The 56,318-nt window shown below is 61.0% G+C and carries 52 protein-coding genes and 6 pseudogenes (1 of these 58 running past the window's edge); 27 read left to right on the top strand and 31 right to left on the bottom strand.

Annotated elements, in window-relative coordinates:
• Positions 1–463: 463 nt before the first annotated feature.
• Positions 464–1,864, top strand: a complete 1,401-nt coding sequence (locus IVB18_RS06025) for a hypothetical protein (protein ID WP_247988318.1) — start codon at positions 464–466, stop codon at positions 1,862–1,864.
• Between the two features lie 279 nt (positions 1,865–2,143).
• Positions 2,144–2,419, top strand: a complete 276-nt coding sequence (locus tag IVB18_RS06020; protein ID WP_247988317.1) for a hypothetical protein — start codon at positions 2,144–2,146, stop codon at positions 2,417–2,419.
• A gap of 140 nt (positions 2,420–2,559) precedes the next feature.
• Here IVB18_RS06020 and IVB18_RS06015 read toward each other — a convergent pair whose 3' ends face one another.
• The 3 genes from IVB18_RS06015 to IVB18_RS06005 are packed head-to-tail and all read right to left on the bottom strand — an operon-like array spanning position 2,560 to position 5,029.
• Positions 2,560–4,296, bottom strand: coding sequence for an IS66 family transposase (locus tag IVB18_RS06015; RefSeq protein WP_247983306.1), 1,737 nt, complete (start codon positions 4,294–4,296; stop codon positions 2,560–2,562).
• A 44-nt stretch (positions 4,297–4,340) separates the two neighbouring features.
• Positions 4,341–4,688, bottom strand: coding sequence for an IS66 family insertion sequence element accessory protein TnpB (gene tnpB, locus IVB18_RS06010; protein ID WP_082758020.1), 348 nt, complete (start codon positions 4,686–4,688; stop codon positions 4,341–4,343).
• Positions 4,685–5,029 (bottom strand): transposase, encoded by a 345-nt coding sequence (locus IVB18_RS06005; protein ID WP_188106852.1) that lies wholly within the window; start codon positions 5,027–5,029, stop codon positions 4,685–4,687. Before IVB18_RS06005 ends, tnpB begins: the two co-directional genes overlap by 4 nt.
• Positions 5,030–5,510: 481 nt before the next feature.
• Here IVB18_RS06005 and IVB18_RS06000 point away from each other — a divergent pair, with 481 nt between their 5' ends.
• Complete coding sequence (locus tag IVB18_RS06000) at positions 5,511–5,687, top strand: hypothetical protein (protein WP_247988316.1); 177 nt, start codon at positions 5,511–5,513, stop codon at positions 5,685–5,687.
• A 328-nt stretch (positions 5,688–6,015) separates the two neighbouring features.
• Here IVB18_RS06000 and IVB18_RS05995 read toward each other — a convergent pair whose 3' ends face one another.
• The gene (locus tag IVB18_RS05995; protein ID WP_126262178.1) at positions 6,016–6,297 is read right to left on the bottom strand and encodes a helix-turn-helix domain-containing protein; all 282 of its coding nucleotides are present in this window, start codon (positions 6,295–6,297) and stop codon (positions 6,016–6,018) included.
• 38 nt (positions 6,298–6,335) lie between these two features.
• Here IVB18_RS05995 and IVB18_RS05990 point away from each other — a divergent pair.
• Positions 6,336–7,464, top strand: a protein-coding gene (locus tag IVB18_RS05990; protein ID WP_247988315.1) for an IS630 family transposase whose coding sequence is annotated in 2 segments (ribosomal slippage) — positions 6,336–6,832 and positions 6,831–7,464 — 1,131 coding nt in all. Because the reading frame shifts where the segments join, the coding sequence is not laid out codon by codon here.
• Positions 7,465–7,709: 245 nt separating this feature from the next.
• On the opposite strand, the gene IVB18_RS05985 is transcribed toward IVB18_RS05990, so the two are convergent.
• Positions 7,710–7,913, bottom strand: coding sequence for a cold-shock protein (locus IVB18_RS05985; protein ID WP_028141284.1), 204 nt, complete (start codon positions 7,911–7,913; stop codon positions 7,710–7,712).
• A 454-nt stretch (positions 7,914–8,367) separates the two neighbouring features.
• Between IVB18_RS05985 and IVB18_RS05980 the strand changes: the two genes are divergently transcribed.
• Entirely contained in the window at positions 8,368–9,147 is a 780-nt protein-coding gene (locus IVB18_RS05980; RefSeq protein ID WP_247988314.1) for a Crp/Fnr family transcriptional regulator, read from the top strand.
• Positions 9,148–9,788: 641 nt separating this feature from the next.
• On the opposite strand, the pseudogene IVB18_RS05975 reads toward IVB18_RS05980, so the two are convergent.
• The 4 genes and pseudogenes from IVB18_RS05975 to IVB18_RS05960 form a co-directional block, all read right to left on the bottom strand.
• Positions 9,789–10,072 (bottom strand): annotated as a pseudogene (locus tag IVB18_RS05975) (DUF3147 family protein); the annotation flags it as partial.
• 4 nt (positions 10,073–10,076) lie between these two features.
• Positions 10,077–10,354: pseudogene (locus IVB18_RS05970) on the bottom strand (DUF3147 family protein); the annotation flags it as partial.
• Positions 10,351–10,956 (bottom strand): cupin domain-containing protein, encoded by a 606-nt coding sequence (locus IVB18_RS05965; RefSeq protein ID WP_247988313.1) that lies wholly within the window; start codon positions 10,954–10,956, stop codon positions 10,351–10,353. The gene IVB18_RS05965 and the pseudogene IVB18_RS05970, both read right to left, overlap by 4 nt.
• Positions 10,943–11,560, bottom strand: a complete 618-nt coding sequence (locus IVB18_RS05960) for a phosphatase PAP2 family protein (RefSeq protein ID WP_247988312.1) — start codon at positions 11,558–11,560, stop codon at positions 10,943–10,945. Before IVB18_RS05960 ends, IVB18_RS05965 begins: the two co-directional genes overlap by 14 nt.
• A 178-nt stretch (positions 11,561–11,738) precedes the next feature.
• Between IVB18_RS05960 and IVB18_RS05955 the strand changes: the two genes are divergently transcribed.
• Entirely contained in the window at positions 11,739–13,001 is a 1,263-nt protein-coding gene (locus IVB18_RS05955) for a DUF892 family protein (protein ID WP_247988311.1), read from the top strand.
• Positions 13,002–13,464: 463 nt separating this feature from the next.
• Positions 13,465–13,719 carry a hypothetical protein gene (locus tag IVB18_RS05950; protein ID WP_247988310.1) on the top strand — a complete coding sequence of 85 codons (255 nt, stop codon included), beginning with the start codon at positions 13,465–13,467 and terminating at the stop codon, positions 13,717–13,719.
• A gap of 58 nt (positions 13,720–13,777) precedes the next feature.
• Here the strand turns inward: IVB18_RS05950 and IVB18_RS51455 are convergent, their stop codons facing one another.
• From IVB18_RS51455 to IVB18_RS05940, 3 genes are all read right to left on the bottom strand, one after another.
• Entirely contained in the window at positions 13,778–14,194 is a 417-nt protein-coding gene (locus tag IVB18_RS51455; protein ID WP_253076232.1) for an FAD-dependent oxidoreductase, read from the bottom strand.
• Between the two features lie 11 nt (positions 14,195–14,205).
• Positions 14,206–14,682 (bottom strand): NAD(P)/FAD-dependent oxidoreductase, encoded by a 477-nt coding sequence (locus IVB18_RS51450; RefSeq protein ID WP_253076231.1) that lies wholly within the window; start codon positions 14,680–14,682, stop codon positions 14,206–14,208.
• A 158-nt stretch (positions 14,683–14,840) separates the two neighbouring features.
• Positions 14,841–15,062: a hypothetical protein gene (locus IVB18_RS05940; RefSeq protein WP_247988309.1), complete on the bottom strand. Its 222-nt coding sequence runs from the start codon at positions 15,060–15,062 to the stop codon at positions 14,841–14,843.
• Between the two features lie 188 nt (positions 15,063–15,250).
• Here IVB18_RS05940 and IVB18_RS05935 point away from each other — a divergent pair, with 188 nt between their 5' ends.
• A complete protein-coding gene (locus tag IVB18_RS05935) occupies positions 15,251–16,126 on the top strand; it encodes a Crp/Fnr family transcriptional regulator (RefSeq protein ID WP_346732611.1) in 876 nt (291 codons plus the stop codon).
• Here IVB18_RS05935 and IVB18_RS05930 read toward each other — a convergent pair.
• Together IVB18_RS05930 and IVB18_RS05925 are read right to left on the bottom strand one after the other, a co-directional pair.
• Positions 16,063–16,413 (bottom strand): molybdopterin dinucleotide binding domain-containing protein, encoded by a 351-nt coding sequence (locus tag IVB18_RS05930; RefSeq protein WP_346732610.1) that lies wholly within the window; start codon positions 16,411–16,413, stop codon positions 16,063–16,065. The genes IVB18_RS05935 and IVB18_RS05930 overlap by 64 nt on opposite strands.
• Positions 16,414–16,890: 477 nt before the next feature.
• Positions 16,891–17,154 carry a hypothetical protein gene (locus IVB18_RS05925; protein WP_247988308.1) on the bottom strand — a complete coding sequence of 88 codons (264 nt, stop codon included), beginning with the start codon at positions 17,152–17,154 and terminating at the stop codon, positions 16,891–16,893.
• Between the two features lie 178 nt (positions 17,155–17,332).
• Between IVB18_RS05925 and IVB18_RS05920 the strand changes: the two genes are divergently transcribed.
• Positions 17,333–17,524 carry a CsbD family protein gene (locus IVB18_RS05920; protein WP_247988307.1) on the top strand — a complete coding sequence of 64 codons (192 nt, stop codon included), beginning with the start codon at positions 17,333–17,335 and terminating at the stop codon, positions 17,522–17,524.
• A gap of 755 nt (positions 17,525–18,279) precedes the next feature.
• Here IVB18_RS05920 and IVB18_RS05915 read toward each other — a convergent pair.
• From IVB18_RS05915 to IVB18_RS05905, 3 genes and pseudogenes are all read right to left on the bottom strand, one after another.
• Positions 18,280–18,630, bottom strand: a pseudogene (locus tag IVB18_RS05915) (integrase core domain-containing protein); the annotation flags it as partial.
• Between the two features lie 399 nt (positions 18,631–19,029).
• On the bottom strand, positions 19,030–20,493 hold the full coding sequence (locus IVB18_RS05910; protein WP_247988306.1) for a PAS domain S-box protein: 1,464 nt from the start codon (positions 20,491–20,493) through the stop codon (positions 19,030–19,032).
• A 616-nt stretch (positions 20,494–21,109) separates the two neighbouring features.
• Positions 21,110–21,412 (bottom strand): annotated as a pseudogene (locus tag IVB18_RS05905) (transposase); the annotation flags it as partial.
• 1,177 nt (positions 21,413–22,589) lie between these two features.
• Here IVB18_RS05905 and IVB18_RS05900 point away from each other — a divergent pair.
• From IVB18_RS05900 to IVB18_RS05885, 3 genes are all read left to right on the top strand, one after another.
• Positions 22,590–22,787, top strand: a complete 198-nt coding sequence (locus IVB18_RS05900) for a hypothetical protein (protein WP_247988305.1) — start codon at positions 22,590–22,592, stop codon at positions 22,785–22,787.
• A 1,105-nt stretch (positions 22,788–23,892) separates the two neighbouring features.
• Positions 23,893–24,054 (top strand): hypothetical protein, encoded by a 162-nt coding sequence (locus IVB18_RS05890; protein ID WP_346732609.1) that lies wholly within the window; start codon positions 23,893–23,895, stop codon positions 24,052–24,054.
• 781 nt (positions 24,055–24,835) lie between these two features.
• On the top strand, positions 24,836–25,255 hold the full coding sequence (locus tag IVB18_RS05885; RefSeq protein ID WP_247988302.1) for a hypothetical protein: 420 nt from the start codon (positions 24,836–24,838) through the stop codon (positions 25,253–25,255).
• 33 nt (positions 25,256–25,288) lie between these two features.
• Here the strand turns inward: IVB18_RS05885 and IVB18_RS05880 are convergent, their stop codons facing one another.
• Positions 25,289–25,495, bottom strand: a complete 207-nt coding sequence (locus tag IVB18_RS05880) for a cold-shock protein (protein WP_247988301.1) — start codon at positions 25,493–25,495, stop codon at positions 25,289–25,291.
• Positions 25,496–25,770: 275 nt separating this feature from the next.
• Between IVB18_RS05880 and IVB18_RS05875 the strand changes: the two are divergent.
• A pseudogene (locus IVB18_RS05875) lies at positions 25,771–26,349 on the top strand (IS630 family transposase); the annotation flags it as partial.
• Between the two features lie 196 nt (positions 26,350–26,545).
• Here IVB18_RS05875 and IVB18_RS05870 read toward each other — a convergent pair.
• A pseudogene (locus tag IVB18_RS05870) lies at positions 26,546–27,083 on the bottom strand (HipA domain-containing protein); the annotation flags it as partial.
• A 420-nt stretch (positions 27,084–27,503) separates the two neighbouring features.
• On the opposite strand from IVB18_RS05870, the gene IVB18_RS05865 reads away from it, so the two are divergent.
• A complete protein-coding gene (locus tag IVB18_RS05865) occupies positions 27,504–27,830 on the top strand; it encodes a hypothetical protein (protein WP_247988300.1) in 327 nt (108 codons plus the stop codon).
• Here the strand turns inward: IVB18_RS05865 and IVB18_RS05860 are convergent.
• Positions 27,775–29,133 (bottom strand): integrase arm-type DNA-binding domain-containing protein, encoded by a 1,359-nt coding sequence (locus tag IVB18_RS05860; RefSeq protein WP_247988299.1) that lies wholly within the window; start codon positions 29,131–29,133, stop codon positions 27,775–27,777. The genes IVB18_RS05865 and IVB18_RS05860 overlap by 56 nt on opposite strands.
• Positions 29,134–29,984: 851 nt before the next feature.
• On the opposite strand from IVB18_RS05860, the gene IVB18_RS05855 reads away from it, so the two are divergent.
• Both IVB18_RS05855 and IVB18_RS05850 read left to right on the top strand, forming a co-directional pair.
• On the top strand, positions 29,985–31,055 hold the full coding sequence (locus IVB18_RS05855) for a hypothetical protein (RefSeq protein ID WP_247988298.1): 1,071 nt from the start codon (positions 29,985–29,987) through the stop codon (positions 31,053–31,055).
• A gap of 24 nt (positions 31,056–31,079) precedes the next feature.
• Entirely contained in the window at positions 31,080–31,379 is a 300-nt protein-coding gene (locus IVB18_RS05850) for a hypothetical protein (protein ID WP_247988297.1), read from the top strand.
• Positions 31,380–31,644: 265 nt separating this feature from the next.
• Here IVB18_RS05850 and greA read toward each other — a convergent pair whose 3' ends face one another.
• Positions 31,645–32,127: a transcription elongation factor GreA gene (gene greA, locus IVB18_RS05845; RefSeq protein WP_247988296.1), complete on the bottom strand. Its 483-nt coding sequence runs from the start codon at positions 32,125–32,127 to the stop codon at positions 31,645–31,647.
• A gap of 96 nt (positions 32,128–32,223) precedes the next feature.
• On the bottom strand, positions 32,224–32,709 hold the full coding sequence (locus tag IVB18_RS05840; protein WP_247988295.1) for a hypothetical protein: 486 nt from the start codon (positions 32,707–32,709) through the stop codon (positions 32,224–32,226).
• Positions 32,710–32,868: 159 nt separating this feature from the next.
• Here IVB18_RS05840 and IVB18_RS05835 point away from each other — a divergent pair, with 159 nt between their 5' ends.
• Both IVB18_RS05835 and IVB18_RS05830 read left to right on the top strand, forming a co-directional pair.
• Positions 32,869–34,050, top strand: coding sequence for an IS110 family transposase (locus IVB18_RS05835; RefSeq protein WP_247983422.1), 1,182 nt, complete (start codon positions 32,869–32,871; stop codon positions 34,048–34,050).
• A 525-nt stretch (positions 34,051–34,575) separates the two neighbouring features.
• Positions 34,576–35,526 carry an IS110 family transposase gene (locus IVB18_RS05830; protein ID WP_247991566.1) on the top strand — a complete coding sequence of 317 codons (951 nt, stop codon included), beginning with the start codon at positions 34,576–34,578 and terminating at the stop codon, positions 35,524–35,526.
• A 641-nt stretch (positions 35,527–36,167) separates the two neighbouring features.
• Here the strand turns inward: IVB18_RS05830 and IVB18_RS05825 are convergent.
• Entirely contained in the window at positions 36,168–36,506 is a 339-nt protein-coding gene (locus tag IVB18_RS05825) for a hypothetical protein (RefSeq protein WP_247988294.1), read from the bottom strand.
• Between the two features lie 266 nt (positions 36,507–36,772).
• Between IVB18_RS05825 and IVB18_RS05820 the strand changes: the two genes are divergently transcribed.
• Positions 36,773–37,006: a DUF3551 domain-containing protein gene (locus tag IVB18_RS05820; RefSeq protein ID WP_247988293.1), complete on the top strand. Its 234-nt coding sequence runs from the start codon at positions 36,773–36,775 to the stop codon at positions 37,004–37,006.
• A 335-nt stretch (positions 37,007–37,341) separates the two neighbouring features.
• Positions 37,342–38,877 (top strand): heme peroxidase family protein, encoded by a 1,536-nt coding sequence (locus IVB18_RS05815; RefSeq protein ID WP_247988292.1) that lies wholly within the window; start codon positions 37,342–37,344, stop codon positions 38,875–38,877.
• 186 nt (positions 38,878–39,063) lie between these two features.
• Here IVB18_RS05815 and IVB18_RS05810 read toward each other — a convergent pair whose 3' ends face one another.
• Both IVB18_RS05810 and IVB18_RS05805 read right to left on the bottom strand, forming a co-directional pair.
• Positions 39,064–39,582 (bottom strand): hypothetical protein, encoded by a 519-nt coding sequence (locus IVB18_RS05810; protein ID WP_247988291.1) that lies wholly within the window; start codon positions 39,580–39,582, stop codon positions 39,064–39,066.
• A 184-nt stretch (positions 39,583–39,766) separates the two neighbouring features.
• The gene (locus IVB18_RS05805; protein WP_247988290.1) at positions 39,767–41,314 is read right to left on the bottom strand and encodes an acetolactate synthase large subunit; all 1,548 of its coding nucleotides are present in this window, start codon (positions 41,312–41,314) and stop codon (positions 39,767–39,769) included.
• Between the two features lie 268 nt (positions 41,315–41,582).
• Here IVB18_RS05805 and IVB18_RS05800 point away from each other — a divergent pair, with 268 nt between their 5' ends.
• Both IVB18_RS05800 and IVB18_RS05795 read left to right on the top strand, forming a co-directional pair.
• Positions 41,583–42,161, top strand: a complete 579-nt coding sequence (locus IVB18_RS05800; RefSeq protein WP_247988289.1) for a L,D-transpeptidase — start codon at positions 41,583–41,585, stop codon at positions 42,159–42,161.
• 84 nt (positions 42,162–42,245) lie between these two features.
• Positions 42,246–43,061, top strand: a complete 816-nt coding sequence (locus IVB18_RS05795; RefSeq protein WP_247988288.1) for a DUF2927 domain-containing protein — start codon at positions 42,246–42,248, stop codon at positions 43,059–43,061.
• Between the two features lie 199 nt (positions 43,062–43,260).
• Here the strand turns inward: IVB18_RS05795 and IVB18_RS05790 are convergent, their stop codons facing one another.
• Together IVB18_RS05790 and IVB18_RS05785 are read right to left on the bottom strand one after the other, a co-directional pair.
• Complete coding sequence (locus IVB18_RS05790; RefSeq protein ID WP_247988287.1) at positions 43,261–44,067, bottom strand: class I SAM-dependent methyltransferase; 807 nt, start codon at positions 44,065–44,067, stop codon at positions 43,261–43,263.
• Between the two features lie 113 nt (positions 44,068–44,180).
• On the bottom strand, positions 44,181–45,308 hold the full coding sequence (locus IVB18_RS05785; protein WP_247988286.1) for a threonine synthase: 1,128 nt from the start codon (positions 45,306–45,308) through the stop codon (positions 44,181–44,183).
• A gap of 386 nt (positions 45,309–45,694) precedes the next feature.
• On the opposite strand from IVB18_RS05785, the gene IVB18_RS05780 reads away from it, so the two are divergent.
• The 3 genes from IVB18_RS05780 to upp all read left to right on the top strand — a co-directional run bounded on the left by IVB18_RS05780 (position 45,695) and on the right by upp (position 48,983).
• The gene (locus IVB18_RS05780; RefSeq protein WP_247988285.1) at positions 45,695–46,951 is read left to right on the top strand and encodes a GTP cyclohydrolase II; all 1,257 of its coding nucleotides are present in this window, start codon (positions 45,695–45,697) and stop codon (positions 46,949–46,951) included.
• Between the two features lie 6 nt (positions 46,952–46,957).
• Complete coding sequence (locus IVB18_RS05775) at positions 46,958–48,196, top strand: URC4/urg3 family protein (protein WP_247988284.1); 1,239 nt, start codon at positions 46,958–46,960, stop codon at positions 48,194–48,196.
• A gap of 157 nt (positions 48,197–48,353) precedes the next feature.
• Positions 48,354–48,983 (top strand): uracil phosphoribosyltransferase, encoded by a 630-nt coding sequence (gene upp / locus IVB18_RS05770; RefSeq protein WP_247988283.1) that lies wholly within the window; start codon positions 48,354–48,356, stop codon positions 48,981–48,983.
• A gap of 76 nt (positions 48,984–49,059) precedes the next feature.
• Here the strand turns inward: upp and IVB18_RS05765 are convergent, their stop codons facing one another.
• The 3 genes from IVB18_RS05765 to IVB18_RS05755 all read right to left on the bottom strand — a co-directional run bounded on the left by IVB18_RS05765 (position 49,060) and on the right by IVB18_RS05755 (position 52,512).
• Positions 49,060–49,998 carry a hypothetical protein gene (locus IVB18_RS05765; protein WP_247988282.1) on the bottom strand — a complete coding sequence of 313 codons (939 nt, stop codon included), beginning with the start codon at positions 49,996–49,998 and terminating at the stop codon, positions 49,060–49,062.
• Positions 49,999–50,226: 228 nt separating this feature from the next.
• Positions 50,227–51,351 carry a M48 family metallopeptidase gene (locus tag IVB18_RS05760; protein ID WP_247988281.1) on the bottom strand — a complete coding sequence of 375 codons (1,125 nt, stop codon included), beginning with the start codon at positions 51,349–51,351 and terminating at the stop codon, positions 50,227–50,229.
• Positions 51,352–51,354: 3 nt separating this feature from the next.
• Entirely contained in the window at positions 51,355–52,512 is a 1,158-nt protein-coding gene (locus tag IVB18_RS05755) for a YjgN family protein (RefSeq protein WP_247988280.1), read from the bottom strand.
• Between the two features lie 294 nt (positions 52,513–52,806).
• Between IVB18_RS05755 and IVB18_RS05750 the strand changes: the two genes are divergently transcribed.
• Together IVB18_RS05750 and IVB18_RS05745 are read left to right on the top strand one after the other, a co-directional pair.
• Positions 52,807–54,072 (top strand): cytochrome P450, encoded by a 1,266-nt coding sequence (locus IVB18_RS05750; protein WP_247988279.1) that lies wholly within the window; start codon positions 52,807–52,809, stop codon positions 54,070–54,072.
• Positions 54,073–54,264: 192 nt separating this feature from the next.
• Positions 54,265–55,539 (top strand): cytochrome P450, encoded by a 1,275-nt coding sequence (locus IVB18_RS05745; RefSeq protein ID WP_247988278.1) that lies wholly within the window; start codon positions 54,265–54,267, stop codon positions 55,537–55,539.
• A gap of 248 nt (positions 55,540–55,787) precedes the next feature.
• On the opposite strand, the gene IVB18_RS05740 is transcribed toward IVB18_RS05745, so the two are convergent.
• Positions 55,788–56,318: the 3' portion of a LysR substrate-binding domain-containing protein gene (locus IVB18_RS05740; RefSeq protein ID WP_247988277.1), read on the bottom strand. The gene runs 390 nt beyond the window's last position; only the last 531 of its 921 coding nucleotides appear in the window; the start codon falls outside the window, past its right edge; it ends in the stop codon at positions 55,788–55,790.

Raw genomic sequence — 56,318 nt, 5'->3', positions numbered from 1 at the left:
ACAGCGTCGCAACCTCGCAAATCGATCGGTCGGCGCGCAAGAATCGGCCGCTGCAGCTGTATGGCTCGCCTCTCCCTCGGTGGTCGTCGTTCGGCGCTAGGGTCGACCTCGCCGCGATGAATGTTTGGTTGCGCGACTGGTGCAACAAAAATCCGACCCCTATCGGTGGCCGAAGCTGGCCAACAGCTTCGCTACCAATTGGCGAGCAAACGATGACTTTCAATGACCGTGAAGAAAGCGTTCAAGTAGGGCATTGACGAAGAGAAAACGCGCCGTGCACATGCGGCTCAGGTAAGAAATTCAAGCATTGTCACGGTCGACACGGAGCGGACGACCGAAACGAAATCCTGCGTCGTCGGCGCGAGGCAGATATCCGCGATCGTCAGCTCAACAGGGGCTCGGCAAGCCGATACAATTTTACAAGGTCAAGGACGGCATTGCGCTTATTATCGGCCGGGCGCGCATGATCGGCCGATGGTCAACATTTACCGACTTCCTGCTTGACTACCTAGCTGAGCGCATGGGCCGATCGTGGATCGCAGAGGAAATGCGCAAGGGAGCGGACGGCCACTTGATTGGACAATGGGCCTCCGCGATGCGCGGCGCTCATGACCATCCGCCGCCGGGAGTGGTGACTTCTAGGAAAATCAACAACGGCTTTCGAAGCGTCCTTTCGTTGGCTTACAACATATACCTGATCGAGCATCATTATGAGCAGTACGACAAGCCGCTGTTTGATCGCTTCGTCGGGCGATTGCACAGAGCTGATGGCTTTTTAGCAACTGTGGCAGAGACCAATGCCGCTGCGGCCTTCCTGAACGCCGGATTCATCATCGAGTATGAGGACGATCTTCAAGCCGGACATCACGCGGAGTTTGTCGCGACGTATCCCCTGACGGGTCGTCGGTTCTCGGTCGAAGTCAAAACCAGATCGGCCACTTTACGGCCAAACGAAACTTTGAAAGATCAGATCAAGTTAAAGAATAAACTGTCTCAAGCCCTGAAGAAGGACTTGCCGTGGTCGCGTGTCGTTTTCGTCGATTTGAACATTCCTGACGTTATAGTCGATCAAGACGACCCGCTTCTTTCTGAGGTCCTCTCAGAAGTGGAACAGGCCGAACGTTCGCTCAAGATCAAGGGCGCGCCCGCTCCTTCGGCCTATTTGTTTCTAACCAACCAGCCATTCCACTATAACCTTACCGCACTTGAAGGTGCGCCCATGATTAGCGCCCTCGGATTCAAAGTCCCTACATTTCAACCACGAGGCACTATCACCTTTCGCGATCATGTGCTCGCACGAGAAGCTCACCCGGAGATGCAAGCTTTGATTCAGTCCATAAACGCTCACAGCGGGCCACCGTCAACTTTCGATGGCCAAGCTCCAGAATTCGTTTACGGCAAGCGGAAGTATCCGAGATGGCTCATTGGCAACGAATATCTTGTGCCGGGACCCAATAACATCGAGGTGGTTGCCACCGTGCAAAGCGCCTGTGCGATGCCCGATCAAGGTCGAATGCATGGCATCTTCGCGTTGAATGGAGTGAACTTCTCTGTGGAGGGGCCAATGACAGACCACGAAGTGGCAGTGTACCGCCGAAGCCCCGAGACGTTCTTCGGAGTAGTTCAGCACGTCACCCAGCAGGTGAAAAGTGCAGCGGATTTGGCGGATTTTTTCTACTCTGTCTACAAGGACACCTCTCGCGAGACGCTTTTAGAATGGATGAAGGATCATCCTTTGTACGATCGCGTGCGGCACCTTAGTCAGAAAGACCTAGCGATTTGGGTCTGCGAGCAATGGGGCTCGGAGCGGACCAACAGCAAAAACGCAGCTGACGGCCGTTCAGTCCAATGTCTTCGGATTTAGTAGAAGGTCAAGATGCCGACGCTTGCTCACAGCTTGATCACTGGTCTTAAGGTTAGGGATCAGACCTTCTTTTTAGCTCTCCAAGGCGATGATGACCTCGGGATGGTTGTTCGTGCGCACATTCACATTGAGCACTAGCTGCAACAGTTCGTTCTGGCCGCGGCGCCCAAGCCTGAGCACCTCAAATTCTCAGAGACAGATTTTGCCGGCACAGTTCGGCTCGCTCTGATCTTAGGTCTGGATCAAGAATTCGCATCAGCGCTGAGAACTATAGGCAGCTTGCGCAACGGCCTCGCGCACAGGCTGGACATGAAGCTGAGCGGACAGGAGGTCAACAATCTCTACAACTCGCTCGGACCACAAACAAAGAAGGTTGTGCAATCGACCTATGCCAAGCTTCGATCGGATTCCCCTGAGATTGCCCGTCCCAAAAATTCAAAGGACGTAGAGCCCCGTGACCTTGCGGTCATAATTTTCATCTGCGTGCGCAGAGGTGTGATTGTCGAGCGCATTCGCATTGAAGGAAAGCTGTTCGCGCAAGACCTAGACCCTTGAACGCAACTAAGGTGGTTTGGCATCCCTCACCGCAGCAACAAAGCTCGACGCCCTCCTGCTAGAGTACGCATACGACGAAGACCGCCTGATTGAGACATGCGCGCGGGCACGGCGAGCTCTATGATGGCGTTGCGTGAAGGTCAGGCGGCCTGCTGATCGGCGGGCTTGTCGGCTTGGCGCAGGAGCTTCCATTCCCAGGGCAGCAGTTCGTGCAGACGCGACGCGGGAAGATCGGCGATACGGGCGAGGACGTCGGCGAGCCAGGCCTTGGGATCGACGTCGTTGAGGCGACAGGTCGTGATCATCGTCAGCATGATGGCGGCACGGTCGGCACCGCGCTGGCTGCCGGCGAAGGTCCAGTTGCGCCTTCCCAATGCGATGCCCCTCAATGCGCGCTCAGCACAATTGTTGGTCAAGCAGATCCTGCCATCGTCGAGGAAGCGGGCGAAGTCGTCCCAGCGCCTGAGCATGTAGTTCATAGGCTTCAGGACCTCGGAGGAGCGCGAGAGGGTTTCGCGCTCGCGGAGCAACCAGGCGTGCATGTCGTCGAGAAGTGGTTTGCTCCTCTCCTGGCGCACGGCACGCCGCTCGTCGGCGCTGCGGCCATTGATGGCGCGTTCGATCTCGAACAACGCATCGAGGCGTCTGACCGCCTCCAGTGCGATCGGGGAGATGGGTTTGCCCTTCTGGCCTTCCCGGGCGTTTTTCTCGATGTCGGCCAGCTCGAAGAAGCCCCGCCGCGCATGGGCCAGGCAAAACGCCGGTGTGATCGGCATCGCTTTCTTTTGCGGATCGAACAACGGCTCGAAGCCGCTGTAGCAATCCGCTTGCAGGATGCCGGCGAAGGCGGCCAGATGCTTCTGCGGGTGCTCACCTCGCCGGTCGCTCGAGGCGTAATAGACCGCCGCCGGCGGCGCAGGCCCGGCGAAGGGCCGGTCATCGCGCACATAAGTCCAGATCCGCCCGGTTGTGCACTTGCTCTTGGCCAGGATGCGGATGGTGGTGTCGTCGCCATGCAGGCGCTCGGCCGCGAGTACATGGCGCTCGATCAGGTGGAAGAGCGGCATCACGGCGAAGGTCCCGTGACCGACCTGATCGGCCAGGGTCGACAACGGCAAGTCGATCCCCTCGCACTTAAAGCGCGCACTCTGGCGATTGAGCGGGATATGCATACCGAACTTGTCGAACAGGATCGTCGCCAGCAATTGCGGGCCGATGAAGCCGCGCGGCGTGGCATGGAACGGCGCCGGCGGCTGGCTGATCTTCTCGCAATCGCGGCAGGTGAACTTCTCGCGTACCGTCTCGATGACCTTGAAGCAGCGCGGGATCTCCTCCAGCGTCTTGGTCACATCCTCACCGATCTTCGCCAGCCGCGATCCACCGCAGCAGGCGCAGCTCGTTGGAGCCTCAATGACGACGCGCTCGCGTTCGATGTCATCCGGCCATGGCTTGCGCACCGGCCGCTTGCGCGTGAAGGCGCGTACGCTCTGCGCCTTTGCCGCCGCGGCCTGCGCGGCGAGCTCATCCTCGCTCGCCGTGGTGACGAGTTCTTCAAGTTCCAATTCCAACTGCTCGATCAGCCGCGCCGTGCGCTCGGAACGCGGCCCGTACAGTTCGCGTTTGAGCTTCTCGATCCGCAGCTCGAGATGCGCGATCAGCGCCTCATTGTCCGACAGCTTCGCCCGCGCGTTGGCCGCTTCGGCTTGCCAATTGATGGCTTCGGCCTGTATCCGGCTGACCTTCGCCGCGGCCGCATCGCGTTCGACCTCGACCCTCAGCCGCGCGTCGCGTTCAGCCCGCAACGCCTCACGTTCGATCAACAGCGCCGCCTGGGCGCTGGCGAGATCCGAAGGAAGGTCATCCGGCTTCAAACTCATGAAGCCAGTGAATCAGATTTCCCGGTAGGTTCAATCGCAGAATGCTATCCAACTCGCGTTGGACGCAAAGTTTCTTGAGGATTCCGCCAGTCGATCCCAGATAGCAGGTAAGAAAGCTGCGCCGGAGAGATCGTCACGGCTTCACCGGCAGCCGAAGGCCAGATGAATCTTCCTCTTTCGAGTCTTTTTGTAAACAGGCACGCTCCCTGAGAATCGTGCCAGATGATTTTTATCAGATCTGAACGGCGCCCCCTGAAGCAAAACAAATGACCCCCCAGTGGGTCATGCTTCAAGACCTCCTGCACCTGCAAAGCCAGGCTCGGAAAGCCGCGCCGCATATCGGTATGGCCCGTCGCCAGCCATACCCGCACGCCAGAGGGGATCGGAATCATCGCAGCGCCTTCAACACCGCCGACACCAGCAAGGGCGGCGCCGACCCGCAAATCCTGATCCGTCCGCTCCCCGTCAATTCCACCACGATCACTTCACCGGACGGTGCCGCTTCCTTGATCGGCTCCGCTTCCATCGCCGCTTCCACAAAGCCCTGGTCAGCAAGGTCCTGGCGAAGCCGACGCCGCCAGGTGTAAATCAGCCCCGTTGAAATATCGTGATCCCGCGCAACCTGCGCCACACACGATCCCGGCGCAAAGGCCTCCGCAACGATCCGGCACCGCTCATCCTCGCTCCAACGCCGCCGGCGTTCCGGCCCCGTCAGCACCGAAATCTGACCCATCAATCGCTCTTAAGCTCGCTCTTAAACACGTGCTTATGAGTGCTCAATCCGCCTCTCAGAACAAGGCGGCCTTCATCGTGGGCGTACCTGCTAGACAGCAGTGGTAACACTACCGACTCTGTGCCGCGCGATCTCAGCATCGGAGGCCTCAACCACAATTACGACCGTGCCGCTAGCGTGATCATAGTCGGGATCGCTGGCGATATCCCGAGCAACACGGGCGCCGTATTGGGCCGCTAGTTCAGCAGAGCCAAATAGCTCCCCCACATCGTCCGCCTGTGTCTCTCCGTTGTGGAAAATCGGGAAGTAGTAACGTCGCATAGCCGCGGCCCTCGTCCTTTAGCCGCGATCGTGCCCACATCTCGGGACGGCCCGCACCTGTCAAAAACGACAGGGTTCGTCAAACAGCGCCATTCACCAGGGATTTGCTTACCGCGCGCCATGTGTTAGACCGCGCTCCTATCAATGAAGGAGCGCCGAGTTGGCCAAGAAAAAGAAGACTGTTCGTCGCGAGTGGACGAAAGACGACCTGAAGACGCTGAAGTTACTTGCGAATCAAAAGACTGGTGTCACGAAGATCGCAAAGAAGTTGAAGCGAACGCCGGGCGCGACGGCGGCTAAGGCATTTGTTCTTGGCGTGTCGCTCAGCACGCAATAGGCTCGCTCGCTTCCACGGAACCTTGATCTGATAGGATGCCTCGCGATGCGGCGGGCTTTTGTGTGCGCCGCTGATCGCGCGCAGCATTCATTAAGTATTTCCGGCTAAGCGGATACCATGTTGCGCGCGTTGGGGCAGTTGCTATTGGGAGGTTCGGTGAGCGTGGGAGGCGCCGCTTTGACGACCCTCTGCATCGTCGGAGTCCTATGGTTGGGGGCAACGCACTTTCCGACCAAAAAACAAGCAGTCGCCGAAACCATTGCCCTCAAAAACGGTTGCGTACCCAGCCGCTGCGGCACGAAGGTGAGCGTTGGGCACTAGTGGTTCATCACAGTGATTTCGACGTTTTGATACCGAGCCATTCGAGGATCGGCAAGCTTTCCGGCGGCACGAGGATTTCGATGCTTCTGGGGACGCCAGGTTGACGTCGGATGAAGCCGTTTCGTTCGAGGGTGACGATCATCTGGTGGACCGAAGGCGGGCTGACGCGGAAGTGGCGCTGGATGTCGGCTTCGGCGGGTGGACGTCCGAACATGTGGGCGTAGGTATGGATGAAAGCCAGGTAATAACCCTGCTTCTCGGTGAAGCGCGCGCCTGATTTTTGACTCATCGTTGGATTCGTCCCGGCCTCCGACAAGGAGGCAAAGCATGAATGTACGTTATCGGGTCGAATTGAGCCAAGCCGAGCGCAACGAACTGACGGCGATGCTCGGCGGCGGCAAGCACGCCGCCCGCAAGCTTAAGCGGGCGCAGATTTTGCTGGCGGCCGATGGAGGCTGCCGCGACGAGGAGATTGCCCGGACCGTGAGTGTCAGCCTCTCCACCGTCGGCCGGACCAAGCGCCGCTTCGTGGAAGGCAATCTGGAGCGAGCCTTGAGCGAGGAGCCGCGTCCGGGCGCTGAGCGCAAGCTGACCGGCAAGGAGGAAGCCCTGCTGGTGGCGACCGCATGCGCCAAGCCGCCCGCCGGCTGCAAACGCTGGACGCTGACGCTGTTGGCCGACACGATGGTCAAGCTCACCGATCACAACAGCCTGTTGGGCGAGACCGTGCGTCGCCGGCTGGCCGAGAACGACCTCAAGCCGTGGCGCAGGGACGTGTGGTGCATTCCCCATGTCGACGGCGAATACTTTGCCCGCATGGAGAGTGCTCGACCTCTACGCCGAGACGCAGAATCGCGCCCGGCCGCTGGTCTGCTTCGACGAGACTCCCATCCAGCTGACCGGCGAGGTGCGCCAGCCGATCCCGGCCCAACCGGGACAGCGCGAGCGCTACGATTACGAGTATCGCCGCAACGGCACCGCCAATCTCTTCGTCACCTTCGATCCACATCGGGGCTGGCGCGACGTCAAGGTCACCGACCGCCGCGCCGCCGTGGACTACGCCCACTGCATGCGTGATCTCGTCGACGTCCATTATCCCGACGCCGCCTGCATCCGTGTCGTGCAGGACAATTTGTCGATCCATAAGCCTGGGGCGCTGTATGAGGCCTTCGCGCCCGCCGAGGCCCGGCGCATCCTGCGCCGCCTCGAATTCCACTTCACCCCGAAGCACGCCAGTTGGCTCAATATGGTCGAGTGCGAGATCAGCGTGCTACAGCGCCAGTGTCTCGGCCGCCGCATCGACGATCCCAAAAGGCTCCGAAACGAGATCGCAGCATGGCAAAAGAGACGGAATAAAATCCGAGCCCGCATCAAATGGATGTTCACAACAGATAAAGCCCGCGCCAAACTCGGCCGCGCCTATCCAGCCACCCCCAAAGACTCAAAATCACTGTGATGAACCATTAGCGGGAACAGCGATGCTTTCCAGGATCAAATACCCCCACTGGTTGATGCTCGCCGTAGTTGTCCTCGTGCTGGCGGGATTGATCGGATGGGCGTTCCAAAGAAACCTACAAGCGCCCAAAGATAGCGTGCGAGAACCCGCAGTACCTAAAACCGATCAACCGGCCGTCGAACCGGAGGCGAATGCCAACAACAAACAATGATTAGCGAGCGCTCGTAGCGACTGGCCGTGCTATATCAACCTATCCGTAGATTTTCCGCCGAGTCTTTACCGCGATTGTTCACGACGTCGAAGCTGACCTTGGCCCCCTCGGCGAGAGAGGTGAAACCAGCTTTCTCAACTGCCGAGATGTGAACAAAGACGTCCTTGCCGCCGTTGTCAGGCTGTATAAATCCATAACCCTTTGTCGGGTTGAACCACTTCACGGTCCCCATCGCCACTTAACTTCTCCCTTTTTCAGAAAACAAAACTAGTGCCCGAATTTCGACAAAAGAAAGGCTGGTCTCGACGCGCGCCCGCGCGCCGGACCACCCGACACGATCGAACCGACGCGCGTCCCCATCAGTTCGCTAAGCGTAGGAGCAAGCCGAAGAAAATCGACGGGCGGTTGATTTGGGACCGGCCTCCGCGTCGAGGCGGCCTTTTCCGACCTGCCGAACATAGAAAACGCGCCGAACCCGCTAGCCCGGATGCGAAGGAACAAGTGAGATTTCAATGACCGAACTAAGACACGGGGTGCCAGCTCAATTTCCGGGTTCAAGAACCGCAGATTTTTAACTGGAACAGGGCCCTTTAGCGCGCGTTAATATGCCATCACTGGCCAAGGCATTGTCCGTAGGCGTCGGTGGCTGAGAGACCATTGGGCTCCCGCCTGCATCGCACGGGAAGCATCCAATGCCGCATCAGAAGCTAATAGCGCGCCTACGCGCGGTGGTCGGTCTATCTGAACAAGATCAGGTTAGGCTCAGGCGCATGCCATATAAGGTGAGATCCCTGGGCCGTGGCGAATACGTGGTGCGCGAGGGAGAGAAGCTTAGCAGCTGCATCGTTGTGATGAGCGGCTTTCTAGCTCGGCAAAGAGTAGTGAATGCTCGAAATCAGATCTCGTCGTTTTACCTGGCGGGGGACATGCCCGACTTGCCTTCCCTGCATTTGCCGGTGGCGGATTGCGACCTTTGCAGCGTGGGCTCTTCGACGATAGCGTCTGTGCCCCATTCATCTCTTAGAGAGATGATGAAGGAGTCTTGCGGGCTTACGCACGCTTTTTGGCGCGAGACGCTGATACACGCTGCCATCTATCGCGAGTGGGTTCAGAATCTTGGATCGCGCCATGCCTTGGGTAGGGTCGCGCATCTTCTTTGCGAGCTTGCCACCCGCATGGAATTCGTTGGGCTGGTAGACAACCTCAGCTTCCGACTTCCGCTCACGCAGCAAGATGTTGCCGATGCATGTGGGCTTTCAATAGTTCACGTGAACAGGACGATCCAGGAACTCAGGCGTGAGGGTCTCATTGAATGGCAGAACCAAAACCTGACTCTGCTCCGCCCACAGGAACTTCAAGATGTAGCCGAGTTCAGCCCTGAATATCTTCATGAGCTGAACCCGTGCGGAGGATCAAAGCTCGGCAAAGCTGGCTTGGGCTTTTTTGGAACGTCTCCACCGGGACTGATTTAGGCCGGCATGGCTCGATACCATTTCGACTACCATGAAGCGGAGCTCATTACCGTCGACCAAACCGGCGAGGAATTCGAGAGCATTGCTGCCGCTCGAGCCCAAGGGGTCAGCGCCCGAATGTCTTACCTGGGTGCTCCTAGTTGGCTCTCCAACCTGAGTGTCACACGTCCATGTTCCTATTTTCCCGGTTCTGTTTGACGCATTGATGTCCGCTTTGGATCGATTGTGTTGAAAAAGTCTAAAATGCCCTCTCAGCAAAATTCCCCGAAGAAACGGCTGATCTTTGACTTCGCCGGGCGATGCCCACTTACAGCACGTAGGAAGGTCGCTGGATGAAGCGGCTCAAGTCTGAGTGATCCCCCACGTCCCAAAACGCCAAGCGCACCAGCGGCTCTTAGAAAATTGGTCCGATCACCGGAGAGGAGTTTTTCAACAGAATCGATCAACAGCAGACTCTCGACCTCGACCTGACCGATATCCGCTCAGCCCTCGGAAGCCCACCCGCAAGGGTTTTCCACATGCACGTGCGACCCGCGAGGGATTTTTGCGAGAGCTACTTTGCCGCTTGGGTGGCGCCATGCCCCCTACCCGACGCCACACGCTTGGGCACCCTGCCGACGGCCGCGCGGTAACACGCTGGGCGATCCCCAAGCGGCGCCGGCGGAGTCGAGCGCAGCAGCCATTTTTCCGCGGCGCTCGCCTGACAGGCCTGCCTCCCGTTTCCGTCGGATCTCGTGCTTTTCGATCAGCGAAGCGCTGGCGCAAAAGATGGCGGGCAGCGCCAGAAAGAGGCCGCCGACGGCCGCTCCGTAACGGCTGCTGATCAGGCCAGTGAAGACGGTCGCTCCGCCGCCGAGCGCGAAACGGATGAGATATTCATACCAGCGGCCTTGAGCGAGGACGGCGAGACGCGGATTGGCGTCATGACTGGTGGCGGGCAAGGCCCGCAGCCGTGCGCGGACGAGCAGATGACAGACGATGACGCTGTAGAGGGCGAGCGCGACGGCGCCGGCCATCATCCACCCGCCCTGGATGGCGGCATAACCGGCGCCGTGCTGATAGATTGCGATTCCGAGGGTGGCGAGCGCGACGGAAGGGGCGGCTCCGAACAGGCCGGCGAAGCTCTTCGGCTTCAGGACGTCTCCGAGCATCGCAAGACCGACACCACGGCGCCTCCGATAAGAAAGCGGACGACGTACTCGCTCATTTGGCCTTCTTCCAGAGCTTCAAGGCCGGTCCACCGGACCCATAGACCGGATCCTTGCGCGGCACCGGCACCTTCGGAATTGTCTTCAACGCCCGCGGCCGATCTTCCACCGTGGTGCATTCGTCGTAGGTGCCGGCCGGCGGGTAGGCGCCGACGACCAGAAAGTCGTTGTCCGCCGAGAGGCACTGATGGCCCGTGCCGGCAGGCAGAACCACGATGTCCCCGGCCTTGAGCGTGAAGATCCTGCCCTTCTTCCCGCCGAAGCGGACGCGCCCTTTGCCACGGGCGACGCCGAGCACCTCATGGATCCGCGAGTGGTAGTGCACGTAGTCGTAGATGCCGTCGCGCCAGGTGTCGCCCCAGCCGTTCGCTTCGAAGAGATCCTCGATCACCGCCGCCGGATCGTGCCCCTCGTCGAGATCAACGGCGCCCCGATAGATGAGCAGCGGCCATCGCGGATGATTGGGAACGAGACCGTCGTCCTTGGAGCGAACCGTGTGAGGCTTGCGCAACCGGGCGAGATCCGAGGCTTTGCCCTTACCTGGTCGCCGGAGGCCGGTGGCGCGCTCCGCATACCCTTTCACGTCCTCAAGTGTCGGCATGATCGATCTCCTTTGAACAGGCGATGGGATAACCCGTCCATAGCCTCAGCAGGCGTTCGAGCACTGCTCCGAGCGCGAAACCCGCGACGACGTCGTTCGCCCAGTGCGCCAGAACCACGATGCGCGTCAGCGAGATTCCTACCGCGAGCGCGCGGACCGTCCGTCGCGGCCCAGGCGGCAAGGCGCCCGCTGCTGACGCCAAAGCGCCCATGTGCAGCGCATGTCCGGAGGGAAAGGCATCCTGGCGCTTTCCGGAGAACGAGACGTCGTGGATGTGCCCGACCACCGTCCTGCGGTCCGGGCGGGTCTGATTGAACAGCGACTTCAGCACGTGCGGCAGCAGGGACGCTGCGGCCGTCACCAGCAGCGCGTGGTTGCCCGCCCGCTGCAACGGTTCGCTGCGGCCGCGAGAGAAAACCCAGCCGGCCGTGGCCAGAACCAAAAGGATTTTTTCATCGGCGCCCCAGGTCAGGGCGCGTGCCACTTCCTCCGGAGCTGGAGCCGTGTGGCGCGCGATTCCGCGGGCGATGGCGACGTCCGCTTCGGTCGGCCGGACGGAGATCGGAAAGTTGCGACGATTGAGGCGATGAGTTGCGGTGAACATGGCTCCCTGGGATCCGGTAAAGGGCGGGTACCTTTTTCAACGCGCGGACAGCCTCAAAGTTCTTATGCGGCTCCCGATGCAGGCGCGCTCTCGAAGCGTCGAATCCTATACCGCCGTAGGAACAAACCTCTCCGCGTCTGGTTCGCAATCGATCCCCCGCTCGCATTCGAGGTCTCCCATGTATCACCACGTCAAGAAGCTGATGTTCACCGTCCGCGTCGACGAGCCGGAGCCCCGTTTCGGCAATATGCTTCTCGAACAGTTTGGAGGCGCCAACGGCGAACTCGCCGCCGCGATGCAGTATTCGATACAGGGCCTGAATTGTGAGGATCCGGATCGCAAGGATCTGCTGATGGACATCGGCACCGAAGAATTGAGCCATCTGGAGATTGTGGGCACCCTCGCCCGTATGCACCTCAAGCCGATGAAGTTCGACCGCGAGGCCGCCGAAGCCGATCCGCTGATCGCGATCGCCGGCGGCGGCGGAGTGAACCTGTTCAACTCGCAGGGCAATGCCTGGACCGCCGACTATCTGAAGATCACCGGAGAACTCGACGTCGACCTGCGCAGCAACATCGCCGCCGAGGCAAGGGCCAAGATCGTCTATGAACAGCTGATCAATTTCTGCGACGACGCCGGCACCAAGGACGCTTTGCAGTTCCTGATGACCCGCGAAATCACGCATATGAAAGCCTTCTCGCTGGCGCTTGAGAGCATGGGCAAGCCTGCTTTCAGCATCGGCCGGATCGCCCCGACACCCGGACTAGTCAATCAGTTCTTCAACGATTCCACGGGCAGCGGCGACTATGGCGAGATCGACACGCGCGGGCCGTGGAACGAAGGCAGCGACTTGGTCTTCACGGAATCCCCGGCCATCCAGGCGGGAGAACCCGGCCCGGGAACCGCGATCGTGACGGAAAGCTCGCCGCCCACGGACGAGGCCGGCCTTGGCGAGCTGTTGCTCGACGAGCTTCGCGACATCCTTCATGCCGAGAAGCAACTGACGAAAGCCTTGCCGAAGATGGCGGAGGCCGCCCGCTTCGATCAGTTGCGCGAACTGTTCGAGCAGCATCTGGTGGAGACGGAAAACCAGATCGAGCGCATAAACGAATGTTTCGAGCTACTCGGCAAATCCGCCCGCGCCAAGCCGTGCAAGGGCATGATGGGCCTGGTCGAGGAAGGGCAAGAAATCATGTCCGAAGGCGAAAAGAAGGAAGATGCCGCCGCCGATCTGGCGCTGATCGGTGCCGCTCAGCGGGTCGAGCATTACGAGATTGCCGGGTACACCACCTCGCGCAATCTCGCCCAGCAGCTTCGTCATAGTGCCATCGTCGCGCTGCTCTCGAAGTCGCTGGCCGAAGAGGAGAATGCCGACCAGTTGTTGAACCAGGTGGCGCGTTCCCTGATGTCGGTCGCAAAGATGCCGGCTGCAATCGAATAGGCTGAATGAGCCACCGCAGTGCAGGAATGAAATCAAGACCGGCCTCGACGACTGGCAACGTCCAGCCGTCGAACGCTGGACATGGTTTGACGATCTGGCCTGAGTTCGCTCATGAGCTGATACAGCGACTATCGTGTCCCATTTTGAAAGGAGATCCCGGCCGCGACCCTCAACCTTGTCCGATAGGACGGCCGTCCCCTGTTTCCTTGGGGAGGAATATCTCGACGAGGTGTGATTGTGAGCGGACCAATTCGTTCGGCGGAGCGATTAGCTTCGTGCGGGCCCGGGCCAAGGTCTGTGGCGAAACAGCGGCGAGACCCCGCGCGACCCGATCGCGGTCATCGAGGTCATAACCGAACGGCGAGCTTACTGGAACGACGCGCGCAAGCCCTCGAACAGGAATTGTCCCAGGACGAAATGGTCATACGAGCCCATAACATCGTACGGCTGTGAAAGCGGGCAGATGGACGAACTTGCGATCTTGAGAGCATTCGCAGCCGCCACGACGGTCGTCGCGGCTGCGCTCGTCGCCGCCAACTGGAATGCGCGCGTAACCGTCGCGGGCTTTGTGATTTTCACTGTCGCAGCCATCGCATGGATGGCCGACGGCTGGCTCGAACGCAAGACGTCGCTTGTCATTCAAAATGCCGTTCTGCTGCTGATCAACGCGCTTGGTGTGTGGCGCTGGCTTCCCAAGGCCGAGAAGGAAGCGCGGTAGCTCGGTCCCTCAACTACCCTTTTGGCACCGACGACCTCCTCAGACCCTTGAGGAACGGTCACTCGCAGAAGCCGTCGCGCCGGAGGAAGGCCTTGTTGATCGCCGCCGCAGCTTTAGCCCCCTCAGCAATGGCGACGGCAACGAGGAGAACGTCACGCGATACGTCGCCGGCTACATACACTCCGGGCACGCTGGTTTCCTCAGTTGCCGGATCCGTCACCACGCCGCCCTTTTCATCGCGTTTGCACCGGAGGCGCTGGGAGAGATCGGACGCCTGCTGGCAACCGGTCGAGAAGAACAGACCCTCGCGGTCGAGGTCCGTTCCGCTTTCAAACCTGATTTTTGAGAGCACGCCGTCCGTGCCTTCGAACGCGACGATGGGCTCGGTCCGCAGCGGGATTCCGTGTCGTTCTAGCCTACGCGCCGCAGGTCTGCTGACCTTGATGCCATCGCTGCAGGCCACGACATCCACCATCCAGTGCTTCATCATGAGGGCAAGGTCGGCGCCCTTGTCCCTTTGCCCAATGCAGCCACCGGTTTGCCGAAATATTCGAAGCCGTCGCAATAGAGGCAGTGATGGACCGAGACACCGTAAAGGGCCTCGATCCCGGAGATTTCAGGAAGTTCGTCCACGATACCGGTTGCTAGAAGAACCCTGGAAGCGAGGCCCGTGGTTCCGTCAGTGCAAGCAAATGCGAACCGGTCACCGGCGATCCGGACATCCTGGACCCGCGTCGAGCGGATCGAAACGGACTTATAGCGGGCGAGCTCATCGCGGGCTTCGTAGAGGAACACGGAGGGAGAGCGACCTTCCCGCCCGTGCAGGCCATGGATGGCACACGAGGCCCCGTTGCGCGGCTTTCCGTCATCGCAAAGAAGAACCTCGCGACGGCATCGTCCCAGCAACAGAGCAGCGCTTAGTCCGGCCGGTCCGCCGCCAACTATGATCACATCGATGTCCATCCCTTGCGTTTCCTTAGGGGGATGCCCCTGCCCCAACCATCAAGGCGGCCCGACAGTTCATTCACGCGCGGACACGACCACTCCTGACGGCCATTTCATTGAGGTGAAACGGACTTACGCACGATAGACGCGATGCTCGACGCAGCACGGAACTGGTGTCACTTATTCTCTCCCAGGTCCAAGACGGGGGGACGCAGACCGGGCGAGGTTAGCCAATCATTGATGCGAGCAGCAGTCTCCGCTTGACGCGCCCGCCGCAACAGCAATTCCCGTGCTGTTCCGGGCGGAAGCCTTTCGGCAGCCTCCCTGAAGCGCTCCGCCTCCTCGGCAAGACGCTCCTCAAAGGTTTTGGTGTGCTTGATCCGGCGACGCTTCTGCATTTGCGGTTCCATGGGTGGACGGAGCGTCGCTCCGCTTAAAGTCACCGATCGTGTGCGGGACGCGCGACACCACTCGGCGCACAACTCGACTCGAGGGTCGAAATTCTTGCCGCTGCAACTTGAGGACGGCAGTGGAGTTTTATCACCCGGGGGAAGCGTCACCGTATCTTTTGATACGAGGAAATGACATGGCCGAGGCTCACGCGATCCTTGAAAGCAAGCTTAGGCAGCACTCGCGGCTCTCCAACGACGATATCTCCGCCATTCGATCGCTCCCGTATCGGACCCGCGAGCTGACCGCGAACGAGGATCTGATTCGTCAAGGCGATCAGCCGGATGTGTCGGCACTGGTTCTGCGCGGGATGCTGGCGCGCTACCACCTGCTGCCGAACGGGGCGCGACAGTACATTTCATTTCATTTCGCTGGCGACCTCCCAGACGCACAGGCTCTCTTTCTGGATCAGATGGATCATTCGGTTTGCGCATTGGGAAATGCAACCGTCGCTTCTCTTCCCCATCGGACTCTGTGTCGAGTTTTCGAGCGACAACCAAAGTTGGCGTTTGCAATCTGGCGGGAAACGCTGATCGACGCCGCGATATTCAGAGAGGCGATAACGAATAACGGCTCGAGGGATCCGGCAACGCGAATGGCCCATCTGTTCGCTGAGGTGTTTTATCGTGCCGAAGCATCTCGCCTGACGAACGATGGCACGATGGATTTTCCGATAAGCCTCGTCCAGCTCGGAGAGACACTGGGAATGTCGATTGCTACCGTCAACCGGGCACTTGCGATCCTCCGATCGTCGTCTTCGATGGAATTCAACGGTGGCAAGCTCGAGGTTTTCGACGGGCGGCGATTGGCGGAGATCGGCCAATTCGATCCGTCCTATCTGCACCTCCGGGCCACGCAACGGTTAAACAAATCGCTCCTCCAGTTCATCGACACGGCGGGACCGCGGCGCGACATTGAGCCAACCGCTAAGTCGGACGACCACTTTCGCTACTGTCGCGTAATCCGCACTGGAATTGACTTCGCCGCCGGCGTCTTGCTTTTTTCCTCATAATGCCAGAGCGGCAGCAGCGGATTGCATTCCGGGTAATAGCCGGCGACACAGCCCTCGGGGATGTCGTAGCGGACGACCCGCAAGCCTTCGACCCGGCGATCGATGCCGTCGTCGACCGCGGTCGATAGCGTCACCAGGCACCCCTCCTCCAGTCCGAACTGGTCGATGTCGTTCGCGTGCATCATCACCACGTCCCGCGAGCCGAAGATGCCCCGGAAGCGATCATCGTAACTGTAGATGGTAGTGTTGAATTGGCCGTTGCTCCGCAGGGTCATGAGCTGGACCACGTCACGCGCTTCCGCCGATACGTCGATATCTGTGATCAGCGATTTCGGGACGATGAAGTTGGCCTTGCCGGTCTTGGTGTTCCACTTGCGGTGGCGGGCAGCGAGTTAGTCCTCATCGGTCTTCTTGTCCTCCTGCGCCATCGCGTTCGCCGCAAGGATCAAAACCACCGATATCGAAAGAGCCGCTTTCCTGTACGGTCTCCTTGGCGCCGGGCACGGGAACTCCTCAATCCTATCCGTGGCTGCAAAATTTGCCCGATCGGCCGGTCTAAGTCCACCATTTGACGAGAACGAGGGCGGTCGGATTATCGGGCTCGGCGCAAGACGATATGCCCCGCATGATGGCAGACAGATACACGTTACTCTAAGATGGTCGATCGCCGACGAGATAATCAGAGCACAGGAATTCGGAGGCAGCTTTGGTACGGAAGCTACGCCACCAAAAAAAGCCCCGTTGCACCGGGGCTTTTCTCATCGTCACTCTCGTTCTTTGACGATCGTCTTGCTGCGTGTACCGTCCTCATGCTCTTTTTTGATGACGGTTGTGCGATCGGCAGGCTCGTGCTCCTTGACCACTGTTTCACGTTCCTGAACACGGTCACGGTCGTAGTCGCGGCTTTGCCCGACGGTCACGCCAGCGCCAGCGCCGCCTGGGCCGACACCAACACCCACACCAACCTCGTCCGCGAGTGCAGGCGTGGCGAAGGCGCCCAATGCAGCTACCAGTAACGCGTATCTCATGACAGCTCTCCTCTTTCCGTTATGAACTGGAGCAATCCGATGATTTGCGCATAGTTCCCGGAATCGCTTGGGAACTTGAATTTGGAACGGCTACGACGTTTGGCAGCGCGACGCGTAGGCGGAACACCAAACCTTCAGGTGCGTTACTCGCCATCGTCGAAAATCGAAGGAGCGCGTTATGGACCGCGAGCATGTAAAGGGAGTCGCCGAAAAGGCAAAGGGCACGATCAAGAAGGGCGCAGGCAAGCTGAGTGGCGACAAGGATTTGCAAAGGGAAGGCAAGGCCGACAAGGCCAAGGGTGCCGTGCACAATGCCGCAGGTGACATCAAGGATGCTGCGAGGGACGCAGCAGACGCTGTGAAGAAGTAACTTCGATTAACGTTGGGCATCGAGTCGCCGCTCCTACGGGGCGGCATTTTTTTGCACTCGCTGCATGCCCAAGCATTCGCAACTCTTGTGGTTCGCTGCGCGCACGATCGCGTGGAATATGCCGGGCGAGGCTCCTATCGCTGCACTCCTCCGCCATTGCCACTTCAGCGCATTCGTCAACTCAGCTGACGGTAATCCTCCGGAATTGCCGCTCAGGCATTGTTGAGCTGGAGTTTGCGACCGGCGCTGAAGAGGAGACCGAGGTAGGCAGCCCAGCGCGATTTAAGTCTCACGCCAGCCGCATGGCTGAATTGCCACAGGCGCAAAGGTTCCGCTCGCCTGAACTTCCCATTTAGGCTGCCGCCCCAGAAAATGTTTCGCTTACCATTGCAGTCCCTTTGGAGTGGACTGCCGTGCGGTCAAAGTCTTCGTGGTGGACAGCAAGCCGGCGCCGTTGGAGCATGCGATAGAGCCAGTCGCATATGGTGCCCTAGCCTCGATCGTCTCCGCAGCAGTCTTGTTCTACGGTTTTTGGCTAATCGGTTGGCTCTGCGCTGCCTTTACACGCGACTAATTGGAGAGGCGGCTCCTGAGTCGAGGTGGGTCAAAGGCAGCGTATCAATCCACCATTTGTTGCCGCGCACCCTCTTGCGCTCGCCGGCTGCTTTGCACGAGCATCTGGCGGCTGGTCGAGATTCTGGGCGGAGGGGTAGCTAAGCGAAATGCCCGACAGAGAAGCACGCGCGGAGATGACGCTAGATGTGGAGCCTCAGGAGGTTGTCCTCGATTAGACCAAGTCTGCTGATGGGCGTTTGAGACTTTATCCCAGCGTGCGGCCGGTGCCAGTTGTATTGGTGTAGCCAAATCGGCAGTTCTTCGGCGCGCCGATCTGACGTGAGATAGGCTTGAGCGTAAGCCCATTCCCGGAGCGCGGTCTGGATGAAGCGTTCGGCCTTGCCATTCGTCTTGGGCGTATATGGCTTGGTTCGCTTGTGCTTGAGGTCGAGTTCCTGGCAGGCATCGCGGAAGTCGAAGGCTTTGTAGCAGCTGCCATTGTCGGTCATGACGCGGGTGACGGTGACGCCGAGGCTTTTATAGTAATCCACGTCCAGGCTTCGCAGGCGAGCCGATCGGCAGCCTTCCGGGCTTCTGCTGCACGCTCTGCCTTCACCCGAACGGACGCTCCATAAGAACTCGTGCAGGGCAGGTTGCGTTTGCCCCGCTTTCGACAACCGGCGCAGAAACGGCCTCAGCATCGGGGCAGCCACCCGTCAGATGCCTGAACTTCCGGCCCCGATCTGGCAGGGTCTTGGAGGCGGCGCTCCAGCGCCCGGCATATGTCCGCTGCGCGCGAGGCTGACCGACGGGTGCCTTCCACTGATGTTGAGATGATGTTGAGATTTGGTGCCAAGGAAAGGTCAGGATCACCACGGTCGCGCGAGATTGATTTTGCTAGGCGGTCCGGTGATTTCTTGTACAACTTGATTCATCAGAATGACTGAGCGCTAGGGATGCGTCACGACGCGGTCCTTTGGAAAAGAAAGGTCTATTGTCAGGCCCGCTGGGTTCCAATCCCACGCGATCACGCCCCCGAATTGGCTCTGCACCGTCGCACGGGCGAGTAGCGTACCAAAGCCCTCTACCTCTGCTTGACGATCGACCGGTGGTCCTCCGCGTTCCGTCCAGGTTACCGCCAATTGGTCAGTGTTTTCGGAGCACGCGATATTGATGGAGCCACTTTGGGTCGAAAGTGCCCCGTACTTTGCGGCATTGGTTGCAAACTCGTGCAATAGCAACGCAAAACCGGTCACCCCATCGCCCGCGATTGGAATGTCGGGTCCACTGATCGCGACACGCGCCCCGCCTTTGTCGGTGCTGCCGTCATAAGGCGATAGAATCGTCCTAATCAACGTATGAAGCAGCGTTGACTGTTGCGTTCGATGAGTGCCATCGGCTGTCAGCTTCAACGTCAGGTCGTTGGCTTTCGCGAGGGACACCAAGCGGTCGCGCACCACAGAAGCGAGTTCTTCCGCTGTTTTCGCCGATCGGGCACTCATCGTGACCACGCCGCCAGCGACAGCAAAGAGGTTCTTGATGCGATGGTCCATCTCTCGGAAGATTAGCTGCTGCTGCTCCTCTGCTCGCTTTCGAAATGAAATGTCACGGGCTATTTTCGAAGCGCCGACGATCTTGCCGTCCTTATCCCTGATCGGGGAGATCGTCAGCGAAATGTCGATAGTGCTGCCATCCTTGCGTTGACGAACGCTTTCGTAGTGCTCGACGCGCTCGCCGCGCCGGATCCGGGCAAGAATGGCCGGCTCCTCATCCTGACGATCGGGAGGGATTAGCATCGTGACCGACTTCCCAATCGCCTCTTCAGCACTATAGCCGAACAGCCGCTCCGCGCCTTGATTCCAGCTTTTGATGATGCTGTTGAGGTCTTTCGAAACGATCGCGTCGTCGGACGATTCGACGATCGCAGCGATGGCTCGATAGCGCACCTCGCTTTCTCGAAGCCGTTGTTCAGTCTCCCGGCGCTCGGTGATGTCCACCAGCATGTTGACTGCGCCAACCAAAGCACCTGAAGCATCGAATAGGGGAGTTGGATACGGAATGAACGGCACGCGCGTGCCGTCCGGCCGTTCGGCGACCGCTTCCATGCCCCGGATCGGACGCCGCTCTTTCAGAGCCAGCGCCATCGGACATTCGGCGTGCGGCAAGGGAGTGCCGTCCGGCCAATAGAGCTTCCATGATCCGCAAAACGCGGCGGTCCCGAGCGTCGGCCGGCAGCCCCACAATTGCGCCGCCGCTTCATTGTAGAAAGTAATTCGGCCGGCGGCGTCCGTCATGTAGAGCGCTGCCGGCAGTACCTGCAAGAGTTCGTCGGATTCCCACGCCCCTTGATGTACATTGGGCTTCTGCAGGGAAACCAGCAACGAATCAATGGCGTTTTGTTCGGCGTTACTCATCACACCCTCACGGCCGGAACACCTAAACTTGCGTAAGCTCGACCGCCGGCATCACGTTAGCGTAGCACCTTGCGGAACCGGCGCAATTTCATTTTTGGCTTCGCTGTCGACCCCAACGATCATCTCAACAGACAATAGGCTTTGCGGTGGAACGTTCCAAACGCAGGATCGTGGGAGATCCGCATGAACTCTAGTACCTCTGGCTCGACATCGTCGTTTGGAGGCGCGCTACCCCAAAATCATCATCGACAGGAGGTGTTTCAGCCCTTCATCCTCGTAATCCGTTTCAGACCACGAGTCCCATGCCTGCAACGTGCTCCTGTCGCCGCTACCGTCGGCGTCGTGTTCGCTTGAGCAATAACGCCAGCTGGAAAGCCAAACAGACTAGTCTGAGACCTTCGGAGCGCATAGGAGGGACTAAATGACTGCTATGGGTCCAGACTGTGTAAGAACGTTTTCCTCCCCCCAAAAACAGCACGCAACCGGGGACGATCCGCGTCGACACAACGGTCTGAGCATTTTTTGCTTGATCGAGTCCGGGGCCAACCCGGGCGCAAGCTCGGGCCACGCTGCGCGACCTGAACGGTCACACGATGCGCATAACAGCACGAACTCTTCACGCCTGGATTGCCGGCAGGAGCGGCTTGATCCCGACGATGTTCATTACGCGCGTGAGGTTGTAGGCGAGTACGTTCAGCGCCATTTCGGTCGCGACATTGGGCAACCGCTTCATTAGAACGTGTGTTGCACCCATCCGCATCTTCAGTGTGGCGAACGGATGCTCGACAGTTTCGCGGCGCACACGCATGGCTTGCGGGTTCTGATCGAGCCGCGTCTGCGCGGCCTCGACGACATGTTCGCGTTCCCAGCGTCTGATGCGGCGCTCGTTGGACGTTGTGCACTGATCCTTGAGCGGGCACAACGCCTCCACGAACACATCGACCGCGCGAATAGAATTGCCCTGGTCGACCCAATCATCGAGACATTCCGGCAACAGCGTCGTCTAGGCGACCGCTAGAATGAAGCGGGCTGCTGCTAAGAGCATGGCCTTGATCGAAGCGACCAATGATTACTTTCAGCAGGTAGTCGAGCAGGTCATGAGTCTTTACAGCCCAGTAAGAGTCTAACCGAACGCACGTCTCATCTATATCGCTTTCATGTCCAGAGGGAGCCGGAGCCAACACGGGCGGAGGGGTTGATTGTGGACACCTTCGAGAGCGCGGCTGGCGCAGACGTTGCCGATAGGATCGACAGCTTTCTTAAGGCTAAACCCCAAATAACCTCGTCGGTACGAGAGAAGGCTAACCGCAAACTGCTTTTCAGGCAGCCTTCCATACTGTTGGTCTATTTGCTGGCTCATGAAAAGCCCACCGCGACAAATCGAGTTGGCCTCTGACCGATGAGGAGCTAAGACCAATTTACGTCGACTTAGGGAAAGCTTTCGAGAATTATTGATGGTGTTACTTAGGAACTTCGCGTCAATTGTTTTTGCTGCGCTTACCAGCACACCCGCGTCCGCAAAGAACCTCGCGACCGAACGTACTATTGCACGCCTGAGGCAGTCGGCGGGATCAGCTATGATGAGCAGCTGAAAAAATGGCGCTCTGCAAACTTTCGACCGAGTCGGAACTTCGTGCTGAAATTCCAGTACATGTCGAGCAGGAAAGATCGGATATATTCCGGTGCCGACGAAAGCACCGTTCACGAATTCAAGGTGACCTTGACTGAAGCGGGCTCAAGCAAAAACACGCCATGTTCAAACACGCGAGACTATAAGCTTCCCGTGTCTGTCTGGGCCGACGGCTGGGCAGTCTGCAGTGCGGCTTTTACCGAGTATAGGTTTAATCCAACCAACAATAGGTACTTGGCGGCGTATCTGGTTGGCTACGTTGATGGTGCAGACAATAACGAAGATACGCCGTCAATCACTGTTGGAGTTTGCACGAAGATAAATTGATGGACCCGGGAGTTCTGTAGCCAAAATCGCCACAACCAAAGGTGTAGCTAAAATCGGCACAACTCTCTGAGCTTGCATGGCTATTTCTTATCTGCCAGATTGTCCTCGCGTCGATTCCGGCGCACATGGGAATGGGGCAATGCAAGGCATCACGGACATATTCAAGCTCGGGCAATACGTGACCACGTCAGATGGCTCAACTGCTTTTATCTTTGGCGAAGACAACGGCGCATACAAAATAGCGCTGTGCGACCGGGACGAAGAACGAACCGCTTCCGCTAGTGAGCTAACTCGCTGGGCGCCGCGCGGCAGAGAGAAGGAGCCTGTTTGGGTTTGAGCATCGACGGCCTCTGGGCAGTGCCGGCATCCAGCAGCGGCAGCGCCGAAACTGGAGGACGGCTGCCTCGTTGGGCGGCCTTTTTGCTTCAGATGCTCAACATGAGCGCGTGGCGAGGACCGCATCAGCAGAACCCTACGCCTTCAGTCGGCGCCGGCAAACGACCGTAGATTCCAACTTGATGCCAAGTTCAACTTTGGGCACCGCTCAGAAGCAAAAACGCCGCCCGCTTAAATGTATCGCGGGCGGCGGCTTTCCAGCCCCGGGAGGGTATGACGCAAAACCCCGGTGAGCATGAGTGTGCACAAGTTGTGCCAAGGTTTATGTCGCGTAGGGGGACACTCCGCCTGCTGACCTGAAACCATTGCTGGCTGCGCGCGGTAGGGCCGGGCGGCCCCGCTTTGGGGGCAAAATCAGGTTGTCCCAAAGAAAAGGAAAGAGGCCGCCAACTGGGGCGGCCTCTGGCTTACAGATTGAAACACAACATAGAGGCTAGAACCGTCGAAAAGACGCCTAGTCCTATGATGGTAATTTTCAAAACCAGGTCTGGCGCGGTCACGCTGCCCCCCTTTGGTTCGCAAATCACCGGAATCTTACGCCTTACTTCGGTGGCTGCAAGCCGCGAAAGGCCGGCCATTCGTCAATATGGATATCGGCTGCGCGGGCCTTTCTCAAAAGGTCTTCACGTTCCGCGCCCGGGGGCAACTGCTCTGCCTTTTCCCGTGCTCGTCTAGCTTCCTCGACGAGCCGTTCGCCTCGCGTCCTATCCTGTTTGAACCGGTGGCGTTTCATTTGAATGTCCTCCCGCACACCAAAACTCGCTCGGGGTTCCAAATGTTCAATCTAGGAACATTACATCAGACGTTCCTCTAGCGGAACACCCCTCGTTCGCAACATGTTCTCTGGGATCATATTCCTTGATCTATCCCAAACATCGCCCGGGACCGGAATTAGGACACTCCCAAATTCAGCTTAGGACACATGGGGTTAAATACGGACAGTACCGCGCCATGTAAGAACATATTGCGAACAAGAACAAAAATGGTACTTCGTTGGGATGCCCGCAGGCTCTCCAAACCACCCGCCCGACCCCGACCGCCTCAAAGTGGCGGCCGATCAGGCCATTGAAGCTTGCGGCGGGGATGCGCGCGAGGCGGTGAAGGCGCTCATTGTCGCGAACGAAGAGCGGCGACTAGAAGAGCTTGCCTCGCCCGGTTACGCACGCGGCCGATTGCTGCCGCGCGATCGCGGTGATCACGAAGCCTAAAGGCTGTCAGCAAGACACGCCGTTATTCCGATCTAGCGCTCAAGTGAGAACAAGTCGTCACGAGCAGCATGGTTCGGCTACATTGCCACTCGGATCCCAGCATTGGTTCAAACACTTGGCGAGGATTGCCGATTGCCATAGTGGTACCAGCCGCCGCCAGAACAACGGCTGTCAGTGCGAGCATTCGAGAGGTCGTCCAATTAAACTTCATGGCGCTTCCCTCCAGTTGAAGCGCGGACACTAGGCTTGGCAGTACCTGCCGCTTGTGAACTACTTCACACGGTCTTTCCCAACGTCATCACACGTGCGTGCCTCGGCGCCGCAAGGATAGGCCAGGCTGAGCCCCGCGTTAGATGTCGTCGATCGGAATGCGACAGACGTTCTTTCCCATCTCATCAACGACAGATATCGAACAGTTGCGCCCAACCAGATGGGGCCGCGAAGTGCGCAACGAGCGCGCTCGTTTGATCGCCTCGATCTGGGCGACGGTTTCGTCCAGCAGATCGTGCTCGCCGTGATCAGAGACGATGCTGGTATCAATTAGCTTGAAATGGAATTTCGGCATTGGGAGAGTGTAGCTGCAAAATTGTTGCGCGGAGGCTGTTTCGGCTGCCTGATGGGATCAACCCGCTCGGCGAGGAAACCTGGCTCCGCCTTGCTGTCGAGTGGCAAAAGCTAAGCTGAGAATCGAATGAGGTATAAAAGCCCCTTGCGTAAGTAAGGTCGCCGGATTGATTTGCGTCACCTCCTAAGGAATGATTGCCCGCCATAGGAGCAGGTCATGCCCGCGTACCTCGTCAGAACGATCGAAGAGCATGACTTGGTGGGCGTATTCTACGCTTCGAATCCACTTGAGCTCGCATTCCTGATCGACGAAGTCCTAGATCCAGATGGTTGCGAGTACCGAAAGCTGAGTCGAGGGGGCGTGATCTGGGAGGGGCCAGCCGTGCAAATTCCCTTGCCTCGCAGCAAGGACGACGACACCTCACCTGACGGTATCCCGTGGAAAGACGCTCGGTTCACTGAAGTTTGGGGTTACGACGCGCTGTACAAAAAAGCTCGCTGGAGAAAAATGGAGTACACGGTGGAGGATCTCTACGGCATTGATCCCGAAACGCCCGACCCAGAGCGTCCACCCCGTCCGACTACAAGCGCATCGCGACCGCCAGGCAAAGTGCTGCCCTTCAAGCGACGCCTGTGAATATGGGGTGGGTACCGGCGATCATGGCGAGGGTCAGACGCGTAGATTTTCCGCGCTGCTCTTTCCGCGCTTCCGATCGACCTGCACCTCGTAAGAGACCTTCTGCCCCTCAGCCAAGCCCGATAGGCCCGCGCGCTCCACCGCGCTGATATGCACGAAGACATCCTGCCCGCCGTCATCGGGCTGGATGAAACCAAATCCCTTGGTCGCGTTGAACCACTTCACAATGCCTGTCGGCACGTCCGCCTCACCTGAGCAAATGACAACAGCCTAAGTCGACACCCAAGACCCGGCAAGGGCAATATGAACCGGCTGCTCGTTCTCTTTAATTTCTAGGCGAATCAGATTCCTATGAGCTGAAGCCAAGGGAGGCGGGCAAATGAAGCTGTTTTTCACCAGTAGCGGCACCACACCCGTGCGGGGCTGCGAGCTCTGCTTGCAGCCCATGAGGTTCTTGGGTGAGCACGCCAATGCCGGCTGTTCAGGTGCGACGATTGCGCCCTTGTCAGCACGGAAATCCGCCCGAGCATGCCATCGTGCTCTCGGTGGACGAGAAGAGCCAAATCCAGGCTCTCGATCGCACCGAACCGGGTCTGCCCCTGAAGAAGGGGCGCGCCGCCACCATGACCCACGACTATAAGCGCAACGGTACCACCCCCCTGTTTGCCGCCTTCGATGTGCTCGAAGGCAAGGTCATTGGACGCTGCATGCAGAAGCATCGGCATCAGGAGTTCATCCGCTTCCTCAACCAGATCGAGGCTCAAGTTCCGGTCAAAAAGGCTGTCCGCGTCGTCCTCGACATTTTTGCCACCCATAAGTACCCAAAGGTCCGCAAATGGATCGATCGCCATCCGCGTTTCACCTTCCACTTCACGCCCACCTCATCCTCGTGGCTCAATGCCGTCGAAGGATTCTTCGCCAAGCTCTCCAGACGCCGCCTCAACGCGCGTCTTCCGATCGGTCCGCGAACTCAAGGCCGCCATCAACCGCTTCCTCGACGAAACCAATAGTGATGCAAAACCCTTCACATGGACCGCAGACCAGACAAAATCGTAGCCGCCGTCAAACGAGAGCACCAACTGTTAGATTCGATCCACCAGGACGAGGTCGAGAAACGACCTGTCTCCTCTGCGCTTGGCAGCGGACAAGAGGTCGCCTTCGAGAACAAGCCGTCGCGTGATTGGCAAGATGCCTGGAAGGCTGGCTAGGAAATCCGTCAGGGACGCATCCGTAAAAACGTCACTTATACGATGGGAATCGGGTCATGTACATTTCGAGGACTGCCGCCCCCTAAGGGTCAAGGATTGGTACCATTTCGTCGATATGTGCATCGATCCGCTCGAGAACCTGCCCAGGCACGACGTCGCGTTCTGGAAGAACTGACCACTTGTCGCGCACGGCCGCCGCGGTCTCAGCTACAGCGGTTACCACTGCCCCTTCTGGAAGACGGCTGCGGTTCGCGAAATTACGCCAGCGCTCTGGAGTCAGAGCCTTGAATGACTTTTCGCCCGTAAGGCTCAATGCTAGACCATCTTTCGGGATATAGGGAACTGTTGAGAGCACGTCGTAGATTGGCGCCAACGTAGGCGTCCGTCCGTCTCCAGGATACAGTAGCGACCAATTCTTCAGATGCATGTCGCCATTGCCCGTGATCGCGGTGAGCGCAAGACGACGGACAAATTCGATCGCGGAATCGAACGAGACGCCGCTGTTCAGCGCGGCCGCAATATTGTGATACGCTGCACCAGTATATTTCTCGGATGGATAGCGGCCGAAGAACCTGTGCAAAGTCCTCCATATGCACGCGCGCTCAATCGGCGCCGCGATCTGGCGCCGAGCAAGTCCGTATCGCCAAGTCAATTCCGATGTCCGCCAACCCGCCTCGATGTAGCTGCGAAGCGTCGAACCACCTATCAGTTCGTTTTTCAGCATTCTTCGGCATGCTTCCCATGACGGCCAATAGCCTGCGGGCGTGACCGGCCGCTGACGTGGCCCCTCGCAGGGCCGCAATGCGAGCGGAGTGGTCTCGGCTACCTACCAGCAACTTTTCTTCTATTCGCGTTGATATCCAATCCTACGACGCGCAATTGACGTGTTCCTATGCAACATCAACCGGAGCATGATGGTCAAATCGGCGGCACTCGACAGGCAAAGTTCGACGACTGCGTTGATTCTCTTGACGTTCCGCCCAAGAAGCGACCAGGCGATTACACAAGAGCCTCGCTCGCTTCAATCGTGAGAGTTGACGATGGGCCACTCGAAGGAGACGCTCCGCATCATGAAGCGACCTCGGAAGAATCGTGGCATGCCGCCGCCCGCGACGTTCGATATCGATTCGCTGCCGGGCAGCTCAAATTTAACGGCATTAGAGACGGCCGCTGTGATCCGGCGCACGCCTGGAGCCCTGGAGCTATGGCGGCGCAATCCGAACCACCCGCTGAAATGGCGCTACGTCGATGGCCGCCCGCTTTACCGAGTCGATGCGGTGCGCGACTATCTGGCCGGACGCGATAAGACAACTAAGTCGTCGCAGCCGCATAATGCTCGCGAAGACGGCCAAGCAATTCGGCCTTGATGGGATCGAGCGGATTCGTCCGCTGCAGGCGCACGACCTTGCCCCCCCGTTTCGCGCCGACCAACTCCGCGATGTAGTCATGAGCAGCTTCGAACGCCATCTTGCGGATGATCCACTGTTCGTCGTGATTGTAGACCTGATCGATCCCGCGCGGCTTTTGCCCAACACACAACCGCTGGATTTCGTTGTCATAGCCGCAGCGTGACATGATGGTTCGCAAGCTGCGCCTTAAGTCATGCATTGTGAACTTGGCGACACCCGCTTCCTTGACCAGGCGGTCGACCAACTTTGTGAAGCCCGACATCTGGCCGCCGGTCTTCGGTGACGGGAAGACATAGTCCGACGTCGCACGCTGGAAATGTTTTGCGGCCGTAAGCACCTCGTCAACGAGGTGGGTGCGCGGCACGTCGTGGTAAAGGCCCATCTTGGTCCATGCTGCATCGAAAGTGATGCGGTCATCCATGAGGTGATTTTGCCACTCGATCATGGCTGGCTCGCTGCGGCGCGGGCCACCAAGTAGGCACATTCGTGTCAATAGCCCAAACGTCCCAAGCTTGCCGGATGCGTGCCAGACTTTGATGATCTCATCGTCGGTCAGCGCCCGGCCCTTCGTTCGGCGCCCGACCCGCTGCGCGCGCGTCTCCTTGGGCACGCGATAGCCGGCGAGTACGTTGTGCTCGACGTAACCTTCGCCGACGCACCATTCGAGGAACGTGTGCGTGTGCTTGCGCAAGTCCTTTGCTGCGCCGCGCTTGCCGGTCTTGCCGATCCTGTCCACCGCCGCCATGATTTGCCGTCGCGTGAGCTCGGCGATGGCGAGGTCGAAATGATCTTTCAGACCGCGTCGGAGTGCCGACATGGCCGCTTTCCAGTTGACGACCTGGCGCCCGGTCAGGGACATTTCGTAGGGGCCATCTTCAACGATCAGGGTCGCCAGTGTCGTGCACTGCCGCTCGGCCAGCGCTTGCCGCTTCGCCTCGCGCTTGACCTCATTGGGATCGATCCCAATGACCACCTCCCCAGCGACGACGGTGGCGGCCCTGCGCGCGGCCTTCTCATTGAATTTGGGCCATGCACCCAGCGTCTTGCGTTGGGTGCCTTTCGTCCCAGGCTTTGTGAACATGAAGACCCAGGTCCTGCCACCAGTCGCGCGCATCCTGATCGCGAGCCCCGGCTGCTCTGTGTCGTGCAGATAGTGCTGCGATTTGCCCGGCGGCAGCGTCGCCGCACGGATCGCCGCGTCAGTGAGTCTCAGGTAATTCGTCGTTCCTTCAGCTCTGAGAGATTCTTTACTCTTTTCCATCATTTGTGCTCTCGCTCCCTTGCGCCCTGAGACGGGTCGAGGCGCGATCCTAGAAGAAATGGACCACAAGCCATTGCCTCCACGTTCCCAGTTTGTGTGCCCTAAGGGAATTCCTCCGAAGGGCACAGCACGGACATACAAAATGTGGTAAGGCCAACTGAGGCCAAGGATGGTCCAATATGGGCACAACTCTTTACCTTACAAGGACTTTTACAATAAGACTATGGCTGGATTAGGTTGGCTACAGTCCACCAATTGTGGTTCACACGGGAGAGGTCCAAGGTTCGATCCCTTGTGCGCCCACCATTCATTCTCCTGAACCACACTGATTGCTGACCATCGTCGGCGCTTGGCAGCGTTCGGGGGACCATCTCATCAAAAATGTCGAAACAGCCCCATGCACAGTAGCCGACGCAAGCGGAAACAATGGATTGCGGCTTTTCCGAACTCAGATTTGACTCGTCGGGCAAAACAGCGGCCCGATGCTAAGATCCGGAGAGAGGAGCCGCCGCAGATCAGACCGCACCTGAGGTTTACGCCGGCATTGTCGGACCAAGGGCGCATAGCTCGGCGGGAAAGCGTTCGCTTCCAGGTCCATGGTGCGATCTCATGTGCGCCCACCATCAAAGACGAGGCGGTCAGACTAGGCGAAGTTGAAGTCCGCTTGCCCCCAATAGCTTCGCAAAACGAACATATCCCGTGGGTCCGGGTTAGCCAAAGCGGGCATCGCGCGGCGTTGCTGTCATTCTGATGATGTCCGAGCCAAGCCGCGCTAGTGATTATTGTGCAATTGGCTGCAATTCAACTCCGACGAGTGTCGTTTTTTTACTACCACCGCTCACAATTGCCGGATGATTTTCATCGCCGCAGCTCAGTCCAGCTTCAACAAAGCGATTGGCTTTATTTTGCTTTCGCTCGCTTTCGTGTTGCCGTCCAGCTCGGCCTATCCGCAGGGCTTCAATCTCGACAAGTGGAACCGAGGCTTCTATCTCGCGGCCTCGGTCAAGAACGCGGCCATCTTGGTGAGATCCAGCAGGACGGAGAACATGCAGCTGCTGCTAGTGGATTTCGATTCCGGAAAGCGAGCCAAGCTCAAGAGCGAAGGATCGCACCTCCTGTCCCCTTATCTGTCGCCGGACGGAGGGCGCTTACTGTTCTTGCGAGAGCTTCTCGGTCGCAAGGGCACCGAATTGGTGTCCTGTAACACCGCCAGTCTCGCATGCCACGTCGTTTTCAGAAGCGCAGGCTCTCTCCACTCCGCAATTGAGGTTTCGGGGAACCGGATTCTTTACGTTTCGAGCCCATATGTCACGGGAGGCGATGGCCGCGTCAGACTTAGCCGCAACGACATCTGGATATTTGATCCCACCACGGGACCTCGGCAACTAACAGACTTCAAACTGTATGAGTTAGATTCGTTAGCCGTGGCGCAGAACCAGATCTATTTCTCGGCCTATGGTCCATCTCGTGACAGGCCCATAATTCCGCAGCCCAACCCGCTTGCCGATCAGCAAAGCAGCATTTTCCGGCTTCCATACGATCCCGAAAAGGCGACAATCGACTCGCCGTCCCGGATGATGACCCCGCTATTTGTGTCAGCGGGTATAGCCAACTATCCGACGGCGTCGGTCGATGGTTCGCTGGTCGCATTTCTCAGAACGAGGACAAACACTAGCCCCTATCACTACAACCTCGTGATCGTGGACCAGAGCAGCAACAGCGAGCAACTGATCGAGTCTCCTGGCTTGGGATCCTCTCGACCCGTAATCATTGATCACGAGGTTTATGCCAGCGTTACCGGGGAAGATCGAACCCTGATCCAAGTCAATCGCCAAGGTGAGCGCTCGATGAAGACACTCGCCGATATTGACGATGCATCGATTGCTGGTGCCGCGGCAACTGAATTGAATATCGATCCGTAGCTCGGATCGGTAGGAGGTTGCCCCATGTTTGTGATTGCAGTCCTTTGGGTGGTGCTGGCTTTGGTGGCCGCATGGGGGTCTCTGCATTTCGCGCGACGTGACCCACGCCCAACAACTTGGATGAAAATGGGCATTGCCGGCTGTCTGCTGTCTGCAGCGGGCACAGCACATCTCTGGCTCCGCGGTGATATTGTTGGAGAAGGTTTGCTAGGACATTTCCTGCTGCTCGCCTTTTGGGCGCTGACCGTCTTTGGTGTGCCTCTATGCCTCGGGTCGATAGTCGGTGCGCTGGCAGGGATGTACAAGCGGGCGGCAAACCTCTGATTCAACGAAGACATTAACGGGAACGCCGACAGACCGCTCCCAAAGAAAGAACGGTCGTCAATTTTGTATTTACCGAAATCGTCGACGTGCGAAAATAAGTGCCAGCACTCGACGAGTGTTCAAAATAACCTATTATTGTAGACCATTCTGAACACGGCGTCCTACTTCACACGGGAGAGGCCCAAAGTTCGATCCCGTGTGCGCCCACCATCAAGCTTCTCGTCCAATGTCATGCCTCGTTGAGGCTCGTACCTCGATCGCGTCCCTACGCAATCGACAGAATCTCGATCTCCTGATTGCCCGAACCGGTCACATCTGCGACGGCTTTCCCGATCAGCGACTTCGCGACCGGCGACACGAACGAAATCGAGCCGGCCTTTGGTTCGGCTTCGTCCTCTCCGACGATGCGATAGGTCTGCACGCGGCCGTCGGCGCGGCTGAAGGTAACCGTGCTGCCGAAGGCGACCGTATCGGTTGACGTTGGATTGGGGACCAGTTGCGCCGTGCGCAGTCGTTCAGTCAAATAGCGTGCGTCGCGCAAGGGGACCGCCGACTGCCGGCGTTTTTCGTTGACGTCCTCGATGCGCTGCGCGGCCTCATAGGCCTCGCGCGCTTCTCGAAGCTGCCGCTGCAACGCCTGCAGGCCCGCTTCGGTCACCAGGTTTGGATGCGGCGAGATCGAGCGGTCCGGCAACAGCGTCTCGGACGCAGTCTCGGCGCTCTCTTCTTTGGTAAAGGCGACGCTCAACTTGAGAATCCTGTCGAACTGTTTGGGTGACGGCGGCGCGTTCGCGCCGCGATCACCAGGGATTGCGCGCTGGACCAGCGCAGGCGATTGCCCGGACTATATCTCAAGTTCGACGAAACGGCGCAGCTTGAAGACGAGATCGGGTATGGCCTGGCGGAACCGCGTTGCATTCCGGAACGTGGTCGAGAACGGCGCGAACGTGATCATGGCGTTCCAATGCCGGTAGCCATAGACCGTGACCGAGGTGCCGGACGCGGGAAAATCATCCAGCTTGCGCAACTCACCGAGCACGAGATCGGCAATCGTCTCCGCAGGCAGCCGTCGTTTGCCGTCCGCTGTCGTAACGAATTGCGCGGGCGGCTCGATTGGCTTTGTGGAGGCCGGCGAGGCATTGGGCGCATCTTCGCGCTTCGACGCTGCCGCCTCGGAAATTGACGCTGCGACCGCCTCAAATCCGTTCGACGGCGCGGTCGGCGGAACGTCAGTGAGCGGAGGCGGCGCGATTACGTCTGCGCGCTTGCTGCCTCCCAGGATGCTGCTGATCATCGCCACCAGGCCAGCATCCTTCACGTCATCGCTCATTACGAACCCCCGAGGCTTTAGCTTACTCTAGCAGCGCGACCGTAGACCGCCACCGGAGGATCCGTCATTGCGAGTGTAGCGAAGATTCCATGGGGAGTGGATAGCGACCAGGTCTGAGGCCAGACTGAGGTTGCTGACCCCCTCAACCTGGAGACGACGATGTTGCTCGATCATCCTTCCGACGGACCGACCGCTATCCGGACGCAGTTTGGCGCAATTTTTGTGTCTTTGGAACTGAGCCGTTCGACGTGGGTGATTACGTCACTTTCGCCTGGTACGGGCGAGAAGATGTCCAGGCACAGCGTCACGGCCGGCGATACGGCTGAGCTGATGAAGCTGTTTGCGGAACTCAGGCGCAAGGCGGAGGCCAGGACCCGCGAGAGCTATCCGATCATCACGATCCAGGAAGCTGGGCTGGACGGGTTCTGGCTGCACCGTGTTCTGCAACAGAACGGCATTGAGAGCCACGTGGTCGATCCCGCCTCGATTGCGACGTCGCGACGGCGGCGGCGGGCCAAGACTGACAGGCTCGATGGCGAGGCGCTGTTGCGGGCGCTTCTGGCCTACAAGCGCGGCGAGCCGCGGGTCTGTGCGATGGTGGTTGCGCCCTCGCCTGAAGAGGAGGACCGGCGCAGGCTGTGTCGCGAACGAGCGACGCTGATCGCCGAGCGCATCACGCATGTGAACCGGATCAAGGGTCTTCTGTTCGCGCAGGGGATATCCGACTACGTGCCGCTGCGGCGCAATCGGCGGGCGCGGCTTGAGGCCTTGCGCACGGGCGACGGGCGGGAGCTGCCTTCGCATTTGAAGGCGCAGATCGGCCGCGAGCTCGATCGGGTCGAACTGCTTCTGGAACAGATCAAGGCGGTCGAGGCCGCGCGAGATGCTCTGCTGGCCGCAGCCCGGAAGCCTGCAGACAAGAACGCTGCAGACAAGGTCGCGCCGGATCCGGTGGCGATGCTGCTGGCCTTGAAAGGGCTCGGCGCCAACTTTGCGGCCGTGCTCTGGTCGGAGGCGTTCTACCGGCAGTTCTCCAACCGCCGCCAGGTCGCCGCCTATGCGGGGCTTGCGGCGACGCCGTGGCAAAGCGGAGGCATCCGGCACGAGCAGGGCGTGTCGAAGGCCGGCAATCCCAGGCTGCGGACCACAATGATCCAGCTCGCCTGGCTGTGGATACGTCACCAGCCGCAGTCGGCCCTGACGCGCTGGTTCAAGGAGCGAAGCCCGCAAGGCCGCAAGCGCGCGATCGTGGCGCTGGCGCGCAAGCTTCTCGTGACCTTGTGGAAGTATGTCACCGCGGGCGAGACCATCGAGGGGGCCGTGATGAAGCCCGCCGCCTGATCCGGACCGCACCAAGCGGCGTGCTTCGCCGCCCGCGCGCAACGAAAGAACCATAACCCATCTGCCGAGGCCCGATCAGTCTCGGAAGATCCGGGTGGACGAACCGATGGATTGCATGGCTTCAAACGCCGCAACGAAGAATGGCCTCGTCCTCTCGAGCCTGCCCGCCGCAAGCGGAATCGTGGTGCAGTCGCCTTGTGCGACGACCGAATGTGAGTTTGATCTGGCAAGCAACCCAGATCGTCGAACCGGCTCGACCCTTGGATCGCAAATGCGAGGATGGCAGATGCCCTGACAGAACCGCCAACGCGAGGAGCTCCTATCGGCCCAACGCACCAAGCATGATGGCGTGCTCGCTCAACTCAAGGCCAAGCCGCTTCGCGGCGGCCCTAACAGGCCGGCCTTGACTTGATCTGCGCGCGCCATCCTGCAGAACCCGCGGTCGGGACGAAGAGGTGGCTGCAGTCGAACAAAAAGGTGACTGCTCATCCTTGACACACACATTCCCCATGTGAGAGCTATCCGATCATCACGATCCAGGAAGCTGGGCTGGACGGGTTCTGGCTGCACCGTGTTCTGCAACAGAACGGCATTGAGAGCCACGTGGTCGATCCCGCCTCGATTGCGACGTCGCGACGGCGGCGGCGGGCCAAGACTGACAGGCTCGATGGCGAGGCGCTGTTGCGGGCGCTTCTGGCCTACAAGCGCGGCGAGCCGCGGGTCTGTGCGATGGTGGTTGCGCCCTCGCCTGAAGAGGAGGACCGGCGCAGGCTGTGTCGCGAACGAGCGACGCTGATCGCCGAGCGCATCACGCATGTGAACCGGATCAAGGGTCTTCTGTTCGCGCAGGGGATATCCGACTACGTGCCGCTGCGGCGCAATCGGCGGGCGCGGCTTGAGGCCTTGCGCACGGGCGACGGGCGGGAGCTGCCTTCGCATTTGAAGGCGCAGATCGGCCGCGAGCTCGATCGGGTCGAACTGCTTCTGGAACAGATCAAGGCGGTCGAGGCCGCGCGAGATGCTCTGCTGGCCGCAGCCCGGAAGCCTGCAGACAAGAACGCTGCAGACAAGGTCGCGCCGGATCCGGTGGCGATGCTGCTGGCCTTGAAAGGGCTCGGCGCCAACTTTGCGGCCGTGCTCTGGTCGGAGGCGTTCTACCGGCAGTTCTCCAACCGCCGCCAGGTCGCCGCCTATGCGGGGCTTGCGGCGACGCCGTGGCAAAGCGGAGGCATCCGGCACGAGCAGGGCGTGTCGAAGGCCGGCAATCCCAGGCTGCGGACCACAATGATCCAGCTCGCCTGGCTGTGGATACGTCACCAGCCGCAGTCGGCCCTGACGCGCTGGTTCAAGGAGCGAAGCCCGCAAGGCCGCAAGCGCGCGATCGTGGCGCTGGCGCGCAAGCTTCTCGTGACCTTGTGGAAGTATGTCACCGCGGGCGAGACCATCGAGGGGGCCGTGATGAAGCCCGCCGCCTGATCCGGACCGCACCAAGCGGCGTGCTTCGCCGCCCGCGCGCAACGAAAGAACCATAACCCATCTGCCGAGGCCCGATCAGTCTCGGAAGATCCGGGTGGACGAACCGATGGATTGCATGGCTTCAAACGCCGCAACGAAGAATGGCCTCGTCCTCTCGAGCCTGCCCGCCGCAAGCGGAATCGTGGTGCAGTCGCCTTGTGCGACGACCGAATGTGAGTTTGATCTGGCAAGCAACCCAGATCGTCGAACCGGCTCGACCCTTGGATCGCAAATGCGAGGATGGCAGATGCCCTGACAGAACCGCCAACGCGAGGAGCTCCTATCGGCCCAACGCACCAAGCATGATGGCGTGCTCGCTCAACTCAAGGCCAAGCCGCTTCGCGGCGGCCCTAACAGGCCGGCCTTGACTTGATCTGCGCGCGCCATCCTGCAGAACCCGCGGTCGGGACGAAGAGGTGGCTGCAGTCGAACAAAAAGGTGACTGCTCATCCTTGACACACACATTCCCCATGTGAGCAATCCAGAGTCTCTCCGCTGTGGCAGGCTGGATTGCTTCGTCGCAAGGGCTCCTCGCAATGACGGGGAGAGGGCCGCACCAGGCAGATGGTGCGCACAGGCGGCTCGCGCCGCCGTGGCGTCCGTCACTGCTTATCGAACGGAACGTATTGCTGGTACTGCTTGGGCACCGAGCTGCGGTAGCGCGCGGGAACGGTGCCGCTGTCGACCGAATGATCGATCTCCTGCTGCCGAGTCATCTTCTTTTTCGCCGGCTTCTTTGAGGCGCTCCTCTTGGAGTCGGACGGCTGGCTCGATGTGTCGGTGGTCGCGCTCGGCGTCGTTGTCGTCGCAGCCGGCGCGGTCGTCGTGGCAGCCGGTGCCGCGGCTCCGCCGGCGGCTGGAGCGCTCTGCGCCAGCGCGAGCGGTGTTTGCATGATAAGCGCCAGCGCTGCTGTCGCAGCCAGCAAGTATGGCCTTTGCATCAGATCCTCCAAAAATACCTATCCGAATGACGCAAGCGTAGTCCTCCGGGATCGACGCGTGCAAGTGCGCCCACGATAGGCTGGAACCCGGGAGTGGACTGTGGCCGAGATCACATAGCAGGCCAAAGCCTGCGTCATGATGTGGCTCATCGCGAACGCAGCGCGCGCCGCCGACACCAAGGCAGGCACGACATGCATCAGAGGGCCCTGGAACGCGAAGGCTCGGCTGATATTTTCCCATCCACCCGTTCTCGAAGGAGTCTGAAATGCGCCGCACCATCCTCACTCTCGCATCGCTCGCAGCGCTGGCTGCCGCGACATTCCCGGCAGCCCAGGCATATCCGGCTAACGACAGATATTGTCTGCAGGGCCGCATCTGGGGCTATCCCGGCAACTGCCAGTTTGCGAGCTATCAGCAGTGCCTCGCCACGGCCTCAGGCACCTCGGCCTATTGCGGCATCAATCCGCGCTACGCGTTCTCGCAACAGCGCTATTATTGAGGACGTGGCGGCGTGTGCACATGTTGCGCACGCCGCCACAATTTTTGCGTGAAGACGGTCCGCTTCACCGACAGTCCGGCGAATTGAGATGGCGTAGAGCCACTTGCGCCAATCGATGACGAGAATGTTATCCGTCATCGCTCCGGGAAGAATTTGCAAAGCACAGCCACAGCTTGTCCCCGACGCTTGCTTCGGGAACAGCGTCGACTTCGCGCGCCGGGCCGTCGGACGGCTTGTGGCTTCGCAACGCCGGGTCTAGCATCGCCTGCATATCCTTTTACGAACAACTTTAGCTTTAGTTATTTTCCGTCGTTACTTTTCAGGGAGGTGTTTCAATGAGCAGCCGCCACAGCATTATTCCGCGCGGTCTGAACGCGACCCGTTCGCCGCTTTCGCAAGGCCGCTTCGGCCGCATGTTCCGCAAGCTTACCCCGGCGAAATTCGGTCCGAACGACGCCGACAACGTCGCGAACCTTTCGGCGCTGGCCAACAAGATGGTCGCCGACTTCGATGGGCCGAAGGACGGGCCGGACGCGGAGGAGAGCGGCATTCCCGCGCTCTACACCTATTTCGGCCAGTTCATCGACCACGACATCACCTTCGACCCGGTGAGCTCGCTGACCAAGCAGCAGGATCCCGACGGGCTTGTCGACTTCCGTACGCCGGCGCTCGATCTGGACAATCTCTACGGCCGCGGTCCGAACGACCAGCCCTACATGTATGACGGGATCAAGTTTCGCCTTGGCGAGAAGCTGACCGGCGCCGGCGTGCCCGATGCCAGCGACCTGCCGCGCTTCAAGGGCCGCGCGCTGATCGGCGATCCCCGCAACGACGAGAACAGCATCGTCTCGCAGTTCCAGGCCTTGATGCTGCGCTTTCACAACCGCATGGTTGACGACAATGACAGCCTGTCGTTCGAAGACGTGCAGCAGCGCGTTCGATTCCACTATCAATACGTCGTGCTGAACGACTTCCTGCCGCGCATCGTCCACGCCAGCGTGCTGGACGAGTTGAAGACCGCAGGCAGCTACGACCGCAGCAAGCTCGCCCACTATCACTGGAAGACTTATCCGTTCATGCCGGTCGAGTTCTCGGTCGCGGCCTACCGGCTCGGGCACTCCATGATCCGCCCCGGTTATCGGCTGAACGATGCGGCCAACATGCTGTTGCAGATCTTTCCCGATCCCAACAATCCCGACAAGAACGCGTTGACCGGCTTCCGCGCCATGGGCCCGGGACGCGCGATGGACTGGGGCCGCTTCATCGATCTCGACACCCGCGCCTACGGCGTCGAGGACGACGACACCAATGCCGACAACAAGAGGCGGCTCCAGTTCGCCTATCGCATCGATGCGTCGCTGGTCGACCCGCTCGCCCACTTGCCGCCGGAAGTCGCGTCCAATCCATCGTCGCTCGCGCTGCGCAATCTCGAGCGCAGCTGGCGGCTCGGACTGCCGTCCGGCCAGGCGGTCGCCAGGGCGATGAATCTGACGCCGCTCACCGACGACGAGATCATCATCGGCAAGGCCGTCGACGAGGCGGGACCGGGCGATCCGCAAGTCAAGATCGCGACCATCGCGAACGGCGTGTTTGCCGGCAACTGCCCGCTCTGGACCTACATCCTGGCCGAGGCGCGGCAGTTCCAGACCGCCGTGACGATCCCGGCCACCGGTGCACCGGGCCCGATCAACACGCCGCAGCTCGGGCCGGTGGGCGGACGCATCGTGGCCGAAGTCTTCCTCGGCATGATGTTCGGCGACAATGCCTCCGTATTGTCGCTCGACCCGCAATGGGCGCCGGTGACCGGTCCCGATTTCCAGCTAAAGGATCTCGTGACCTATGCGCTGGGCCAGGGCGCCCCCCTGCATTGACGTTCCGTTGCGCTGGTCGCCCCGGCGCAATAAAGCGCGATGAGATGAGGATGAATCATCATCGCGCTTTAGATTGTTGTTTGAGCATGATCTTTTCGGAAAACCGCTTCGCACTTTTCCGGATCATGCTCGAGCCATCCGAGCAAAGGCCGCCCTGCCCCGTGCGGCCTTTGTTCACGCGACATCTCAATGCGGCGTACCTGATCCAATCTCCTCAAGCCGCGTCGCGAACCAGAGTGACAGCGGACGATCGACGACGCCGCCGACATAGACCTCCGATGTCGTCACATTGTGCTTGTCCAGCACCAGCAACACGCCGATCCAATAGGCGAACCAGACATGCGCATCGGTCAGCGCCATCAGCTTGTGCTGGTCGTGCTCGAGCGAGGTATGATTGCTTGCCTTGCGGATCTCGACAGCGAGCAGATTGTTCGGGATCTCGCGCTGGTGCACGACGACGTCGGGATAGATCGACTTTCCCAGATGATCGTCGGTGGAGATAATCGTGCCGTGCGGAAGATGCAGCGTGCGCTCGCCGAGCCGATCATAGTTGCAGTCGACCGCCCAGCCCGAAAACTGCCGCTCCAGATGAACGGCGAAGCGATGCGTGATCGTCCGCTCGCCGATGTCCTTCTCGAACAGGAATCCTTCGTGGGCGTAGAAGTCCCGGAGCGCCGCGACCACCTTGTTCAGCTCGGTCTGCATTTTGCCTCCCGATCCATTACGCGCCCTCAGTTGCGCCGTCACCAGACCCTCGTGGTGAGGAGCGCGGAACGCGCGTCTCGAACCATGAAGGCCCCTATCCCGCCTATGACCATCCTTCGAGACGCCCGCGTACCGCGGGCTCCTCAGGATGAGGGCCGGAATTCGCGGCGCAATCGACCAGACCTTACATCTTGACTTCGATCAGCCGCGGTCCGGGCTCGGCGACGGCTTCGGCCAGTGCCTTGTTGAACTCGTCGGCGTTGGTGACCGCGCGGCCTGGCACGCCCATGCCCTTCGCCAACGCCACGAAATCCAGCGTCGGCCGGTCGAGCCGGAGCATGTCGTTGGCGCGCTGGCCGGGCTCGCCGGCGCCGACATTGTCGAACTCGCCGCGCAGGATCTGGTAGATGCGGTTGGCGAACACGATGGTGACGATGTTGAGGTTCTCTCTAGCCTGCGTCCATAGCGACTGGATGGTGTACATCGCGCTGCCGTCGCCGACCATGCAGATCACCTTGCGGTCGGGACAGGCGATCGCGGCACCGATCGACAGCGGCGTGGAGAAGCCGATCGAGCCGCCCATGTTCTGGAGCCAGTCGTGCGGGGCGGCCGCGGCGGTCGGGGGGAAGAAGGCGCGGCCGGTGGTCAGCGACTCGTCGACCATGATCGCGTTCTCGGGGATCGCATAAGCGATCGCCTGCGCGATCGAGGCGTGGGTGAGCGCGCCGGTCGGTTTGACCGGCTCCTGCAAGGCCTGCGGCTGGACGTCCTTCGCGCTCGCCTTCACTGCGCCCGCAAGCGCCTCCAGCGCTGCGACCGAGTTCTCGCCCCAGGAGGTCATGCGATGCACCTCGCAGCCCTCGGGCTTGAGTATGCTCGGCTTGTTCGGATAAGCGAAGAACGCCACGGGATCGTCGGACTCGACCAACACGATGTGACGGAACTTCGCCAGCATCGGCAGCGCGTTGTCGATGACGTAGTGAATGCGATCGATCGAGAAACGGCCGCGGCCGCGCGCCATCTTGGGACGGAAGGTCGGGCCCATCACGGTGCAGCCGGTCTTGCCGGCGATGCGCTCGGCCAGCGCCAGCCCCTGCTCGCTCAGCGCGCTGCCGGTCATCAGCAACAGCGTGCCCTCGCCGTCGCCGTGCAGGATCTTGGCGGCCTGCTCGACCGCCTGCGGCGAATAGCTTGCGCGCTGCTGCTCGGCCGGCACCTCGGCGATGCCGTCAGCCTCGTTCCAGGCGGTGTCGGCGGGCAGGATCAGGGTCGCGATCTGCGGCGGCGCGCTTTTGGCGGCGGCAATCGCCGCGGCGCCGTCGGCGGCAACCGATTTGGAATCCGGCGAGGTGCGCACCCAGGACGACATCGGCCGGGCCAGGCCCTCGATGTCGGAGGTCAGCGGCGCGTTGAAGCCGATGTGGTAGACCGCGTGCTGGCCGACGATGTTGACGATGCCGGAATTCGCCTTCTTGGCGTTGTGCAGATTGGCAAGTCCGTTGGCGAGGCCGGGGCCGAGATGCAGCAGCGTCGAGGCCGGCGTGCCCTTCATGCGGAAATAGCCGTCGGCGGCGCCCGTCACCACGCCTTCGAACAGGCCGAGCACGCAGCGCATGCCGGGCACGCGGTCGAGCGCTGCGACAAAATGCATCTCGGAGGTGCCTGGATTGGAGAAGCAGACGTCGACCCCACCCTTGACCATCGTCCGCACCAGGCTTTCCGCACCGTTCATCCCAAGGCTCCCGCAACCGGCAATTTCCAACGATCCTTCCGATCAATCATTGTTCGCGGCTTCCGTCAAAGCAATAGCGGGCAAGGCTGCCCTGCCCGGCGTGACGACGCGCCGGTTTGGCTAATGCTTTTTTCGGTCAATTGGCGCGGCTTGCGAATTTGGTAACGCCAATCGTTAAGGATGACGGCCCTCACGGGGCCGTGGCTTGCGGAATGCCCGCAAATATGGCCTCTGGCTTTCGTTGAATCGAGTTTTGCTGGGGGAAACAATGATCCGGTTTTTTGCCGCGCCGATTGCCGCCATCGCACTGCTGTCGGCCACGGCGGGCGGCGCGTTCGCCGAAGAGTTCGACACGCGCGACATCATGGGCGGCGGCCCGAACTTCTTCCGCGGCGGTTCGAGCCCGATCCTCCGCACCACCGTCACCTATACCGGGACTTACGCGCCCGGCACGATCGTGGTGAACACCACCGAACGCCGGCTCTATCTGGTGCTCCAAAACGGCCAGGCCTTGCGCTACGGCATCGGCGTCGGCCGCGACGGCTTCCGCTGGGGCGGGGTGCACAGGATCACCGCCAAGAAGGAGTGGCCGGACTGGACGCCGCCGTCGCAGATGCTGGCTCGGCGGCCCGACCTGCCGCGCCACATGAAGGGCGGCATCGAGAATCCGCTCGGCGCGCGCGCCATCTATCTCGGCTCGACCCTCTACCGCATCCACGGCTCCAACGAGCCGGAGACGATCGGCCAGGCAGTGTCCTCGGGCTGCTTCCGCATGACCAATGACGACGTCAGCGACCTCTACGGCCGCGTCTCGGTCGGCACCACGGTGGTCGTGCTGAACAACTAGCCGGCGGGCCACAGCGGGAACCCGCAGGGCGCGTGAATTTGCGGTCTTGTGCGCGCGACGCGAATACGGCAGCGTCGCACAACGATGAGTGCACTGGACCCGCCCTCGCCTGGCCTTCGCATCGCCCTCTTGGCGCTCGCAGCGTTAGCATTCGCGCCTGACACCGCTACCATTGCCGTCGCGGGCGAACTGCCCGCGATCGCCGCACGCCAGCGCGCCGAGAAGAAGAGCTTTACCGACGGCGAGATCGTCGAGGGCTTTCTGAAGACGGCGTTCGGCGCCGAATACCACCTCGCCGGCCGCGTCGACCGCATCCGCAAGTTCGACGGGCCGGTGCGCGTGTTCGCCGAGAGCGACCGCGCCGACCGCAAGGCGCAGCTCGCCAAGGTCGTGGCCGACATCGCCAAGCACGTGCAGCATCTCGACATCGCCATGATCGACAGCAGCGAGGCGGCGAACGTGCGGGTGAAGCTCGTTCGCGACCGCGACCTGTTTCGCACCATTTCCAGCTTCTACGGCGCGGAGAAAGCGCGCGAGATCCGCACCTCGCTCGATCCGCAATGCCTGTCCGGCTTCCGCAAGAACGACAATTTCGAGATCGAGCATTCCGACGTCATCCTCACCGTCGACAACGGCGACTTCGTCTTTCTCGACTGCGCCTATGAGGAGCTGCTGCAATCGCTCGGCCCGATCAACGACACTACGAGCGTGCCCTGGACCATGTTCAACGACAACGTCTCGATGGGCTATTTCGACGTCTACGACCAGTACATCCTCAATTTGCTCTACGACCCCCGCATCAAGGCCGGCATGACCGTGCAGGAGGTCAAGGCGGCGCTCCCGGACGTGCTCGCGGACGTGCGCGAGTGGGTGAAGCGGGTGAACAATTTAGCAGAGTAGAAAGCTCCCTTCCTTCTCCCCTTGTGGGAGAAGGTGGCGCGAAGCGCCGGATGAGGGGTTCTATCCGGGATTCATATCTCACAATCCTGCATGCGGACAGAGACCCCTCATCCGTCTCGCCGCTACGCGGCGATCCACCTTCTCCCACAAGGGGAGAAGGGAAAAGCAGTCGCGATCACGGCTCCTTATCGCATCAGCCTCACACCTTCCTCGCCTTCGTCATCAAAAATTGCTGGCGCATCACGTTGTTGCCGCCGTCGAAATAATCCGAGATCAGCGCTTCGAATTCGGCACGCAAGCTCTTGAGCTTCTCCGGTTCGTCCTTGTACTCGGCGACGAGCTTGATCAGAGGTCCGATGGTCGCTTCCATGGTGCGGCGGAAGTGCTGCGGGCTGAGCGCGGAGGGCGTCATCATGTCCATCTCGAAGGAGAGGTCCTTCACCTTGCCCGCGAGGCGCTCGGTGACGATCCTCGGATCGCCCCACAAGACCGGCGATGCAACGCCCTCGGGCGGCGGCAAATGGCGCCCGATCAGCGCGAACATCCGTCCGACATAGAGATGCGGCGGCCAGGTGGAGAAGGCGATGGTGCCGCCCGGCTTCAACACGCGCAGCATCTCGGCAATGGTGACGTCAGGGCGCGGCGCGAACATGTGGCCGAACTGGCTGAGCACCACGTCGAATTCGTTGTCGCCATAGGGCAGGCTTTCGGCGTCACCTTCCTTGAAATCGACATCGAGGTTCATCAGTTGCGCATGTTCGCGGGCGCGTTCGATCAGGACCGGCGACAGATCGAGACCCCTGACCTTCGCACCGCGGCGCGCCGCCGTGATGGCAACGACGCCGGTGCCGCAGCCGACGTCGAGCAGCCGTTGACCGGCGGCAACCGCGGCGAAATTCACGAGCCTGGCCGCCGATGGCGTCGTGAACACTTCCATCGGCGTAAACAACGACCAGGCTTCCTTCTGGACTGCCTTGAAGCCGGCAAACGGGTCCTGTGCGGTCATGGAACTCTCCCTTCGATCGACATCGATCCTGATGAGGCTGGCGACGGTCGCCGAAGGTTCAAAAAAGAAGTCAATCCCGGCGATCGGCCGCATCAGAGCCGTTGAGCGCCCGGCTATTGCACGAGGTCGGCAACGGTGGTTGCGGCCTTGAGGCCGGTGCCGGTGAGGACCGCGACCGTGGTCTCGTTGGCCTTGATGGCTCCGGCAGCAGAGAGTTTTTCAAGTGCTGCAGCCGCGCTGGCGCTGGTCGGCTCGGCGAACAGGCCCTGCCGCGCGAGGCGGCGGAGCGCAGCGATAATCTCATCCTCGGTGAGCGCAACGGTGCCGCCGGCGCTTTCACGCAGCGCACCGATGATCTCGCGCAGGCGCAGGGGATTCTTGATGGCGGTGCCTTCGGCAATGGTCTTGTCGACCTCGCGCGTCACGGGCGTATCGACGCCGGCCTTGAAGCTCGCGTCGATCGGCGAGCAGTTTTGCGGCTGCGCCGCGAACAGGCGCGGCAGCTTTGCGATCTGGCCGGCCCTCAACAGCTCGCGGAAACCGAAAGCGCAGCCCAGGAGGCTGCTGCCGGCGCCGACGGGAACGATGACGTTGTCGGGCGCGCGGAAGCCGAGGTCTTCCCAGATCTCATAGGCGAGCGACTTGGTGCCTTCGAGGAAGAACGGCTGCCAATTGTGGCTGGCGTAAAAAGTCTGGTGTGACTGGCGGATGGCCTCAGCCTCCGACTCCTCGCGCGGGCCCTCGACGAGCTGCACCGCCGCACCATAGGCGCGCACCTGCGCGATCTTGGCCGGCGATGTGGATGCAGGCGCCAGGATCTTCACACGCATGCCGCCGGCGGCGCCGAGCCCGGCCATCGACGAGCCACCATTGCCGGAGCTGTCCTCCAAAATGGCGTCGACACCGATCTGCCGCAGGAAGGACAGCATCACCGAGGAGCCTCTGTCCTTGAAGCTGCCGGTGGGATTGAACCATTCGAGCTTGAACAACGGGCGCAGGTCACCCCAGGCCTGCGCGACCAGCGGCGTGCAGCCTTCGCCGAGCGTGATCGGATTTTTGATTTCCACCGGCAGCGCCGCGCGGTAGCGCCAGAGCGACCGCGTGCGGGGCTCGATCTCCTCGCGCGACAGCCCTGGCCCCGGCGTCACCAGCAGCGGCGTGCGCTCGTCCGAGCACCAGCGCGGCTGGTCGAGCGGATAGAGCTGTCCGTTGCGGGGGTCGACGTAGCTGGCGGCAGGCATGGCGGTCTCCAAGGTAAAGGCGATCTCTACGAGAGGTCTGATCGTACGTCTTGTCCAGAACTTGACGCCTCCCCCCGCGCAAACGATGCGCCGCCCCTTGAAAACAGAAAAAACAACAATATTTCAATTCCTTACACCGATCGCGCAGGCAGAATGGCCACGTCGGCCAGCGCAAGGGCGCGGCGTTCAGGCGAGCCCTGCCGGCTCGTTGAGGACGGAAATTTGGCAGCGAACGGCCCCGCTCGCGCATCACGATTAACTTGTCTGTCGCGGCTCGCCGCTACAATATGTCAGATTGATCTTGCGTCGCCAGTGTCCTGCGCCGGCAACGCGACCGAGCCAGGCCCGTCCGAGCGGCGGGCCGTTGGCTTTTTTGGAGTTTGGTCATGAGCCGCGCGAACCGTACCGACCACATCCGCCTCACCTCCCATCCAGAGCCGGGAAGGAAGGCCGCCTTCCCGATTCACTGGGGCGCCGCGGACGCGCGGGCGCGGGGACCGGTCATCGGCACGGTGTCGCGCGCGCAGGAGCGCAACGTGATCGGCAGTCATGGCGGATCCTACGCGATGTACCGGGCGCTCGCGGTCTCCGCCGGCGCACTCGACCCGATCCGGCGTCCCGATCTCACCAACACGTTTCCGGCGGCGACCATCGGCCCGTTTCCGCAATGGAGCGATCCGGCCAAGATCGTCGCGCTCGATCCCTGGGGTCATCTCGTCGCCGAGAATTTCCGCAAGGAGATTGCCGAGGGCTCCGACATCCGACCGAGCATCGCGGTGACGCGCGCGCGGCTCGACCTGCCGGAGATCCGCGAGGCGCTCGCCGCAAAACGGCTGCGTGCCGACGGCGACGTCGTGCACGCCAATGGCAGCGTGTCGGTGGTGAAGATCGCGATCGATCCGGTCTGGCACCTGCCCGGCCTCGCGGAGCGCTTCGGCACCAGCGAGACCGAGCTGCGGCGCACGCTGTTCGAGCAGACCGCCGGCATGTTCCCGGAACTGGTGACGCGGCCGGACATGAAGGTGTTTCTGCCGCCGATCGGCGGCACCACCGTCTACATGTTCGGCGACGTGACCAAGCTGCCCGACCATCGCACCCAGATCACCTGCCGCGTGCATGACGAGTGCAACGGCTCCGACGTGTTCGGCTCCGATATCTGCACCTGCCGGCCCTATCTCATCCACGGCATCGAGGAGTCCGCGCGCGGCGCGCAGGATGGCGGGCTCGGGCTCGTGATCTACAACCGCAAGGAGGGGCGCGCGCTCGGCGAGGTCACCAAATTCCTGGTCTACAATGCGCGCAAGCGCCAGGAGGATGGCGATGCGGCCGCCGCTTATTTCGAGCGCACCGAATGCGTCGCCGGCGTCCAGGATGCGCGCTTCCAGCAACTGATGCCGGACACGATCCACTGGCTCGGGCTGAAGCGCATCGACCGCTTCCTGTCGATGAGCGACATGAAACACGACGCGCTCACCTCGCAGGGCATCGACATCGTCGAGCGCGTGCCGATCCCGCCGGAGCTCATTCCGGCCGATGCCTATGTCGAGATCGCCGCGAAGAAGGCCGCCGGCTACTACTCGACCGATGTTGCGCCCGAGAAGGATGTGAACGGCGTGGTCGGGCGTTCGCTCGAGAAATACTGATAGGCGATGGCGGACGCTTTGGAACTGCAGGCACGTTCGCTGCTCACCGCAAAGGCGGTTCGCGCGCGTGCCGGCCAGATGCTCGAACTCGGCCTGCGCGACGGGCTCAAGCATTTCACGATCGACCTCGATCGCATGGATGGGGTCGCGGACGCCGTGCTCGCGGTCACGCGCCGGGCCTATCCCACGCTCGATATTCCCTTCCACGCGCGGTGGCGGCATTTTGTGCTTGGCGGCGTCGACCGCTGGGCGCGCCTTGCGGATGCCGCGGCATGGCCGGACCGCGCGGCGCGGGCGCGCGCGGAGTTCGACCTTGCGATCGTCAGCGTGCTGCTCGATGCCGGCGCCGGTGCAGCCTGGCGCTACCGCGACGCCGTGACGGGGGAAAGCATCGGTCGATCCGAGGGGCTTGCGATCGCAAGCCTCGACATGTTTGCAAGCGGCCTCTTTTCCGGCGATGCGCGCGCTCCCTTCAGGGTGGATGCGAACGTGATCGCACAACTTCCGGTCGCCGCGCTCACATCCGCGTTTCGGGTCATGGATGCCAATCCGCTGCTCGGCCTCGAAGGACGCACGGACCTGCTGCGACGTCTTGGCCGGCTGGTGGCGGGGCACGCAGAGGTTTTCGGCTTGCACGACACGCCGCGGCCAGGCGGCTTGTTCGATCACATTGCGGCGCAGGCGAACAACGGCACCGTCGCCGCGCCCGCCATCCTATCCGCGGTGCTGAACCAGCTCGGGCCGATCTGGCCGTCACGGCTTGAACTTGCCGGAATTCCGCTCGGCGATTGCTGGCGGCATCCGGCGATCGCGACCGACGATGCAACCGCGGGTCTCGTGCCCCTGCACAAGCTGTCGCAATGGCTGAGCTACTCGCTGATCGAGCCGCTCCAGCGCGCCGGCCTGGAGGTGACCGACATCGACGGCCTCACCGGACTTGCCGAATATCGCAATGGCGGCCTGTTCGTCGATCACGAGGTCCTGCGGCTGCGCGATGCCGCTGACGCCGAGCGCGCACACGCGGTGGACTCGCTGCTTGTCGTGGAGTGGCGCGCACTGACCGTCGCGTTGCTGGACCGGCTCGCCGAACTGGTCCGCGCGAAGCTCGGCCGCACGCCGGAGTCATTGCCGCTCGCCAGCATTCTGGAAGGTGGCACCTGGGCGGCGGGCCGGGCCATTGCCTTCGCGCGCCGACCCGACGGCGCGCCGCCGCTCAAGGTGATCAGCGACGGCACGGTATTCTAACCCCCTCCCCTTGTGGGAGAGGGTGCCTCGCGAAGCGAGGGGGTGAGGGGTTGCTTCCGCGGGAGTATCTCTCACTGGAGTTCACGGAAAGTACCCCTCATCCGGCGCTTCGCGCCACCTTCTCCCACGAGGGGAGAAGGAAGAAAGGCATCCGATCATGGAAGGCGTCACGGTCGTCGATCATCCGCTGGTCCAGCACAAGCTGACGCTGGTGCGGGACAAATCCATCTCGACGAAGTCGTTCCGCGAGCTGATCAAGGAGATCGGCATGCTCTTGTGCTACGAGGTGACGCGCGACCTGCCGCTCACCGACGTCGTCGTCGACACGCCGCTTGCGCGTATGCATTCGGCCAAGATCGCCGGCAAGAAGCTGGTGTTCGTCCCCATGCTGCGCGCCGGCACGACCTTCGTCGACGGCATGATGGATTTGGTGCCGACCGCGCGCATCGCGCATATCGGCCTCTATCGCGAGCCGCACAGTTTTGCAGCGGTCGAATATTTCTTCAAATCGCCGTCCGATCTTAGCGAGCGGCTCGCCATCGTCGTGACGCCGGTGGTCGCGACCGCCAACACGGCCGTGGCCGCAATCGACCGGCTCAAGGAGCGCGGCGCCAAGGATATTCGCCTGGCCTGCCTGATCGCCGCCCCGGAAGGACTCGAACGGCTGCGCGGATTGCACCCGGATGTGCCGATCTGGACAGCCGCGGTGGATGAGGGGCTCGACGAGAACGGTTTCATCCTGCCGGGCCTCGGCGATGCCGGCGACCGCGCCTACGGGACGAGGTAAGCGGAAGCTCAGACCTTCCCGTTGCCGCAAATCCCCTGAGGCACAGGCCGATGCATTCGCCTTTTGAATGACGTCGCTATGAAACACGCGTCTTGACGAGACGGAGCGCTTCCCACCACTCTTTCAACGGTTGATAGTAAGGATCGGTAACGAGTTCATGATTCGGGAGTCCGGTGGCAACGATGGTCGTTGACAAGTCTGATCGGGCCACGAAGACTTGGCGCATGAGAAAATACTCATCATATTTTCTGGCTGGCTTCATCGGGCTCTCTCCGATCGTGAGACCGGTGAACCTGAAATAGCCCCGAAGATACGCCTTGTTCTGTATCCGATGCATCTTGAGAATCTCGAACTTGGCGTTGGGCATCGCCTCGTCCCACATCCGAAGCCAGTCGAAGAAATTCAACAACTCGCCGGTCGTTCGGTCTGCGCCCGCCTCGTGCGGGATCGAGCGTACGATGATAAACGGATACATCTGCTTCATCACGGGGTTATCTTCGATAATCACTTCGCTCTTGCCCCGCCAGAGGAGGCACGATGCCTCCTGCTCTCCAGAGATGAGTTTATATCCCGCGCTCAAGTGCGGATCGTCCGTCAGGCTGGAGCCGAACCATGTCGAGAATATCTCCTTAAGCGTCGACTTCTCGAAAACCCAGAGCTTCGCCGGCGGAGTCGGAGCAAGCACGACGTTGAAGTCCCTGTGATACTCCGCATTCGGAAGACCGATCGGAACATCAGTCGGTTCAAGCTCGCCTATGCTCGGAAATTGCTCATCGATGAGCGCTCCGGCGTCGGCCTGCTTGGCAAGCCGATCCAAGTCTCGCTGATGTCCTGACGTGAGATTACCGATCTGCCGCCTGCAGTCCTCGATCTCTCGCTTGTTGAGATAGCTGGCTGCCCGCCAGCCTGCCGCGAGTACGCCTCCATACGATGCGCAGATCGTCCCCAGGAACGCTACGACTGCCCCGGGATGGGCAAGGAGCAGATCCAAGATCTGCTTGATTTCGGCGGACATCCGACGCCTCCTTCCGTGCGTGCTTTATCGCAGTTGATCCTCGAGCATTGACATTGGATGCCGACCAGACGCGGGCCGCATCATGCCCTCATGGCTCCCACTCGTGCGTCGCCGATCGTCTGGCATGTTTTGAGCACGGGATGCGGCGCCATCGCAATCAAGGCATTGCCGTGAGGTCAATCGGCGAAGAGAGGGTGAATTGCATCGCTTCGCTTGCATTGACGGCGCCTATATCTTCCCGTTGCCGCAAATCTCCTTCAACGCCTGCCACTCCTGATCCGTCAGCAGCGGTGAGCCGCTTGCCGGGCGATCCTCCTTGGCCATGCGGGCGAGGCGGTCTTCGGTGAGCGGATGGCTCGCCAGAATCGTGAAGCCGGAGCCGCCTTCCTTGCCGGTGATGCGGAACATCAATTCGGCCGCCGGCTTCGGCGAACGGCCGAGCGCATGCATGATCTCGATGGCAAACGTGTCGGCATTGGTTTCGGCCTCCCGCGAATAGGAAGCTTCGACCACGCTGCGCGAAGCGAAGATCACGGCGGAGGAGCCAGTGACGTCGCCGAACAGCAGGCCGATCAGGAACGAGGTGCCGCCATTGTAGATGAGGCCGCGCATGTTATCGTGATGCTTGAGATGGCCGAGCTCGTGGGCAAGGATGCCGGCGAGCTCGTCGGGGCTTTCGGCCTTGTCGAGCAAGCCCTTCATCACGAAGACCTTGCCGCCCGGCAGCGCAAACGCATTCGGCACCGAGGTCGGCAGCACGCCCGCCGTCATGGAGTCGTCGTGGAGGCCGGCGGCGCCGCGCAGGCGATTGACGAGTTTGGTGAAGGCCGCCTTCCCGGCCGCATCCTCGCACACGCTGCGGCCGAAGATGGTCTTCACCTGGACCTCGGCGGCATCGCCGATGCGCCGTTCGACCGGCTTGGGCACCAGCGGCGCGAGGCGGTCGGCGGCGAGCGGCACGCCGAACAGCACGACGCAGACGATGGAAACAGCGGCAGCCAACGACCAGCCGACGATCTTTGCGACACCGCGACGCGTGGTCTGGTGCTCGTCGAGCAGCAAGCAGCGGGCGGTCACCTCGGCCGCCAGCGCGGCCTCGCGGATCTCTAGCCGCGCCAGCGGCGGCGCGCCAGCGCAGGCAAGGCGCAAGATGCCGGCAGGACTGTCGGCGCGCCGGATATCGGCATAGGCCCAGCGCGCGATCGTCTGCCGCCCCTCGGTCTCACTCGCCTCGACGATCTCGAGCGCCTCTGCGAGCGTCAACGTGACCTTTCGCCTGCGGCTCGACACGCCGTCGAAGAAGATCGTCGGTTTCCCGGGCTGCGCCAAGGCCTCGGCGGACACATCACTCACAGGTCAAAATCCCGCGACATCGAGCCCATCGGCAAAGCCTTCGCCGAGCGCGCTGGCGAGCTCGCCGCTGCCACGCACATCCGCCGCGACCGCGATGTCATGCACCTCGACGGTTTCGAGCACCTTGGCCCAGAGATCGCGCTGGAGATAGACGCGCATGACGATGTTGACGGCAAGGGCGAAGGCGAAATAGCCGACCACCATCATCACCAGCATCGGGATGTTCTTGGCCGCGCCATCGGGCCCGAGCGCCTGCCCGGCCGGCAAGCCGCTGAGTTTGACGACGACCACGGCGCCTCCCGCGACATAGAAACCGAACAGGGTCGTGAGCAGCAGCCACCAGCCGATCACCTTCCAGTACAGGCCGTAGAACGCATTGTGCGGTAACGTCGAGGACAAGCTCACGCCGCCGATGCGGATCCCGTCGAGCCACCAGCGCCACTCGCGCGCCTTGAACTCGGCATACAGGAACGGCGCGGCCGGGAAGATGACAATCGCAACCGGGCTCAGCAGCCACAGCCACCAGCCGCGCTTGAAGAACGTCCAGCCGTCGCCTTCGAAATCGCCTCGCAGATCGCCGAAATGCGTGTGCCGCATCTTGTAGCGCTCCAGCGCCGCCTCACGCCAGGGCAGCGCCAGGCCGAGCGTCAGGAACACGAGCAAGCCCCACAGCATGGCGCGAACCGAATAGGCCCAGCCCGATCCGTCCATCCAGAACCGCACGCCGCGCCAGACCGTGCGCGTCAGCCGGTAGCGCCGCGCGCGAAAAATCGCGAACTGGCCGAAGGCATAGAAGCTGATGAACAGCGGCGTCGAGGCAAAGCCCTGCCAGCGCTCGAACTCGATGCCGACCAGGAAATAAGCGAGATAGATCGGCACCAGGATCGCGAGCGCAAACAGGAAGCCGATCAACAGCTCCTTGCCGCGTCCGGTATATTCTGCGGCGTCGCCGTCGATCGCGGTGTTCGACCACAAGTGACGGCGGATGTCGGTGACGAGCCAGAACCGGTAGAAGCCGAAGGTGACGAGCTCGAGCATGGCACCCTTGGTGACCAATTTGCGAAACTCTGGGCGATCGCCGGTGAAGTCGACTCGGGTGGGCGGCAGCGGCGGCGGGACCGGTTGGGGTGGCCCGATGGGGGCCCATTGCAAATCGTTCACGGCGGCAACCTCGGGATGCGGAGCTGGTCCGCTCAAACTATAGATCAGAGGTTGGTCGATCCCCAAGATGGGCGGGTTCGATTTTACCTCGATTTCGATCGATTTCTCACATGATTTCAGGCCAAGCGGCGTGCGGTAGGTCACGTTGGACGGGGGGCGTCCAATGCTCTCGCAAAGGTTGGATGTGGCAAAACTCTCCCTTGCTCCGACGCAGACAACCGGCTGTAATTGCAATCCAAATACCGCAGCGCAGAATTCAACGAGAACGCGCGGTTCACGTCAGGGAGAACGGTCATGCATGGGACCATCGAGAGCGCGGCAAAGCTCGACGCATTGTGCAAGCGCGCCAGGTCACTGCCGCTGGAGCAATTCGATCCCGGTGATCCTGAATTGTTCAGGACCGATACGTTCTGGCCCTATTTCGATCGCCTGCGCCGTGAAGATCCCGTGCACTACTGCAAGGACTCGATGTTCGGGCCGTACTGGTCGGTGACCCGCTACAATGACATCATGGAGATCGAGACCAATCATTCGGTGTTCTCCTCGGCCTCCGCGCTCGGCGGCATCACCATCCGCGACATCGATCCCGACCTGCGGCGCGAAAGCTTCATCTCGATGGATCCGCCGCGCCATGCGGCCCAGCGCAAGACCGTGGCGCCGATGTTCACGCCGACGCATCTGGACAATCTCGCGCTCAGCATCCGCGAGCGCTCGGCCGAGTGCCTCGACAATCTTCCACGCGGCGAAGTGTTCGACTGGGTCGACAAGGTGTCGATCGAACTCACCACGCAGATGCTCGCAGTGCTGTTCGACTTTCCCTGGGAGGATCGCCGCAAGCTGACGCGATGGTCGGATATCGCCACTACCATTCCCGGCCCCGACGGCCTCGTCGCCACCGAAGACGAACGGCAGGCCGAGCTGACGGAATGCGCGGGCTATTTCGCGCGGCTGTGGAAGGAGCGCATCGAGCAGCCGCCGAAGAGCGACCTGCTCTCGATGATGGCGCACGGGGCGGCGACGCGGGACATGGACGCCAGGAACTTCCTCGGCAATCTCGTTCTTCTGATCGTCGGCGGCAACGATACGACCCGTAACACCATGTCGGGCTCGATCTACGCGCTGAGCCAGCATCCGGAACAGTACCGCAAGCTGCGCGAGAATCCCGCTTTGCTCGACAGCTTCGTGCCCGAGGTGATCCGCTGGCAGACGCCGCTGGCGCATATGCGCCGCACCGCGCTCGCCGACTTCGAGTTCCGGGGCAAGCAGATCAAGAAAGGTGACAAGGTCGTGATGTGGTACGTCTCGGGCAACCGTGACGAGGACGCGATCGAAAAGCCCTACGATTTCATCATCGACCGCGCGCGTCCGCGCACGCATCTCTCCTTCGGCTTCGGAATTCACCGCTGCGTCGGCTTGCGGCTTGCCGAACTCCAGCTCAAGATTATCTGGGAAGAGATCCTGAAGCGATTCGACCACATCGACGTGGTCGGCGAACCCAAGCGGGTCTATTCGAGCTTCGTGAAGGGTTTGGAAACGCTGCCGGTCAAGATTGCGGCGTGAGTTCGCGTTAGAGTGACTTCGAACTACGTCCACGAGGAAGCTGCGCCCCCTCTCCCGCTTGCGGGGGAGGGCTGGGGTGGGGGTGTTTCCGCAATGGAAACTCCCCGAGTGGAGAGAACCCCCACCCGGCGCTTCGCGCCGACCTCCCCCGCAAGCGGGAGAGGTAAGAAAGCAAACACTGGAGCCACTGCCATGAACATCCAAGCGCCGGTTAAAGTGGACAAGGCCGAACGCATGCGCAGGGCGCGTGAGGAGGCTTATGCGACCCCGCTGGCGCAGTTCCACCCCGGCGCGCCCAGGCTGTTCCAGGACGACACGCTGTGGCCGTGGTTCGAGCGACTGCGCAAGGAAGAGCCAGTGCATTACTGCACCAACGCCCCGATCGAGCCGTACTGGTCGGTGGTGAAGTACAACGACATCATGCATGTCGACACCAATCACGGCCTCTTCTCCTCCGACTCGACGCTCGGCGGCATCTCGATTCGCGACGTGCCGCCCGGTTATGACTGGCCGAGCTTCATCGCCATGGACCAACCCATGCATTCGGCGCAGCGTAAGACGGTGTCGCCGATGTTCACGCCGACGCATCTGGACGAGCTCGCCAGGCTGATCCGCCAGCGTTCGCAGACCGTGCTGGACAATTTGCCGCGCAACGAGACCTTCAACTTCGTCGAGCGCATCTCGATCGAACTGACGACGCAGATGCTGGCGACCCTGTTCGACTTCCCCTGGGAGGAGCGGCGCAAGCTGACCCGCTGGTCGGATGTCTCGACCGCGCTGCCCAAGAGCGGCATCGTCGCGTCCGCCGAGCAGCGCCGCCAGGAAATGGACGAGTGCTACGCCTACATGTCGAAGCTGTGGAACGAGCGCGTCAACGCCGAGCCGCGCAACGACCTGTTGTCGCTGATGGCCCATAACGATGCGACACGGTTCATGGACCCCGACAACCTCATGGGCAACATCATCCTGCTCATCGTCGGCGGCAACGACACCACGCGCAACACCATGACCGGCTCCGTGCTGGCGCTGAACGAGAACCCGGACCAATACGATAAGCTGCGGAAGAATCCGGCCCTGATCGACACCATGGTGCCCGAAGTGATCCGCTGGCAGACCCCGCTCGCGCATATGCGTCGCACCGCGCTCCAGGACACCGAGATCGGCGGCAAGGCCATCAGGAAGGGCGATCGCGTGGTGATGTGGTACGTTTCGGGCAACCGCGACGAGGAGGTGATCGACCGCCCCGAGGAGTTCATCATCGATCGGCCCCGGCCCCGCACGCATCTCTCCTTCGGCTTCGGCATCCACCGCTGCGTCGGCATGCGTCTCGCCGAGCTCCAGCTCAAGATCGTCTGGGAGGAGATGCTCAAGCGCTTCGACCGCATCGAGGTGGTCGGCGAGCCGAAGCGGATCTATTCGAGCTTCATCAAGGGATACGAGTCGCTGCCGGTAAGGATTGCGGGGTAGGCCCCCCTGTCATGCCCCGCGAAGGCGGGGCATCCAGTACGCCGCGGCTTCTGGGCTCAAGCACTGCGACCTCTGGAATACTGGATTCCCCGCCTTCGCGGGCAATGACACCGAGGGTGACGCCAAGAGCGCACGTCTCTCACCCTCAGCCCGTCGAGGATGCTCGCCAGCTATAAAATTGCGGCATGACTGGTCGCGCCAGATGCGAAGGCAATACGGCGCGCAGCTGTTCTACGACACAGGCGCATCTAACTCAACTTGATGTCCCACAGGCCCTCCTTGCGGCAGGCGGCGACCTCGTCGCGCAGGAGGGCGGTGATGGCGAGCGAGGCCGTCGAGGCCGGGCGGTCGATCGGAGAAGCGAAAATGAGCTCACGCGTGATCGGCTTCGAGACAACAGCGGTTTCCAGCCGCCCATCCGCAACCTCACCATGCACCGACGAGGGCGGCAGCAAAGCGAAGCCAAGCCCCTCCTCGACGAGGTTCGTCAGCACGCGGAAGGAATCCGCTTCGAGTTGGACGTTGAGCTTGATCTTGCGCTGGGCGGCCGCATGCTCGATCAGCGCGCGCAGGCCGTGCGAATGACTGGGCAGCACCAGCCGCTGCCGCAACAGCCAGCCGATCTCGACGCTCTTCTTGCGCGCCAGCCCGCAGCCGCGCGGACCGACCGCGACGATATTGTCGCGACCGAGGCTCTGCACGTTGAGATGCAAATCGGCCGAGCGGCCGTAAAGGATCGCAAGGTCCATCTCGCCGCGATGCAGCCATTCGACGAGATG

This window comes from Bradyrhizobium sp. 186 (assembly GCF_023101685.1).
Taxonomy (GTDB): Bacteria; Pseudomonadota; Alphaproteobacteria; order Rhizobiales; family Xanthobacteraceae; genus Bradyrhizobium.
The sequence above is the reverse complement of the archived record's forward strand: the minus strand, read 5'-3'. Positions and strand labels throughout refer to the sequence as shown.

Excerpts from the sequence above, each read along its gene's own strand:
- IVB18_RS05910 (WP_247988306.1), bottom strand. The coding sequence starts at position 20,493 with ATGAGTAACGCCGAACAAAACGCCATTGATTCGTTGCTGGTTTCCCTG.
- IVB18_RS05980 (WP_247988314.1), top strand. The coding sequence starts at position 8,368 with ATGCCGCATCAGAAGCTAATAGCGCGCCTACGCGCGGTGGTCGGTCTA.
- IVB18_RS05960 (WP_247988312.1), bottom strand. The coding sequence starts at position 11,560 with ATGTTCACCGCAACTCATCGCCTCAATCGTCGCAACTTTCCGATCTCC.
- IVB18_RS05750 (WP_247988279.1), top strand. The coding sequence starts at position 52,807 with ATGCATGGGACCATCGAGAGCGCGGCAAAGCTCGACGCATTGTGCAAG.
- IVB18_RS05935 (WP_346732611.1), top strand. The coding sequence starts at position 15,251 with ATGGCCGAGGCTCACGCGATCCTTGAAAGCAAGCTTAGGCAGCACTCG.
- IVB18_RS05805 (WP_247988290.1), bottom strand. The coding sequence starts at position 41,314 with ATGAACGGTGCGGAAAGCCTGGTGCGGACGATGGTCAAGGGTGGGGTC.
- tnpB (WP_082758020.1), bottom strand. The coding sequence starts at position 4,688 with ATGATTCCGATCCCCTCTGGCGTGCGGGTATGGCTGGCGACGGGCCAT.
- IVB18_RS05795 (WP_247988288.1), top strand. The coding sequence starts at position 42,246 with ATGAGTGCACTGGACCCGCCCTCGCCTGGCCTTCGCATCGCCCTCTTG.
- IVB18_RS05815 (WP_247988292.1), top strand. The coding sequence starts at position 37,342 with ATGAGCAGCCGCCACAGCATTATTCCGCGCGGTCTGAACGCGACCCGT.
- IVB18_RS06015 (WP_247983306.1), bottom strand. The coding sequence starts at position 4,296 with ATGAGTTTGAAGCCGGATGACCTTCCTTCGGATCTCGCCAGCGCCCAG.
- IVB18_RS05800 (WP_247988289.1), top strand. The coding sequence starts at position 41,583 with ATGATCCGGTTTTTTGCCGCGCCGATTGCCGCCATCGCACTGCTGTCG.
- IVB18_RS05765 (WP_247988282.1), bottom strand. The coding sequence starts at position 49,998 with ATGTCCGCCGAAATCAAGCAGATCTTGGATCTGCTCCTTGCCCATCCC.
- IVB18_RS05950 (WP_247988310.1), top strand. The coding sequence starts at position 13,465 with ATGGACGAACTTGCGATCTTGAGAGCATTCGCAGCCGCCACGACGGTC.
- IVB18_RS05835 (WP_247983422.1), top strand. The coding sequence starts at position 32,869 with ATGTTGCTCGATCATCCTTCCGACGGACCGACCGCTATCCGGACGCAG.
- IVB18_RS05920 (WP_247988307.1), top strand. The coding sequence starts at position 17,333 with ATGGACCGCGAGCATGTAAAGGGAGTCGCCGAAAAGGCAAAGGGCACG.
- IVB18_RS05900 (WP_247988305.1), top strand. The coding sequence starts at position 22,590 with ATGCAAGGCATCACGGACATATTCAAGCTCGGGCAATACGTGACCACG.
- IVB18_RS05885 (WP_247988302.1), top strand. The coding sequence starts at position 24,836 with ATGCCCGCGTACCTCGTCAGAACGATCGAAGAGCATGACTTGGTGGGC.
- IVB18_RS05840 (WP_247988295.1), bottom strand. The coding sequence starts at position 32,709 with ATGAGCGATGACGTGAAGGATGCTGGCCTGGTGGCGATGATCAGCAGC.
- IVB18_RS05955 (WP_247988311.1), top strand. The coding sequence starts at position 11,739 with ATGTATCACCACGTCAAGAAGCTGATGTTCACCGTCCGCGTCGACGAG.
- IVB18_RS05825 (WP_247988294.1), bottom strand. The coding sequence starts at position 36,506 with ATGCAAAGGCCATACTTGCTGGCTGCGACAGCAGCGCTGGCGCTTATC.
- IVB18_RS05810 (WP_247988291.1), bottom strand. The coding sequence starts at position 39,582 with ATGCAGACCGAGCTGAACAAGGTGGTCGCGGCGCTCCGGGACTTCTAC.
- IVB18_RS05855 (WP_247988298.1), top strand. The coding sequence starts at position 29,985 with ATGATTTTCATCGCCGCAGCTCAGTCCAGCTTCAACAAAGCGATTGGC.
- IVB18_RS05775 (WP_247988284.1), top strand. The coding sequence starts at position 46,958 with ATGGCGGACGCTTTGGAACTGCAGGCACGTTCGCTGCTCACCGCAAAG.
- IVB18_RS05785 (WP_247988286.1), bottom strand. The coding sequence starts at position 45,308 with ATGCCTGCCGCCAGCTACGTCGACCCCCGCAACGGACAGCTCTATCCG.
- IVB18_RS05790 (WP_247988287.1), bottom strand. The coding sequence starts at position 44,067 with ATGACCGCACAGGACCCGTTTGCCGGCTTCAAGGCAGTCCAGAAGGAA.
- IVB18_RS05925 (WP_247988308.1), bottom strand. The coding sequence starts at position 17,154 with ATGAGATACGCGTTACTGGTAGCTGCATTGGGCGCCTTCGCCACGCCT.
- IVB18_RS05865 (WP_247988300.1), top strand. The coding sequence starts at position 27,504 with ATGGGCCACTCGAAGGAGACGCTCCGCATCATGAAGCGACCTCGGAAG.
- IVB18_RS06025 (WP_247988318.1), top strand. The coding sequence starts at position 464 with ATGATCGGCCGATGGTCAACATTTACCGACTTCCTGCTTGACTACCTA.
- IVB18_RS51455 (WP_253076232.1), bottom strand. The coding sequence starts at position 14,194 with ATGGTGGATGTCGTGGCCTGCAGCGATGGCATCAAGGTCAGCAGACCT.
- IVB18_RS05820 (WP_247988293.1), top strand. The coding sequence starts at position 36,773 with ATGCGCCGCACCATCCTCACTCTCGCATCGCTCGCAGCGCTGGCTGCC.
- IVB18_RS05860 (WP_247988299.1), bottom strand. The coding sequence starts at position 29,133 with ATGGAAAAGAGTAAAGAATCTCTCAGAGCTGAAGGAACGACGAATTAC.
- IVB18_RS05995 (WP_126262178.1), bottom strand. The coding sequence starts at position 6,297 with ATGAGTCAAAAATCAGGCGCGCGCTTCACCGAGAAGCAGGGTTATTAC.
- upp (WP_247988283.1), top strand. The coding sequence starts at position 48,354 with ATGGAAGGCGTCACGGTCGTCGATCATCCGCTGGTCCAGCACAAGCTG.
- IVB18_RS05850 (WP_247988297.1), top strand. The coding sequence starts at position 31,080 with ATGTTTGTGATTGCAGTCCTTTGGGTGGTGCTGGCTTTGGTGGCCGCA.
- IVB18_RS05780 (WP_247988285.1), top strand. The coding sequence starts at position 45,695 with ATGAGCCGCGCGAACCGTACCGACCACATCCGCCTCACCTCCCATCCA.
- IVB18_RS05965 (WP_247988313.1), bottom strand. The coding sequence starts at position 10,956 with ATGCCGACACTTGAGGACGTGAAAGGGTATGCGGAGCGCGCCACCGGC.
- IVB18_RS05940 (WP_247988309.1), bottom strand. The coding sequence starts at position 15,062 with ATGCAGAAGCGTCGCCGGATCAAGCACACCAAAACCTTTGAGGAGCGT.
- IVB18_RS05745 (WP_247988278.1), top strand. The coding sequence starts at position 54,265 with ATGAACATCCAAGCGCCGGTTAAAGTGGACAAGGCCGAACGCATGCGC.
- IVB18_RS06005 (WP_188106852.1), bottom strand. The coding sequence starts at position 5,029 with ATGGGTCAGATTTCGGTGCTGACGGGGCCGGAACGCCGGCGGCGTTGG.
- IVB18_RS51450 (WP_253076231.1), bottom strand. The coding sequence starts at position 14,682 with ATGGACATCGATGTGATCATAGTTGGCGGCGGACCGGCCGGACTAAGC.